This is a genomic window from Rufibacter ruber (assembly GCF_001647275.1).
Classification (GTDB): Bacteria; Bacteroidota; Bacteroidia; order Cytophagales; family Hymenobacteraceae; genus Nibribacter; species Nibribacter ruber_C.
In genome coordinates this window covers 1-45,143 of the sequence record NZ_LRMM01000038.1, presented here as the reverse complement: position 1 = coordinate 45,143, position 45,143 = coordinate 1, and the positions used below count along the sequence as shown (strand labels likewise).

The window sequence follows — 45,143 nt, the reverse complement described above, 5'->3', positions numbered from 1 at the left end:
TCCTAATTCCTAATTCCTAATTCCTAATTCCTAATTCCTAATTCCTAATTCCTAATTCCTAATTCCTAATTCCTAATTCCTAATTCCTAATTCCTAATTCCTAATTAAAAAAAATGTTGATACGAATAGTCAGAATGACGTTTCTGGAAGACAGGGTGCCGGCGTTTCTGGAAATCTTCAAAGCGTCCAGAGAGAAGATTGCCGCTTTTCCCGGTTGTCAACGGGTGGACCTGCTCCAGGATTACCACCTGCCCCACGTGTACAGCACCTACAGCCTCTGGGACTCTGAAGAAGCCCTGAACAACTACCGCAAATCAGAATTGTTCGGCTCTGTCTGGAAACCCACCAAGGCTTTGTTCTCTGAGCCCGCCCAGGCTTTTTCTTTCAAGCCCGCAGCCGTCTAGTTATTTATTTTTCAATAACACCGTCAGCAAATATGGGTTTCCGGCTTATGCAGGCCGCTTTTCCCCTCTCTAATCATTCTCTAATCTGGCTCTAATCAACCTATAATACGGGTACTCTAGTTTTGGGGATTCTTCAAAAAAAGAATTACCCATGAGAGTACCCATTTTTCTATTTGCGCTGGTTTTGCTGAAGTGTCTGCTCCAGCCAGTTTCAGCGCATTCAACTGCAGGACGTACCGTTCCCGCCACCGCCCCTGCTGACTCCTTGCGCCTTACCCTGGCGCAGGCAGAGCAGCTGTTTCAGGAGCGCAACCTGCCGCTGCTGGCGCAGAAGTCGGCGATTGAAGCCTCTAGGGCGGCTATTCTACAGGCCAGGCTGTTTGAGAACCCGGTGCTGACGGTTGACCAGAGCGTGTATAACCCGGAGAACGGCAGGTACTTTGATGTGAGCCGCAACGGACAGACGTTCCTGCAGTTGGAGCAGCTGGTGTACCTGGCGGGCAAACGCAACAAGCGGGTGCAGGTAGAACAACTGGAGACGCAACTCACCGAGCAGGATTTCTTTGATTTGCTGCGTACGCTCAGGTTCACGTTGCGCACCAACATGGTGGAGCTGTATTACCAGCAGCAGGGCCTGAAAATACTGCGGGAAAGAACGCAAACCGTGCAGCAACTGGTTACGGCGCTGGAGGAACAGTACCAGAAAGGCAACATCCCGCTCAAGGAAACCACCCGCCTGAAAGCCCTGCTGTTCCAGTTGGGCAACCAGCAGCTGAGCCTGCTCAATGAGATAGAGGAAACGCAATCTGAACTAAGGCTGCTGACCCGCACCCCCGCCACTACTGTACTGGTCCCAACGCTGGAAGAGAACACCTTAAACGCAGCCACACCCACTCAGCTTACGTTCAGCAAATTGCTGGAGACGGCGCAGGAGAACCGCTATGACCTGAAAGCCGCCCAGACCGTGGTGCAGTTACAGGAGGCGAACCTGAAACTACAGAAAACCATGGCTGTGCCAGACATCACCATCAGCGCCAACTATGACCGCCAGAGTAACTTCATAAGAAATTACACCGGCGTAGGGTTTTCGCTGCCCCTGCCCCTCTTTAACCGAAACCAGGGCAATATCAGAATGGCGCAGCACCAGATAGACCAGAGCCAGCACCTATTGGCGCAGCAGCAACTGACCGTGGAGACCGAGGTGATGCAGGCGTTTAAAAAAGCGCAGGAGGCCCAGCAGTTCTACAACTCTTTTGACCCCAATTTCAGAAGTGATTTTGACCGGCTCTTAGATGGCGTTACCTCCAACTTCATGCGACGCAACCTCAGCCTGATTGAATTTCTAGACTACTACGAGACCTACACCGAGAGCATGACCCAACTGCTGGAGCTCAGCATTAATAGGCTGCGCGCCTTGGAGGAAATAAACTTTGCCGTGGGCACCCCTGTCATCACCTATTAAACCTATCCTCTGTGAATACCATGAAAAATAAGATAACCACGCCGCTTCTGTTCTCTCTGCTCACGGGCTGCACCTTCTTCTTTGCCTGTTCTGAGGAGAAAAAGCCAATTTCAAATGCTGCATTGGCAGATAAAGAGCTTTGCCTCACTGATACCCTTTCCCAGTTGATTAAGCTGGATTCGGCGCGAATGCAGAACGTGAACAACCAGTTGCAGCTGGTGGGCAAGATTGCCTTAGATGAGAAGAAAGTCTTCAAGATTTTCCCGCTGGTGGGTGGCCATGTGCAGACCGTGAAGGTGGAGCTGGGGGATTACGTGCAGAAAGGACAGACGCTGGCCGTGATTAGAAGCAGTGAGATAGCCGAGTTTGAGCAACAGCGCATTTCGGCGCAATCTGCGTTGCAGGTGGCCCAGAAGAACCTGGAGGTGGCCAAAGACATGGCCAAGTCTGGGTTGGTTTCTGAGCAGGATGTGCTGGCGGCGCAGCGGGAAAGAGACATCGCCCAAGCCGAGGCCCAGCGCATGAAACAGGTCTTTAGCATTTACAGCATTGGCAAAGGCTCTGAATACGTGGTGAAGGCGCCCTCTGCCGGGTTTGTGGTGGAGAAGAACGTGAACGCCGACATGCAGATTCGCTCAGACAATGACACCAACCTGTTCACCATCTCCAGCATGAATGAAATCTGGGTTATGGCCAACGTGTTTGAGTCTGACATTGCCAAGGTGAAAGAGGGCTATGCCGCAGAGGTGACAACTTTAAGTTATCCAGACAAAGTCTTTAGGGGCAAGATTGACAAAATCTTCAACGTGCTGGACCCCGAGAGCCGCACCATGAAAGTGCGGGTACGCTTGGATAATCCTGATTTCTCACTTAAACCCGAGATGTTCGCCAACATCAGGATTGAGTACCCCGAAGACAAGCAACTTATGGCCATTCCTGCCCATGCGCTGGTGTTTGACCAAAGCAAAAACTACGTGATGGTGTACCGCAAGCGCTGTGACGTGGTGCAGCGCGAGGTGAAACTGTACCAGACCGTGGGGCAAACGGCCTACCTCACCAGCGGTATTGAGGCAGGCGAACAGGTGGTGAGCAAATACCCGCTGCTGGTTTACAATGCCTCCAAAGCCAAATAACATTTCACGCTCCAATTAGCGGTAGCATTTTCGGGCTGTTTTTTGAAAAATAGCCCGAAAACAGAATAAAATAATGCTTGTGACCTTGACCTCTTTTCAGCTGGACTCAAGGCACTCATACAATCTGTAAAGACATTTTCCAGATGAATTCTTTTATCAAAAATATCATTGCATTCTCGCTCAAGAACCGGTTCCTGGTCTTTTTCATGACCATTGGCATTGTGGTGGCGGGGGTGATAAGTTTCATGCACACGCCCATTGAGGCATTTCCGGATGTGACCAACACCCGCGTGCAAATTATTACCCAATGGCCTGGCCGCAGTGCCGAGGAGGTGGAGAAGTTTGTGACCATTCCTATTGAGGTGGAAATGAACGTGGTGCCAAAAAAGACCAGCCTGCGCTCCATCTCCCTCTTCGGACTGTCGGTGGTGACCATGATTTTTGAAGACGAGGTAGACGATTTCCATGCCCGTCAGCTGGTAGCCAACCAATTGGCCACGGTAAACCTACCGGAAGGCATAGACGCCGAGATGCAGCCGTCGGCGGGGCCCACCGGCGAGATATTCCGCTACACCCTTGAAAGCAAGACCAAGGATGTACGCGAACTGAAAACCATTCAGGACTGGGTGATCGACCGCAAACTGAAGGGCGTGCCAGGCATTGCCGACGTAGTGAGTTTTGGGGGAGAAATAAAAACCTACGAGGTGAGCGTAGACCCCAGCCTGATTGGGAAATATAACATCACCGCCCCAGACGTGTATGAGGCCATTGCCAAAAGCAACCTCAACGTGGGTGGTGATGTTATTGAGAAAAACGGCCAGGCCTACGTGGTGCGCGGCATTGGGCAGCTCAACAACATTAATGAGATTGAGAACGTGATGGTCACAGACCGGCAGGGCGTGCCGGTGCTCATCAAGAACGTGGCCACGGTGGCAGAATCACACCTGCCCAACCTGGGCAACGTGGGCCGTGACGAGCAAACCAATCTGGTGGAAGGCATTGTGGTGATGCGCAAGAACGAGAACCCCAGTGAGGTGCTGGCGGCTCTCAAAAGCAAAATCACTGAACTGAACGATGTGGTACTGCCCGATGATGTGAAGATTGTGCCATTCTATGACCGCTCTGACCTCATTGGTTTCACCACCACCACGGTGACCCACAACCTGCTGGAAGGCATTGTGCTGGTGACCGTGATTGTGTTCCTGTTCATGGCCGATTGGCGCACTACGCTCACCGTAGCCATCATTATACCGCTGGCGCTGCTCTTCGCGTTTGTGTGTATGCGCCTCAAAGGTATGTCGGCCAACCTGCTTTCTATGGGGGCCATTGACTTCGGGATTATCATTGACGGGGCGGTGGTGATGGTGGAAGGACTGTTTGTGGTGCTGGACAAGAAAGCGCATGAGCTGGGAATGCCCCGTTTCAACGCCTTGTCAAAACGCGGCATCATCAAGAAAACCGCCGTTGACCTGGGTAAGTCCATCTTCTTCTCCAAGCTTATCATAATCACCGCCTTGCTGCCCATCTTCGCGTTCCAGAAAGTGGAGGGGAAAATGTTTTCGCCGCTGGCGTATACGTTGGGCTTTGCCTTGCTGGGTGCCTTGTTTTTCACCCTAACCTTGGTGCCGGTGCTCAGCAGCATGCTCTTGAACAAGAACGTGCGGGAGAAGCACAACCCGTTTGTGAACTTCATCAACAAGTATGTGTTCAAGGGCTTCTCGTTCACCTACCGGAATAAAAAAGCCAGTCTGGTAGTGGCCATGGTGGTGATGGGTGTGGGACTGCACCTGTTCAAGTTTCTGGGCTCAGAATTTTTGCCGCAGTTGAACGAGGGCGCGGTGTACGTGCGGGCCAGCATGCCTATGAGTACCAGTCTGCAGCAGTCGGTGGAGATGACGGAGAAGATACGCAAAACCATCGGCGCCTTTGACGAGGTGAAACAGGTGATGTCGCAGACCGGCCGCCCCAATGACGGCACCGACCCTACCGGCTTCTTCAACATTGAGCTGCACGTAGACCTCAAGCCCAAGAATGACTGGCAGCGCAAGATTTCTAAGGAGCAGCTCATTGACGAGATGCAGCAAAGGCTGGCTTCATACCAGGGCATCAGCTTCAACTTCTCCCAGCCCATTATGGACAACGTGGAGGAGGCCGTGTCTGGGGTGAAAGGCTCCATGGCCGTGAAAGTCTTCGGGGATAACCTGCAGCGGCTGGAGGTGTTGGGCGACAGCGTGTACAGCGTGCTCAATAAGATTGAGGGAATTGACGACCTAGGCGTGATTAGCCTCATAGGTCAGCCCGAGATGCGGGTAGAACTGGACCAACAGCGCATGGCTTCTTACGGCGTGTCCCCGGCAGATGCCCAGGCGGTGATTGAGATGGCCATTGGCGGAAAGGGTGCCAGCAGCCTGTATGAGGGCGAGCGCAAATTTGACATCAGAATCAGGTACCAGCAGGAGTTCAGGAACAATGAGGAACAGCTGGCCAACCTGCGGGTGCCCACGAGCCACGGCGGCAACATCTCGCTCAACGAGATTGCCAAAATCAGCACCGTCACCGGCCCCGCCTTTGTGTACCGCGAAGACAACGCCCGCTTCATCGCCGTGAAATTCTCGGTACGTGGCCGTGACTTAGGCAGCACCATCAAAGAGGCGCAGGAGAAGGTAAATCAGGCAATTAAGTTAGATAAAGGCATGCACCTGGAGTGGAAAGGTGAGTTTGAAAACCAGATTCGAGCAACAGACCGATTGATGAAGGTGGTACCGGTGAGTCTGGTACTCATCTTCCTGATTCTCTTCGCGCTGTTCAGCAATGGCCGTGACGCTGCCCTGGTGATTCTGAACGTGCCGTTTGCCCTCATTGGCGGTATTCTGGCCCTGCTGCTCACCAATACCAATTTCAGTATTTCAGCGGGCGTGGGTTTCATTGCCCTGTTTGGTATCTGCGTGCAGAACGGGGTAATCCTTATCTCGGTGTTCAAGAAGAACCTAGAGGAACAGATGCCGCTCATGCAGGCCATCAAAGAAGGCGTGGCCGAACGGACCCGCCCGGTAGTGATGACCGCCATGATGGCTGCCATAGGTCTGGTACCCGCGGCTCTTTCTACGGGAATTGGCTCTGAGACGCAGAAACCGCTGGCCATTGTGGTGATTGGTGGACTAATAAGTGCCACTATTCTGACCTTGCTCATTTTCCCGCTGCTCTTTGACAGCGTGTATAAGAGAACACTCAGACAGAAACAAACCAAGTACCGCAGGGTTCGGTTAGAAGAAGCCGTTCCTGCCTAGTTTTAACAGGTTGAACAGTTCCATTGTGTTTCAGTGCGTTTGTTTTGAGTGAAAGGAGGTGGTTTTTGGCCACCTCTTTTGTTTTCAGCCAACTCCTGTTTTCGGCCTGTTTTTAAGAAAACAGACCGAAAACAGGAAACTCTCATCCTTAACTTCTCCGAAGTTATGAGAAAGAAAAACGAAGCCTATTAACCCTGCAATGGCCACTTAGTGATAGTATAGCCTTATTAAGGAATTTTTAAAAAAGGCACGGAAGTAACTTCCGCACCAGAGAGATTCCAGGAAATCTGAAATTGGAACAGCAACGGGAATTAGAGGCCTTTCTTACGGAATAAATTTGGAATAAACCTGAGAACTGTAAAAGTGGGAGCCAAAGGCTTCTGTTCTACAGTTAGCTGCCGTTTTCAGCTTGTTTTTCTAAAAACAGTCCGAAAACGGCAGCACCTTTCTATTCACCGAAAGAAGAAGCTGTTACATTGATGGCAACAGTAAAATAACGGTTGTTCCTTTACCTAAAGTGGAAGACACTTTCACTTCCCCGCCATGCAGCCGCAGCACCTTTTCTACCATGGTCAGCCCTATGCCGGTACCCATTCGGTCACGGGCATTCTTAGCACGGTAGAAAGGCTCCTTTACCCGGTCTATTTCGGCTTCCGGAATCCCGATCCCCTGGTCCTGCACGGTTACCGTTAGCAGCGTTCCCCGCCAGGACAGTGACACCTGAACCGGCTGGTGGTCTGAGAATTTTGAGGCGTTCTCCAGTACGTTTTTGAAGGCTATCTGCAGAAGACTCCGGCTGCCTAACACCGTCAACCGGTCTGCGTCTGGCGGTAACGTGGAGAGGTCAATCTGAATCTGGTTCTGCGGCAGGGAATAGGTCAGCTCCACTTTTACTTCCAGCAGGACTTCGTCTACCCGGACGCGCTCTTTCCTAATCTCCTGTTCATCAAAGCCGGTCTGGGCCAGGAGAATCAAATCAGTGGTGAGTTTTTCCAGCCGGTCTGTCTCTTTCTGGAGCGTTTGCAGAGACGCTTTGTAGTCAGCGGGCGTTCGGTCCTGCATCAGGGTAACTTCCAGCTCGCCGCTGATGGCGGTTAACGGGTTACGGAGCTCATGGGAGGCGTTGGCGATAAAACTTTTCTGCATGTAAAAAGACGTATCCAGGCGTTCCAGCATTTGGTTGAAGGTATGGACCAGTTCACCAATTTCATCACGGGCGGGCCGCTCCTTCACCCGCAGGTGCAGGTTAGACGCCCTTATTTTGTTCACCTCCTGCACAATGGCCACAATGGGTTGCAGCACCCTTCGGGCGAAGAAATGACCGGCTGCCACCATCACCAGGCAACCCAGCAGCACACTGATGATTAACACCTCGCGCAGGTTCTGCAGTTTACCGGCACCGGTGATGTCCTGGGCAATGACAATGACATAGAAATCACCTTCATTGTCTTCATACCAGAGCCCCACCCCCTGCTGCCCCTGCTGCCAGAATTCGGTTTCGCCCTTGGTTTTTATCTGCTCAAAGACCTTAGGCGGAACCGCCAGACCGGCGCTATCTGAGGCCACGTGCAACTGCCGGTTATGGTCATAAATGGCGAACCGCTCCTCTGAGAGGCTTTGAAAGAACTTGCGGCGGGTTTTCTGGAGCCGCTGCGCACTGAATTCGTCCTGCTCCAGGTACATCTGCGCCGCCACAATGCCCCGGTCCATTAACCGCTGGAAATACTGCCGGCGGGTAAACTGCTCTGCCACCAGATAAATCACACTGATGATGACCACGAGAATGACCGTGGTGAGGCCGGCAAACGTGAGGGTGAGTTGGTTTCTGAAAGTCATACGTTCTCCGGCTCCTTCAGCATATAGCCCATGCCCACCACCGTGTGCAGCAGCTTAGCGGGAAAGTCTTTGTCTATCTTGTTGCGGAGGTAGTTCACGTACACATCTACCACGTTGGAGCCCAGGTCAAAGTTAAGGTCCCAGACGTTTTCCAGCAGGTCTACGCGGGAAAGCACCTTGCCCTGCTTTTTCAGGAAAAACTCCAGCAGGGCGAACTCACGGGCGGTGAGGTGGATGGGTTTTCCGGCCCGGGTCACTTCTTTGGTATCCAGGTTCATGGTCAAATCTCCGGCGTACAGCAGATGACTGGTAGTCACTGGTTCTGCCCGCCGCGCCAATGCCCGCACCCGCGCCACCAGCTCTCTGAACTTGAAGGGCTTGGGTAAATAATCATCGGCCCCGGCTTCCAGACCGTCTACCACATCATCTGTGGTGCCCAATGCCGTGAGCAGCAGAATGGGCGTGCGCAGCTGTTCCTGGCGCAGCTGCCGGCACAGGTCCAGCCCGCTGAGGTGGGGCAAGATCACGTCCATGACAATGACCTGGTACTCGTTCTGCAGCGCCAGCTTTTTACCCGTGTTGCCGTCATAAGCCACCTCCACCTCAAACGTCTGCTCCTGCAAGCCGCGTTTGATAAATGCGGCCACGTTGGGCTCATCTTCAATGACCAGTATTTTCATGTTTTCTGATACGCTTGTTCTTTCCCCCTTATCCCACTCCCCTGCAAACCTGTAGCAAGCCCAAGGTAAAATTACGCAAATAAAGAGAGCAAATAGCTGCCTGTTAATGCACAGCCAGCAGGACGGCGACTCTTTTTCCTTTAAGCCTTTCTGTGCCATTGGGGTAGTGGGTAGGCCGCCAACTACATTGGATCAGAGGGTTGGTTATCTTCCGCAAGCGGATGATTGCGCCTGCAGTAGCTGGTGTTTCCCTAGTTTAGTCCTGATTTAAGAAAAACAGGCCGAAAACGGCAGCACAAGCAGATGCCTGCCCCAGAACCAACTCTTTAAGAACCTCTGGCGAAAACATAGCTAATGCTCCCTAATATCACAAGTCAACCAGCGCCCCCTTTGCTCCGCCGCAAGATTTTCAACCAGCCTCAAGGTTCTGCATCTATATAGTAAAGAACTAATTAAAACGCATCATCGTTTTTATCTATCATATCATCTTTATTATCGATTTGAACAATAAGCTTTAACCCGGCAATTTTGGGCCATGATTTATTTTACTAAACCCAAAATGCTTAGAAAACCCTTACTCTTATTAACCTTCCTGGCTGGTAGCCAGCTGGTTTTTGCGCAGAAACCCCTTACTACCAATACCGGCGCTCCGGTGGGGAACAACCAGAACTCCAGAACGGCTGGTGAGAATGGTCCGGTGCTGCTGGACGATGTGCATCTGATTGAAAAACTGGCCTCTTTTGACCGCGAACGGATTCCCGAGCGCGTGGTACATGCCCGCGGCGCCGGGGCCTTCGGGGAGTTTGAGAATTACGCTGATAATTCTGCCTTAACCAAAGCTTCTCTGTTCAACACGCCGGGCAAGAAAACCCCGGTATTTGTGCGCTTCTCCACAGTAGTACACGAGGCCGGTTCTCCGGAAACCCTGCGTGACCCGCGCGGTTTTGCCGTGAAATTCTACACCGACCAGGGCAACTATGACCTGGTGGGCAACAACCTGCCGGTGTTCTTCATTAGAGACGCCATCAAGTTCCCAGACATGGTGCACTCGTTCAAGCCGTCGCCAATCTACAACCGCCAGGACAACCACCGCGTGTTTGACTTCCTGTCTAACCAGCCCGAAAGCACCAACATGCTCACTTACCTGTACCAGGATCTAGGTATTCCGGCCAACTTCCGGCAGATGGATGGTTTTGGGGTACATGCCTTCAAATGGGTGAACGCCAAAGGCGAAGTGACTTACGTGAAATACAAGTGGACCTCGCAGCAAGGTGTGAAAACCCTGACTTCGGCGCAGGCCGCCCAGGTGCAAGCCACCAACCACAGCCACGCCACCCAAGACCTGTACGCTGAGATCAACAAAGGCAATTTCCCCGCCTGGGAGCTGTCGGTGCAGATGATCAAGCCCGAGGACCTGGACAAGTTTGATTTCAACCCGCTGGACCCTACCAAGATCTGGCCAGAGAGCATCGCGCCGAGCAAAAAGATTGGCAAGATGACCTTGAACAAAGTACCGGACAATTTCTTTGAGTCAGTGGAGCAGGCCGCATTTGCGCCCGGCACCCTGGTACCCGGCATTGAGCCCTCTGAAGACCGTCTGTTGCAGGGCCGCGTGTTCTCGTATTTTGACACGCAGCGCTACCGTTTGGGCGGCAACTTCCAGCGCATTCCGGTAAACGCCCCTAAAGTAGAAGTGAACAGCTACAACCAGAACGGCGTGTTGAGCAACCGCACCACGGCATCAGACGTGAACTACCAGCCCAGCACGGCCCATCCGTCTTTCACAGATAATGCCCAGTTCAACTACTCTACCCAGAAGATAAACGCCGAGACCATGCAGCGCGCCATCAGCAAGCAGAACAACTTCCAGCAAGCCGGCGACCTGTACCGTTCCCTGTCTAAAACGGAGAAAGAGCACCTCATCAGCAACCTGGCCGGCGACATGAGCCAGATCAGAAGCAAAGAAGTGCTGAACAAAATGGTGAGCTATTTCTACCAAGCCGATGCCGACTACGGCACGCGCCTCATCAAGGCCTTGAAACTGGACAAAACCCAGGTACAGGCGCTTACTTCCAAATAATCTACTTTACCATACAGAACAAGCCGGGTGGTTTCTGCCCGGCCTGTTCCACGCTTTTCACCTAAGATGCAACACACGTGAACACACTGCAGGCCCTTTCCCTTTCGCACCAGACCGCCGCTGTCCAGTACAGAGAGGCGCTCCAGTTTACTGACGTAGAAGCGGCTGCCTTTCTGCAAAGCCTACAGGAAAAATCGTTGGTGGCGGGAGCTGTCCTGGTGACTACCTGCAACCGCACCGAGGTTTATTTTGAGGCGAAAGGCCCCTCTACCGCACAGGTGTTGGAGGAACTGTTGGCGTTTAAAAGCATAACCCACCCACCCGATTACCAACGCCTGTTCCAGCATTTTACCCAGAGCCAGGAAACGTTTCAATACCTGCTGGAAGTAGGCATAGGCTTACGCTCCCAGGTGCTGGGCGACCGGCAGATCATTGGCCAGCTCAAAGAAAGCTACCAGCAAGCCAATGACCTGAAGACCACCAGCCCCTTGCTGCACCATGCTTTCCAGTCGCTGTTCAAAACCCACAAACGCGTGCACAATGAAACGTCTTTCAGAGCGGGCGCTTCCTCGGTGGGCTACGCGGCCCTGGAACGGGTCACCGATTTCTTCCCGCGCCAGAGCCTTGCCCAGAAGAACCTGCTTATCATAGGCACCGGCCAGTTGGGCACCGATGTAGCCAAGTATGCCGCCTCCTTCGGGTTTACCCACATCACGCTCACCAACCGCAGTATAGAGAAAGCCGAGGCTCTGGCCTCAACCGTGCAAGGCCAAGTACTTCCTTTTGCCGACATGGAGGGACAGCTAGAACGGTTTGAGGTGATGATCTCCTGCGTGAGCGGCGGCCAGGTGATTTCCCTGCCTACGCTGCAAAACCTTCCGCAGAAAAAACGCGTGCTGCTGGATTTGGCCGTACCGCTCAGCATTCCCGCCGAAGCGGAACTGATCCCCGGCATCTCCCTGGTGAACATGGACGACATCACCAGCCGAACCCAGGCCGTGCAGAAACTGCGCGAAACCTCTATTGCCGATGTGCAGCGCATTATAGAAGAAGAGGCGCACGAATTTGAAGCCTGGCTGCAGGATTTACCCGTGGCCCATACCCTGCAGGAGCTGAAGCGCCTGTTGGCCCACGTGGTGGAAACTGAAGTGCAGCACCGAATCAACAGCTCAGGAGACAAAACTCCTTCCCCTGCGCTGACGAGCACCACCTTAAACCAGTTGCTCCGCAGACCTGCCGGTATCCTGAAGAACACCCAAGGCTCTGACAGAAAATTGCTGCTGGAATCATTGCAAACCTTGTTTCAGCTCTCTTAAAACGCAGTTCATCTTTAACTCAGCAGAAGGCGGTTTGCCCAAGCCTCCATCTGCGCCACTTGATTTCTGTTTTTAACCTACTTTTAGAAAAACACCGTGAAAACGCTCATTTTAAAACTTTGCTTCTTCTTATTACCCGCGGCCGTCTTCGCCCAGAACACAGATTTGATCTCTGCCGCCAGAACCGGCGACGTAGCAGCTATTCAGCAACTGCTCCAGAACAAAGCCGATGTGAACGCCACCGATCCCAAAGGCTTTACTCCTTTGATTATTGCCGTCTATAATGGCCATGCCGAGGCCGCCGCTGCGCTGCTTAAAGCCGGGGCCAACGTCAACCACCAGGATCTGACCGGCAATACCGCTTTAATGGGAGCCGCTTTCAAAGGCGAACTGGCTATTGCCCAACTCTTGCTGGAGCACAAAGCCAACCTGAACCTGCAGAACGGCAACGGCGGCACCGCCCTCATGTTTGCGTCCATGTTCGGGCGCAATGAGCTGGTCAAGCTGTTCCTGCAAAAAGGCGCCGATGCTTCCCTCAAAGACCAGCGGGGCCTGACCGCCCTGGCCTTAGCTGAGCAACAAGGCAACGTAGAAGCGGCCGCTTTGCTGAAGAGATAAGCTTAGACCACTTAATAAAGCTTCAACAGAATGCCGCGGCTTATGCCCGGCATTTGTTGTTCATCTGTCATCAGAGGAAGTGATTTTCCGTTTTTGGCCTGTTTTTTCAGAATCAGGCCAAAACTGGAACAAATTGGCGGGAATGGAGTAATTTTACCCGGTGCCGCCCCAGTGTCACCTGTCTTTCACAACCTGTACCAAAACTGAGTAGCCCATGAACTACTTCCACTTCTATGACCTGCCGGAAAGCTTTCTGCCCGACGAGAAAGCCATCCAAACCAAATACTACGCCCTGAGCCGCGAATATCATCCCGACTTCTACACGCTGGAACCGCAGGAAAAGCAGCAGGAGATTCTGGAGAAGTCCACGCTCAACACCAACGCCTACCGCACGCTCTCCAATTTTGACCGCCGCATGCAGTACATTCTGGAGCAGCACGGCCTGCTGGAGGAAGGCGGCCAGAACGACCTGCCGCAGGATTTCCTGATGGAGGTAATGGAGCTGAACGAGCAGTTGATGGAGCTGGAGATGGACTATGACTCCATGACCTACAAAGTGGTGCGGGACCAAACCGAGCAGATAGAAGGCGAGCTGAAGGCTGAAATCTGGCCGGTGCTGGAATCTTACTCAACATTATCTCCTGAGGCACAGGCAGAAGCATTGAAGCAGGTAAAAAATTACTACCTAAAACAGCGCTACCTCTTGCGTATAAAGGAATCATTGAATAAGTTTGCATCCTCTTCTGACGAATAAAGCGTTTAGCGCCTCATTTTTCAGAATCTACCGAAAAGTAGCATTTGCCCAGGTGGCGGAATCGGTAGACGCGTTGGTCTCAAACACCAATATCTTCACGGATGTGCCGGTTCGACTCCGGCCCTGGGTACTCAGAAGCCTTGTAAACGAAAGTTTGCAAGGCTTTTTTGTTTTCAGATGATTTGATTGTAGCGTCGTTACCCTGTAACGACGTGGTTCTACACAGCAGTAACTGGATCTGCTTCATTGAACCATGCCATACACCTGGCCGCCTTTTTTGCTTTGGATTCTTGGATAACCGTTTTTGTATCATGAAGACACGTGGTTACAGGGTAACGACGCTACATTGCAGTTTCTATTCGGTATTAGGTTTATAGAACCGGTCTTCCTGCCATTTAGAAGGGTTATTCAAAATATAATTTTCAATGAGAAGTAGCTCTCGTTGATTTCTAATGATGCGGTCATGAAAACGAGGCTGCCACCCGAACGGCTCGGTACTCACACTCCTGATCATTTTAGTGCAGGTGGATTTGTAAAAGCCAATAACATGGGAGATAGAACCTGCTTTAGGTGCTAAGTTGGCCATAAACTCGTTTTTACCGGTAATGCCATTATACGGCAAGGCCTAATTGTCCTCTAAGGTGGAACCATCACGTAGAATTCCCTCTAGCCCCACTATTCCATGCACATGGTTTGGCATCACTACAAAATCACCCAGAAATAGTTGAGGCATATGCTTTGGCAGATCAAGCCAATAATCATGGGCAATCTGTCCCTCATCAGACAAAACCATTTCCCCGTTTACTACTTCGCCAAAATATGGATAACGGTCTTGCGTGCAAATCGTGATGAAATATAGCCCTTCCAACCGATAGTCATAGCCCTTTAAACGGCGGGCGCTTTTGCTGAACATATCATATTTGGCCATATAAGTATAAACGAAAAGGGCAACCAACCGTTTTCAGCCGCCTTTTCTAAAAGGAGCTCAGAAACAAAAATGTAGCGTCGTTACCCTGTAACGACGTGGTTCTACGCAGCGCTGACTGTTCTATTCTTCATTAAAAAATGAAACCGCCCTTTTTGTCCATGAAAAGCAATGTTAAAAAGAGATGGGATTGTTTCATGGAACCACGTCGTTACAGGGTAACGACGCTACATTTATGGGAAGGGCACTTGTAGAATTATTATCCATATAGAATATTGCCGTATAAAGCAATAAACCATACACCCCTCCCATGAAAGAGAACGGCTTGCAAAGATACCTGAGCGCTCAGGAAAGAGACTACGAGGTGGCGCTGGCTGAGATCAGGAAAGGACGGAAACAAAGCCACTGGATGTGGTATATTTTTCCGCAGATACAGGGGTTGGGCTTTAGCGAGATGTCCAGATTCTACGCCATCAAAGACCTACCCGAAGCCGAGACATTTTTGCAGCACCCGGTTTTAGGCAGTCGGCTAGTGCAGATTTGCGAGGCCCTTCTGAAACTGGAAAGCAAAGACGCCCACCGCATCTTCGGGAGCCCTGATGACCTGAAACTCAAATCGTCCATGACGTTGTTCGCCTCTTTACCAGCTGCAAACCCTGTTTTCAGTGAAGTGTTGGAGAAATTTTTTAACGGAGGGAAAGACGAGAAAACGGTCCAAATTCTTCGCGCACAAGCTTAAGCCAAGAGATTCACTTCAACTAATTCTTAGGATAAAACTTTAGTAAGACCAATGTGGATTATCATTGCCCTTGCTGCGTGTTTTCACCAGCAAGCGGAAATTAGGTTACGTCTGGATGGTTGACCCTTAGGAACACCAACAATGGCGGCTGGCTTATCAATGATGCTGCTTTACTAAACAGATGCAATGTTTCCTATCTCCGCCTGAAAGAATCTTGTGCGAATACCAGGAAAGCAATATTTGGCCTTCTTTGCTTTTCGCTACTATGATCAAACATGGCAAAAGTAATGGTATATTTAAATCCGCTTACTTAGGACGCACGTAATGGGCCTATCAATCTTTCATAAAGATGACTTCTTCACCTCTGCTACATTATCATTGAGGTTCCAATCAATCAGCAGGTGATTAGGGTCAATGCCCACCTGCGCGGGTTTCCTTGGTACCGTGACCGTTATGGTCTGCTTTTTAGAACGGATGAGGTGCTTCTGTAGGTAAAGCGGTTTGCCCAACTCCTCTCCTGCTTTGGCGGGTCCAAAAATTCCTATTTCTACCCAATCCTTTACAGGAAGTGCCTTCTCCAACCCTTTCTCATTTACTAACGTCTTATTCGCTTGCACGTTGATTGTCACTTCCCAAGCACCTTCTTTCGTCTGTTTCACAGTAGCCTGGTTCGCCTTAAGGTCCCAGAAGGTGTTGGCTTTGAAGAGGTCGTGGAGCAGGTACTGGAGCGAATCTGGGGTGGCCGCTTCCAATTCCTGGTAAAGGTCAAGGGAAGTGGCGAACGGAACTTTGCCTGGCGGGTGCTTTTGGAGCAAGCTTCGGAGCGCGCCGTTTACCCGGTCTTTGCCGATGTACTGGCTCAGCGCATACAGCGCCATAGGACCTTTGCGGTAATTTTGGTACCAATTATCAGCCTGCAGCAAAGGTAAGGCTGCTTTCGTTTTGGGATTTTCGTACTCCTCCGTCAAAAAGCTTATCAGCTTCTTCTGGTGCGCAGGCCCGTATTTTTCCTCCAGCATACCCATGGCAGAGTACCAGGCAAGGCTTTCGGTAATCAGGCCCGCACCTTCCACATACGCTTGCTTGAGCTGGTTTCCCCACCACTGGTGCGCAACCTCGTGCGCCACCACGGCCTTTATCAAGTCAAAGCCCCGCTCATCCGCGGCTGGGTTCATCAGGAAAAAGCCTTCCTCCGCCGTGATGTTGATGGGCGCGGCGTGGTTCCCGAAGCCATACCCGGCGTGGGCCACAAACCGGAGCTGGCGGTGCGGGTAAGGGCCGAATTCCTTCGTATAATAGTCCAGCGAAGCAATTGCGCTCTTTACCATTCGTGCCGGGTTCTCGGTACGCCCCGGCGGGTAGAAAATCTGGATGGAGACCTCCTGCCCCTTACCAGTTAATGGGCTTTGCCATTTCCCTTCCTGCACTGCGTAGTCAGATGAGAAAAAGGCATATTCATTTCGGATGGGTGACTCTGTGGCGTAATGGAAGTAGCGGCGGCCGCCTTTGGTCCAGGTCCGGCGCAACGTGCCCGGCGCCACCACCTGTTGGTTGGCCTCGGTACCCACAATGGCTTCAAAGCTGATTTGCTCTGGAAACGGAGCGTACCGACGGGCAGCCACATCGTAGAGCGAGGCAGTGGCAGGCCGGGGTGCCAGGCCATTAGCTTTTCGGGCGGCAGCCTCATCTAATTCGCGGTACGGTTGATAGCCTATGACGGGGAGCCACTCCAGATTCCGGAAGTAAATTTGGTTCTCTGTTACCTCCGCATCGGCTCCGCTATTAGTGAAGCCCTGCACTTTATAGTTTACCTGAAAACGGAGGTGCAGCGAATCCCCGGGGGGCAGAGGCTTAGCCAGGGCGTACATACGGAAACCAAGCTTCTCATCCAGGAGCACTTGCCTGGCCGGCCTGTCAAAGTGAAGCACATTTGTTTCAACGCCCGCCCCCGGTGCCAGATGCACTGAGTCAATGGGCACCTGGCTCTTATTCACCAGCAGGTAAGTGCCTGTAATTTCCACCTTCCGCCGGGAAGGATACATTTCTACCTGCAAGTTTACACCAGTCAGCAAAGGCTGGGGCACGTTCTGGTATTGTTTGTAACGCTGCTCATAGGCAGCCCGCTGCGCCGCTGAGGCGGAGGAGTTGATGTAGTCATGCCGCATATTGGTGTTATAGAAGATGAAGCCTCCCAACAGGAGAATGCCACCCACCGCTACAGCCGTCGTCACCGCCGTTGACCGGGTAAAGCGATGGCGAGCCAACTGAAGTCGCGCTTTCAGACTCTGTTCCCGGCTCCGGACCCAAAGCAGCCTTGCCACCACCGCCAGCAGCAGCGCCCACGCCAACCAATAAGCTTTAAACCACAGCCACGGCGCCACAGAATTGGCAAAGCCACCCATGGTAGTGTAGGTCCACTTCGGGCTTGCCCCGAAAATTAGGAGCTTGTGTTCCAGACCTAAGTTAGAGGCAAACATGAGGCAGCCGAAAACAAGCAGCATCACTAAATGCCCCAGGTACTTTTGGTTGACCACCACGTGCACCACCAGCGCCAGCAGGGCAAAGAGCAGACATTCTACCAACTGAAACCCGAAAAGCACTTTCAGGTATAGACCTACCTCTACCTCGGCTCCGCCTATGCCAGTTTGGGCCAGAATTCCGGAAAACAGCAGGAAAACGAGGCAGACCACCAGCAGGAGACTCAGCGATAAAAACTTGCTGAGGAAAAGAACCCATTCGGGGACCGGGGCCGCGTTAGAAAGCTGGTGGAGGCCGCTTTCCCGTTCGCGCCAGACCAGCTCCCCGGCGTAGAAAATAACGAGCAGAAAAATCACCATCCAGAACTTTCTGGGCCCGGTGAAAGGGGCAGCCAGAATGGTTAGCACCTGGTCGGTTCTGGGCAGCATAGGAACGCCCTTGTTCTTTAGATTTCCTGGCATCGCCAGACCTATCACCAAGGCAATAAAGCCCAACAGCAGCAGCCCCGATTTGCCTTTTGCCAGGGCCCAGAAGGAGTTAAGCGTGATAAGCTTTAACTGATGCAGGTGGGTTTTAAAACCGAAGTTCCCCCGACCCTGCGGCAACGATTCGGCTTTTTTCCAGGTTAGCCACGACAACGCAGCTTCTGTGGTAGTGGGCTGGAAGGCCTTCTTCCGTTTCTGACCTGTTTCTGGTAAAATGAACTGAAAACGGAAATAGGTAAGCGCGAGCATGCCCATCGCCAGGCCCAACCAAAGGATACGATTTGCCAAAAATGCCCCCTCCAGTTTCAGAAGTCGCGTATTCATTTCCAGGGGGCTCCATTCAAGGCTTAAATGGCTTAGCACCGGCGTAAAACCCATGGGGTCAACGAGTGTCCCCCAATCTACTGGGCCTTTTATCACGCCCAATCCCTGCCCCACCCCGTAGGCTGCCACAAAAAGAAGAACGCCACCCAGGTAGCTGGCCATGGCTTTTCGGGTAAGTGCCGCCAGTGAGAACTGGATTGCCGTGGCAATAAAAGCGTTGGGCAATACCAGAAAGAAATAGGAACTGAGGTAGGCCGATAGTCGGAACGGACCCAAAATTTCTGGCTCTATCCCCGTGCAATAAATGGTCACGAAGATACTAGCCGGAATAGCCAGCAGCACGAGTACGTTGAGCAGAAGGGCTGCCAGGAAACGCCCACCCAGGTAGTCTCTTTTGCTGGCGGGCGAGGTGTACGTGAGGGAGAACATGCGCGTCTGCACATCCCTGGCCGCCGCATCGCCCGCTACCGCCCCGCTCATCAACAGCCAGAAAACGCAGCATAACACGGTAACGGCCGCAATAACAATGGGCGCATTGAGCAAGACATACCCTTCCCGCGCATCAGAAGCGTAATTGGCCGTAAGAAACAGGTACGCCAGCCCGAACACGACCGTACAGTACCCCCACGTAGAAACCTGCCTTAGTTGGTACGTAAACTCCAGGTGAAAAATCTTCTGAAACTTCATGGCTGTACCACCTCCACTTCTTTCAGCGTTGCGTGTTGCCCAAACACGCCAGTCATGGCGCTGAAGTACACATCTTCCAGGTCTGGGAATACGGGTTCAAAACCGCTGCCGGGCTCCACTTGGCTATACACATGCACCTGGGTGCGCCCACTCAGGGACTTGGCAGAAATAACCTGGTGCTCCTGCGTTACAGCAGATAGCTTGTTTTTCTCAACCAAAGAGCGCCATATCTTCCCTCTCAGAGAAGTCACCGCCTCCTGCGTCTGCGCCTCCAGCAGAATTCTGCCTTTGTTGATGATGGCCAGGTTGGTGCAGAGTTCAGACACATCTTCCACGATGTGGGTGGAGAGAATCACCACACTGTTTTCGCCCAACTCACTCAGAAGGTTCAAAAACCGGATGCGCTCGGCAGGGTCCAGTCCGGCCGTGGGTTCGTCCACAATCAGGAGCCTGGGGTTGCCCAGCAGCGCCACTGCCACCCCGAAACGCTGCCGCATTCCGCCCGAGTAGCCGCCCAGTTTCTGTTTGCGCTTGTCCCAGAGGTTGGTTTGTTTCAGCAGGCCCTCTGTCACTTCTCTGCGGGAGGCCCGGCTGGTAAAGCCTTTCAGCACGGCAAAGTAATTCAGCAGTTCCTCGGCAGTGGCTTTGGGATATACCCCGAAATCCTGCGGCAGATAACCGAGGCTCTGGCGCACTTCCTCCTTCTGGTTCACCACATCCAGTTCTCCTAAAAATATCTGCCCCTGGTCGGGCTCCTGCAGCGTAGCCAGGGTGCGCATAAGCGTAGATTTCCCCGCCCCGTTGGGCCCCAGCAAACCATACATGCCGGGCGGAATAGTCAGTGAAATGTTCGTCAATGCCTGAACGCCGTTGGCATAGGTTTTAGAGACGTTCCTTATCAGCAGGCTCTCGGTGTGGTTTTCCATATTTTTCATGCTTGGGCAGTTGAATTTCACCAATGGTTGGTTTTCTTCTAGCTTTCTGTTTTTGGCCTGTTTTCTCAAAAACAGCCCTAAAACAGACGTATCGTTGTCATTAGAAGTCGGCTTCGATAAATCTACCTTCTGTGTCATCCTGGAAGGATCTTGGTTGCGGACGGTAGTAGCGCTACCAAAATGTCATTCTAATTCGCCCACAAGATCCTTTCAGGATGACAAAAGGTGAGGTGTACTATGTATTATCTTCCATTTTATTGGGGGAAGAGATGGAATGAGAATCCTTTCCCGCTCCTTTCTTGGGTAAAAGAACCGTCTTCCTAACAGAGCACAAAAACTGATATGCCGCCGCCGGAAAGCAATCGACGAAGGGGGTCTTTTCCTCTGTGAGAGCACTGGCAGGTTGGGGGTAGCTTTTCGTAGATTGAGAAAAGGAACTGGTCGAGTAGAAGTGCAGGGGCTGCGGGGAAAAGGTATCTTTGTTTTATGCAGAGAGTCAAAAAAATCTTCCGGCTGGTTCACCTCTTCGTCTGGCTTCTTTTCACCTTTTTGGTGGGCCTGCAATTGTACGCTGATGGGCTTTCTTACTGGCTTCCCTTAACTACAGGGTTTATTCTGACGGCTTTGTTTGTTTTTTACAGCCACTTCCATCTCCTGACCAAATACTTAGGTAAGAAAAAGAGAAGGGAATATTTTCTAAAGCTGGCAGGTATTATATTAACCAGTCCTTTACCTTTCGTAATTCTACATCCTAAAAATTCTGGCACATGGGATTTTTTCCTTGGATATTACCCCATAGTTGTCATTACGATAGTACCCATTTTTCTCTTTCTCAGCTGGCTGGCCCGGGTTACCGAGACGCTGGTGCTGAATACCATCAGAAAAGAGCAGCTGGAGAAACAGGCGGCAGAGACAGAATTGCACTACCTGAAATCGCAGATAAACCCCCACTTTCTGTTCAACACCCTCAACAACATCCATACGCTGGTTTACAAGCAAGCCCCCACTGCCCCCGAATCCGTTTTGCGTCTTGCCTCCCTGATGCGCTACATGATTTATGAGTCCAACGCGATCACAGTGCCGCTACCTAGGGAGATAAATTACCTGCAGGATTATATAGGCTTGCAGCAGCTCCGGTACAAAAACTCAGCAGTGGTGGACCTGACCATACACGGCGTGCCGGAAACCTGTGAGATTGCCCCCCTGCTGTTCATTCACCTCCTGGAAAACGCATACAAACACAGCCCCGCCCGGCTGGAACCCAGGGCTATAAAGGTGAGAATGGAAATAAAAGCCAATACGCTTACCTTTCAGATTCAGAACCCAATAGGGAGTAACCAGAAAAAGATGGAAGTGGAGGAACCCGGTGGTATAGGGTTGGCCAATGTCCAGAAGAGGCTGCAAATACAATACCCAGGGCAGCACCGCCTGGAAATTGTCAACTCTGGTGAAACTTTTACGGTCAGTTTAGAAATCAACGGTACCCACACGCATGTCCATGAAAGTGAAACTCAGCTGCTACATCATTGATGACGAGCCTTTGGCCCAAGAGATTCTGGAAGAGTACGTAGCCAAAGTACCTTTCCTGGAGCTGAAGGGCTCCTTTATGAGTCCTATGGAGGCGGCGGAAAACCTGAAAAGGGACAAACCTGACCTGCTTTTCCTGGACATCAACATGCCGGACCTGGACGGCCTCAGCTTCATTCCCTTGCTGAACCCCAAACCCATGATTATCCTGACTACGGCCTACGACCAGTATGCACTCAAAGCCTTTGAATTGGAGGTGAAAGACTACCTGGTGAAGCCTTTCTCCTTTGAGCGCTTCTACAAAGGGGTGCTACGGCTGTACCAGGAGCATAGCGCCAGCCAGGTACCTGCTAAAAAAGAAGCAGCAGCTGAGCCTAAAAACGACCCCGAGTACCTTTTCCTGAAGGTGGGCCACCGCATTCAGAAAGTCGCCACAAAGGACATCCTTTTCATTGAAGGTATGAAAGACTACCTTCGGGTGCATACCGCCCAGGAGAAGATCATGACCCTCACCAGCTTCGCCAAACTGGAGGAGTTGCTGCCCCCTCAGAATTTCGCCCGCGTGCACCGGTCTTTTATGGTAGCCATTGACAAGATTGACCACATTGAGAAAAACAGAATTACCATTATGGATCAGATGATTCCCATCAGTGATACGTATGCTGAGGCTTTTTACAAAATGCTGAAGGGATTTCAATAGATATAAATCCTATTTTGGAAATTAACATTTAGTTGCCTGTTCAATTCTAGGGCGCGTTGACAAATAGTGAAATATTTTTCTCAGACGCGGCGGTGGACGCGCTGGGCAACCCGCTGCGGATCGTACTCACGGCGGGGCAGCGAGGCGACGCCACCCAGGCGCAGGGGCTGGTGGATGGCAACCGGCCCAGGGCCGTGCTCGCAGACCGCGGCTACGACTCGGACACCTTCCTGGGCTATGTGCGGGAATTGGGCGCAGAGGCCGTGGTCCCCTCCAAAAGAAACCGCCTGCAGCAGCGCGAAATCGACGAAAACCTGTACAGGGACCGAAACAAGGTGGAGTGCTTCTTCAACAAACTCAAGGCATACAGGCGCGTGGCTACCCGCTATGAAAAAACCGCCGACTGCTTCGCCGCTTTCATCTACCTGGCATCAGCCATGATCCTGCTCCGTTAATTGTCAACGTGCCCTAAGATAATTAAACTTTGCCGTGAGCGGCATTGGTCTTTAGGTCAAGAGATTGGTTTGGTCTCTTATAATGATACTGCCGTCAAAGAGGTTCTCGAGAATGGAATCATAGTGATCAGTACAGATTTTGCGAAGATTGGAGAAGAGGCGGCCAAAGCTATTTTGGAAAAAAGTACAGCCCATACACGCATACCAGCCAAAATAATTTTAAAGGATTCTCCTTGATCAACTCTTAATTACAAATAGTTCTGCAGGAGTGGCTTTAAAAATCAAAGTGGAATCATAGGCTTGATAAGCTACCAATATTGATTGATAAAACCTTATTCCTATATTTAATCCTATAATTAATTCTACTCTCTATTCAAGCTATTAAATCTAGCAGCAGTAACATTTAATGGCCTTTGAATAGTAAAAGAACTATTGAAAGGAAGATTCCCAAACTGGTTCTAAGGTATTTTAGTGCTTTGCCTAAATGAGCTTCAACCGTTTTCTCAGATATGAGCAGCGCTTCAGCCACTTGTTTCTGAGAATATCCAAGCTCCCTACTTAACCGATAGACCATCTGGCATTTTTCAGGCAAGCCAGCTACTAACTTCTGAAGCCGGGCCTGCAATTCTTCAAATTCCAGCCACTCCTGGGTAGAATTATCTTCTATACTTAAAGAAATTGATGTAAGATGGGAATATTGGCGCTCCTGCTTTCTTTTAGCTAAAACCTTTATTACTTGATACTTGGCAGACACAGCAAGATAGCTATTCACAGAAGATGTTATAATAAGATCTTCCCGCCTCTTCCAAAGTGTCACAAAAATATCCTGCACCACCCCTTCTGCCTCCTCCATGTCATGGAGCTTGTTCACAGCTAGTAATAATAATTTTTGCCAGTACCGGTTATATAACTCGGCAAAAGCCCCCTCATGTTGCGTTTTCAATAACTCAACCAATTCTTCATCTGTGAGTAGGCTGTAGTTTGTTATCTCCATCACTGGTAATCCTAAGATCTACTAGTAGGGGAATAGCAGATCAAACTTAAATTAGATTAATTGAAATCTTCATTTTTCATTTTTAAATTAATAATTATTTAACTAAAACACAACATATATTTTTTAACCAGTATCAAACTAAGCCAATACTAGCTTTCCTGTTTTTTAAAGATTGGTCTTTCGCCCATCATTATTTTTGTAAAAATGAAGCCTCAAAGCACAAAAAGGATTAGAAACACCTATAAAATAGTTTCAGAACCTCATAAATATCCTTTTTTTTGATCCTCACCGTTTTTCCAGCCTAAGCGCAAATATTTAATTCAGGCTGAAAGAGACTCAGAGCTTGTTTAAACTTCTGTTTTGCAGGAATAACGGGAGTGAATGGTTCTGGCGCAGTAGCTTTTATGGGCTGAGCAGCGCAATGGTGGGGAGATAGGATAAGTCCTGGGTCTTTTATTGCCTGTTTTGCAGTGCCTGCTCTCACCTCTCTCAGTTTAAATTGTCTATATACCTACTTTCAGTCATTTTCAACTAGAACATATGTTTATCTTCTGGCTTGAAGTCACCTTGTAAATACCTATGTTTTGCTTTCAGTATTTTACATGACAAACAAAGTCTTCTGTTTTTGGCCTGTTTCCATAAAAACAGGCAAAAACAGAAAAAGTAAACTTATTTTGAACCATTTATGAGACAGCTTCTTCTCACTGTTAACAAACAGAAAATAACTAGTTAAGCGCATATATTTCTGAACTGTCATAAATTGCATTGAAGAAGAGCTTATAGGTGCCCCGAGGCTGTCCTCTGAACTGGGGAGGGAAAGCAAACAAGACTATTTTGCCTTGCCCTCTTTTTACTTGTACTACGGCAGCTTGACCGGTTATTTTCTCCTCTCCTAAAGCCCACCCGCTCATTAACAGGTCTTTGTTGGCATAGCTAGCAACCACTTCAACCTCCAGTTTTACCTTTTCCCGCATATCTCCTTTCCCCAGGGGAGCTGTTTGACTTTTATCCAATGTATAAGCCCGGCTTTTATTAAAAGAAACTGCCGCAGTTTGTGGCATGCCGTAAGTTAGAGCAGACTTCTTATCAATATTAATTTTTAAAAGGGATCCAGGAATGTAGAAGTCTTTGGAAGGGACTTTGTCTACAATGTTCTTAAGCGGTAACTCAAATTGTTCAACGGCAAAGTCACTGGCTGCGTCAAATGTGATAAGGCTTCCACCTTGCTCAACATAGTTTTTAAGGGCCGTGACACCTGCCTTACCCATACCGCCTACATATTCTTGAGGCATATCGCCTGCTTTATACCCATTTAAGATAGCGGCCTTCTCCTGGTCTGGAATAATAATAGTCTGGTACAACTTTAGATCCTTCTGAACCAGGTCTTTGTCATGAAGGGTATCAACGTCAAAAGCATATTGCTCCAGCAGCCATCGTGTCCACCCTTCATCCATACTGGCCCTCCAGGATTTATAGATACCCACGCGCCCGGGCTTCAGCTGTTTAAGAGGAATCATGGGAGAAGCCTGCAGCCCAGTGAATTGAAGCCCTAATTCCCGCGCCAGGGACAAAACTTTGGATCTAACTCCAGAGGTATTCTCTATGAGATAGGTACCTGCCCCAAATCTCTGTTTTCCACTTGTAAAACTTTCTTTTGCTATACCTACAGTTGCACCAGACTTCAATAAAATATTTATTGCTTTTACAGCAGCGTTTTCATTGGGGGAAAGGGCAAACCCAAACGAAGCTTTCCCAAGTACCTGGCCAGGAGTTACGGCGGCCCTGCCTTTGATTTCTTCTGTAACAGCAGAGAAAGAACTTGGAATTTTATCCACCTTTACCCCCATTTGCAGGGGCAGAGTCCAGCCTGCTATATCATATGGCGCATCTGGCGGGCCACCCGGGTACTGTCTCAAATCAGGGTAAACCTGTCTTTCCAGTAAGTCTACCACGTAAGGCCTGAATGCCTGCGCGCAGTAAACAATGAAAGATCCTGCGGTGTACTTGATTCCATTAGCAGTGAAGTCTTTGGAGGCTTTCTGCACCTCAACTCCCCCCATGCGAAGAATATTCACCAAGTTGACAGCCTCTCCCTTGTCCCATTGCTCCGCCGGAATTATATATGCAAAGCCCCCTTCTTTCCTTTGGACCGCATCTTTCCCCATTTGGTAAATGTTAAAGAGATACTGCTCTTTGCGAGTGGCTGCCAGATCTAACACTGCCATGGTGCTTACTAACATATAATCTACCGCATCTCTAAAATGAGACTCCCCTCCTTCCCAGGGGTCAGCGTAGAAAATACTGGTTCCATCTGTAGGAACACCTCTGATGGTTTTAGGTTTAGATTCCATTTTATAAGTCTGGGGAGTGGGTGAAGGTTGTGCCGTTTCAGTAAGAATTCCTATCTGATTGTGAAAGTAGGGGACTGTGCGCATACCACCGTTCCACCACATGTCAAAGCTTACCTGAGAGATAACACCTGGCATATTATTCATGGCAAAACGGTTCGCCATGGCTACTCCTACCTGGTTTACTCCCGTAGTGACACCCGGGTGAATGTTAGGATTGACCGGATTGGCAAAAGGCGGAATAAAAATCCTAGTCCAGGCCGGGGCAGTTTGATGATGGTTGTAAACGATCTGCGGAAACCATTGCTCATATAATTGTTTAGACACCGCCTGCGTTTCCGGCATATTGTTCATGAACCAATCCCGATTATTGTCATGCCCCACATAAGGGTGGTACAACCACGGCGGATTGGTAGTTTCATGGGGAGTTCCCAACATAGATCTATACCAACTGGTCACTATGTCCAGCCCGTCTGGGTTCATATTGGGCATAACCAGCGTCACCACATTTTCCCTAATCTTTTGCATTTCGAGAGTTTCCTCAGTCACCATGCGGTAAGCTAGTTCAGGAATCATTTGGGCACAGGCTTTCTCAGAAGCATGCAACCCGGCGTCTACCCAAACTATGGCTTTGCCAATGCCCGCCAGTTGTCTGGCAGTTGCTTCCTCAATTTTTGCCTTGGATAATTGTTCACTAATTGAGCGCCATTGCTCCAACTGTTGTAGATTTTTCTCAGAGGAAATGAACATCAGCATTAAAGGCCTTCCCTGTACAGATCTGCCAATTTCTACCATCTTTACCCGGTCACTGGCGTTGTCTAAGCGGCTGTAAAAGTCTAATGTCTGAGCATAATCTGCCAGTTTGTAATCGGCCCCTGGCTCAAAACCAAACACATCTACGGGTTTAGGAATTTGAGCTACAGCCCTTAGTTGCCAAAGCAGCAGACAGCAGCAAATAAATCCTGTGAGGAAGGTAGGACGAATAAAGTTTTTCATATTCTGCATTGCATCACTAATAAAGGATAATCTAGATAAATAATTTGCTTAGGCTTTGCGTTGGCAAACCAAACTTTGAAAGCTTAACATGGCCAAGAATTTACCGGTATATCTTCTGTACAAAATTTTACCACCACAAAAACGCTTTCATTTTAATTGGCAAAGGGCAAGCCCTTTGCCAATTAAAAATGGTATGTAAAGAAGATTTCTCCAATGTGCATCGCTTGCCTCTGTTTATGCTGAAATGCGATTGTGACAAATTTCTTTACCTCAACAGCATCATTCTTTTGCTGGGTGAAACTGCCAGAAATAGGAGCCCTTTCAATTAAACGTAGACTTTAGGGTTTCAAAATTTATCTTTTCACCAGAAGGGAAAGCTCTCCTTGATGTTGGTTCCCAATACAGTAGGCTGCCCAAGGGCATTGGGTTCATTTATCTAAAGCTTCTGTTTTGAGCCTGTTTTTTAAAAAGTAGCTCCAAAACACAAAAAGCGTAAAAGTCGCTGGCTAACGTAAGTACTATTGCTCTACAACTCAATAGAGCACATCTGGTTCATAACTAAATTGGCCTCTAAAGGCATGATCAATACTGTTAGCTGCCTCACCCTTTTCTTCTAAAATGACAATGACCAAACGGATTGTACAGAAAAGCCTCCCCTCTGTTTTTGGCCTGTTTTTCTAAAAACAGCAAAAACAGAATTCAGCTATTTCTAGATGCCTTCATTAGATATACCTCAAACTGCAAATTCAAATTAATAGCCTAAGGCAGTATCATCACCACGAGGGTCTGCCCCTCCCTCCCATGTACCATTGGGCAGCCGAAGAATTCCCTCTACCCTTCCGTAATTCGCCCTTGTTTCTAACGTATGTCCCATTTTTTTCAATACTTCCCTCACTTCGGGGGTAAACGCATTGGCTTCCGGCGACACTTTATCTGGTAACCACTGGTGGTGAAATCTTGGTGCACTTACCGCCTGCTGCATGGTCATGGAATGGTCAATGACATTAAGTATGGTTTGAAAAACGGAGGTAATGATAGTTGACCCTCCTGGTGTTCCCACTACCATGAAGAGTTTACCGTCTTTCTCAATAATGGTAGGAGTCATGGAACTAAGCATTCTCTTCCCTGGGGCTATGGCATTGGCTTCACCACCTACCAAACCATAACGATTAGGCTCCCCCGGTTTTGAGCTAAAGTCATCCATTTCATTATTCAGCAGAAACCCTGCCCCCTCTACTACTACTTTTGAACCGTAGGGTCCATTTAATGTGGTAGTGACAGATGCCGCATTTCCCCATTGGTCCACTATGGAGTAATGGGTAGTTTGATCACTCTCCATGGCTAAAAGTTTTCCGGCACTTAACTCGTCAGAAGGGGTGGCTTTGTCCATGGACATTGATGCCATTCTGGAACGCAGATATACCGGGTTTAACAAATCAGCCACTGGTACTTTGAAGAAGTCAGGGTCACCAAGATACGCGGCTCTATCTGCATATACCCGCCGTTCTGCTTCTACCATCACATGTATGGTTTTAGGTTGCTGCCAGCCCCAAGTTTTTACATCATAAGGTTCTACCATGTTCAATAACTGGAGCAGGGCAATGCCCCCGCTGGAAGGCGGAGCCATGGAAATAACCTTATAACCTTTATACATTCCGGATACCGGGGTACGCCAGACAGATTTGTAATCCTTTAAATCCTGGTGCGTAATGATTCCGCCGCCACGTTTCATTTCTTTGACAATCAAATCGGCTGTCTCTCCCTCATAAAAGCCAGCTCTTCCCTTATCCCTAATGCGTTCTAAAGTTCGGGCCAGGTCTGTCAACGGCAATACATCACCAGCCTTCCAAGGGGATTCTCTCACCAGATGGTTAGTAAACTTATTTGCCAGTAAAAATCCCTTCTGGCTTGCATTAAGAGCCTTTGCTTCTTTTTCAGTAAGTACAACCCCTTTAGCGGCCAAATCAATTGCCGGCTGAATGAGATCGACAAAAGGCAGTTTGCCTAGCCTTTTATGCACCTCAATCATGCCGTCTACCGCCCCCGGCACACCCACTGCCAAATGGCCTAAAGTGCTGGCTCCGGGAATTATTTTACCCTGGGGATCTAAATACATGTCTGCTGAGGCGGCTCCAGGGGCTTTCTCCCGGTAATCCAGAGCCCCTGTTTCCCCGTTGTTTTTCCTATAGACGAAAAACCCTCCTCCGCCAATGTTACCAGCTACTGGATACGCCACCGCCAGGGCAAACTCTGTGGCCACAGCCGCGTCATAGGCGTTGCCTCCTTTTTGCAGAATGGCCAAGCCTATCTTAGACGCTTCTGGGTGTGCACTAACTACCATGCCTTTCGCACCAATAGCCCCTCTGTTTAATTGCATAGAGGTTTTGGCTTTGTCTGAGAAGGTACAGCCTACTTGCTGCCATAAAAGCAGCACAAGAACCCAAATGATATTTTTTTGATTATTCATGCCTTAAAACAAGCTACTTTTTAGAGTATTAAATTTATCTGCCTGGTCAAAAGAAATGGATTAAAAGAAAGGATTAAACTTGGTTGCCTCACCCTGTTGAGAGTTTTCAGCTTCCGGCCTTTCTCAACCTCTTCAGGTAACAAGGCCTGTATTTGTGTTTTTGAGCTACTTTTTGAAAAACAGCCCAGAAACAGCCCCTATCCCAAGATACCAACGGACGCTGGCCCCGAAAATGAAAAGGAAACACTTACTAAGACTTTGCTATTTTGCCAAATCCATGGCGTAGTGCAGCTTCATGTATTCCAGAATTGCCCTCGCGATTTTCCCACCTGAAGATTGCCGCAGGGTGGCTGTGTTTCTAACATTTGGCCCCGGGGTCTCTAACTGGATGGCCGAGACAGGCCCTCCCAACTTTGAGGAGCCGTAGGCAGAAGTACAATATCCGCCATTGAAATATGGATCACTATTGGGGCTACGGTCTCCCGCTCTATTGCTGGGAATGGCTCTCAAACCTCTGTTTTGGAGCAAAGCTCCAAAACTGTTGTCACCATTAATTAACTGAGAGAAAGAATAAGCTGATTCTTTTGAGATGGAATAGATGCTAGACTTATTTGCCAGTTGATTAATCTGAGTGTCTGTACTGTTTAACTCAGCAGACGTTAACAGGTATCCTACTTCTATTCTTGCAATATCATGCCCGTGCCCATGCATATCTAAATACAAGCCCTTTCCCACATGTTTAGTGACAAGGGTACGAGCCATGATGATAAAGTTATGGTAATCATTCCAGGCAGTCTTTGCGTCTTCATGCGTTAGATAGGCCTCAGCCAGAGATCTGTTAGGGTCTAATTTTTTACGGCTCAGTTCATTTATAACCACATGAGGTCGTAAGCCCGTTAATGCTTTAATAGAATCAGCCATTCTTAAAGTAAGATCAGTAGCATAGATATCTCTGACCACTACGCCGTCTTGTCTGTCTGGAATATTGGCAGGCGCAACAGTACCATCATGAGGAGAGGAAAGAATGATAGGGCAGTTTAAATCCCCAACATAAATTTTAGTATAGTTCTTATACCCAGATAAGACAGCTCCGGGTTTATAATCAGCCTCAGCATACCCGCTGTCAGAATCAGTCTTGGTGACATCATCTGCTTCTTTCTTACAGGAAAAGCAACAGGAGATACTTATCCCCAAAACCACAAACAAGCAATTAAATCTTTTCATTCTCATCTTAGATCATGCATGTAAAGATGAAAACATGCCTCTCAGAGTTCAACAATTTGCCCTGAGAGGCATGTTTAGATTAAGGGTTCTGGATCAAGTTAGGGTTCACATTCATTTCTTCTCTTGGGAAACGGAACTGCCATCTGATATCACCTGCCGGCACGGGAGTAGTAACACCTGTAGTAGCTAAAGCGGAAGTTGCCCCGGTACCGCTTCTGTTGAGTTCACTGTTGGTTCGTTTCAAGTCTGTAAACCTAAAGCCCTCCCCCCATAATTCTACGCGCCGCTGTATCATGATTTCTTCAATAAGATCAGCTCCTGTTTTGGTTGATTTTACATAAGACGGATTGCGGTTGACAGCTAAAGGAAATAGAGCAGTCTGTGCTTCTTCACTTCTTCCGGCACGGGCATGCGCTTCTGCCTCAATTAAATACATCTCTGCGGCGCGCATAAAGGGAATATCCCCAGATGCCACCGCTGGATTAGCTGTCACAAACTTCTTATGCATATAGGCCCTTCTTACCGCTGATACATCTGTCTGTCCAGTGGCAGCATTAATAACCCCCGGAAAATTCACAGCATCAGCTGCAGTACCATTCCACCAGAGCTTTTTACGCACATCTGTAGAAGCCAAAGCATTATACAACTTCGTATTGATTTTTTTAGGATTAGGCCTAGTATGAGAAGAACTTACGTTAGATGACATGTACACAAACCAGCCACCATACGTAGGGACTTGGGTATCTAATTGCCGTGCCCCCCACATCCATTCTCCCTGTACCACCCCACTGCCCATGTTGTTAAACCCACTCAGGTATTCAGCATTTGTCATTAATGTATAGCCTTCACGGGCTTCAGCGGCATACTTAGCGGCATTGTCCCAATCCTGCATAGTCAATGCCACACGGGCCTTAATCCCTTTCACAGATTTCAAATGCAGGTGTGTTTTATTGGAAGGTTCATTTGTGCTGACTAATAAGGAAAGCGCCTGGTCAAGATCAGTATTCACTTGCGCATAAACCTCTTCTACCGTAGCTCTGGCCTGGGGCTCAACTGAGTTCTGTGTCATAATAGGTACCCCAAGCTGAGCATTGGGGGTATTGGTCTTATCATACCTAATACCATACAATTGCACCACATTAAAATGAGCCCAGGCTCTGAGCGCAAGCGCCTCTCCCTTAATGGCATTTTTATCTTTGATATCACCAGGAACCTCGTCAATGTTATTGATAATTAAGTTCGTGTTGGCAATGATTCTGTAATAGAAGCGGTAGGCCCATTCATTTACAACCCCAGTCTCACTCCTGTGGTCTGTCCACCTGTGCGCGTTTCGGAAATAGGTGGTGCCAGAGGCAGAATGCACAATGTCTTCCCCCATAAAATCAATGTAGATCATCATAGAAGTGTAGCCATCTCTTGTTTGGCTACCGTCTTGCTGCTTGTAAAGGGCAGAATAAATCCCATTTAAAGCTACCCGTGCATTTTTGGTAGATTCAAAGGCGGTTGATTCAGCGGCCTTATCAGTTGGGAATGTATCTAGGAAATCATCACTGCAGGACGTAAGCATAACTGCAAATGCCAACAGAAGGTAAAATCTATATTTTAAATTTTTCATGTTGTAACTGCGTTAATTAAAAGGAAACATTCAAACCCAACGTGACGGTACGCGAAGGATCATAGGTATAAGAAGGAGCACCTGTATAGGTTTGGGTTGGGTCCAATCCTGGTCTAATAGATTTTATAAACAGATTCTCCCCACTCAAATACACTTTGGCATTTTGCATTTTAAGCTTAGAAGCAAATGCTTTGGTCACATTATAGGCAAGTGTGGCGGTCTTAATGTTCAGATACGTGGCATCATCCAGGAATCTATCACTGGCAGACATGGTAGAGTTAGCAACAGATCTGGCAGGTATACCTGTCACATCCCCAGGTTTTTGCCAACGGTTTAGCATGTCTACATGCACAGCACGGCCATAAAAACCAGTCGTCATTAGATCCTGATAGTCACTGTCAATGATCACTCCTCCCAACTGGTATTGAATCAAGAAATTTAGAGAGAAGTTTTTGTAGGTAAAGGTGTTTCTAATGCTACCGTAGTAATCTGGTATAGCACTTCCAAAATACCCAAACCGGGCATTACCAGAAGCAGTTGTTACTGTATCACCGTTTTCAGCTAGCTTCCAGTTTGTAGAACCAGATGACCTTATTAAGTCCATATCAGCCCAATATAAATTTGAGCCCGTAGTTGGGTCTATTCCGTACCAATCCCTGGTCCAGAAATCATATCTGGAGCCGCCAACTTCCCACTTTTTAGTTCCATTGACAAACCCATCATAACCTGGGGGTAACTTCTGAATACTATTTTCTAACGTACTAACGTTCAAGGTGGCATCCCATCTGAAATCCTTGGTTTTCACTGGCACGAAATCAAGCTGCAACTCAACCCCGCGGTTCCGGATGCTGCCCACATTAATCACCCAGCTAGGCACACCGGCAGTAAAGGGTAAATTCTGGTCAAAGAGAAGATTATCTGTCTGGCGTTGGTACACTTCAATAGTACCACCTATCCTGCTTTTCAACAGGCTAAACTCAATAGCTGCGTCAAGGCTTTTGGTGGTTTCCCAGGTAAGGTCTTTCTTTTCAACCTTTGAATAGAGCATGCCTGGTTCCGCCCCGTTATTCCATCCTAAATCATATAAGCTCGGCCACCCGTAATAAGTGTCAATGGCATCATTCCCTGCAACTCCGTAAGCAGCTCTGAACTTTAAGAAATTTACCCAATCTATACGAAAAAAGGCTTCTCGGTCAATGTTCCAGGCCACCCCGGCTGACCAGAAATTACCCCATTTGTTTTTTTCAAAAAATCTTGAGGAAGCATCACGCCTTAAAGAGGCAGAAATAGAGTAACGCCCGTCATAGTTATATTCTACCCTAGACAGATATCCTTCTGTTCTATAATCTGTCTCATAAGATCTTAAACCCGTAATTGTAGTGAAATTATCAAGCACGTTGGTACCTTCTACAATCATGCCGGAAGCCCCCATGGAGTTGTTGTCATAATTGTAGCTATAGCTTTCATGGCCGGCTAACACATTGATGTCATGCTTGCCAAATGATTTACTATAAGTAAGCAATTGGTTGAAGTTAATATAAGTAGAAAATGTATTCAGCCTGGAGACTCTCCCCTGCATTCCTTTAGCATCTCCCACCTCTGGGTTGTCAAACACGTTCTGCTTTAAGCTATTAAGTGTCACCGAAACATTAGAGGTAAAGTTGAAATTTTTAAGAAAGTCAATTCCCACATATGTTCTACCTGTGATAGAATAGCGTTTTCGGTTGTTTTGGTTCAGCAAAGTTTCAGCCACTACATTCCTGCCAGGGTAGAGAATACGGGTATCACTCATGTCGTATTTTTTGTTACCATTTCCATCTAAAATGTATTCTCCGGTAACCGGATCATGCTCATGAACAGGATAAATGGGACCCATCATTAAATCCACCAGAAAGGGGTTTTCATTAATGCCACTAGATTCATTTGAGTAATTCTGTGTGGACATGTTAGCGGACAGATTTACCCCAGACTTCAGCCATTTATTAGGTTTCATATTTACATTAATGCGGCCAGAGAAACGTTCAAAATCAGTCCCAATTAACACGCCTTCCTCATCTAGATAGCCCAAGGAAACAAAATAGTCACTGTTGGTATTGCCGCCACTGTAACTCACATTATAGTCTCGCCGTCTACCTGTTTGTTTCAGGGCTTTCTTCCAGTCTAAATCATCTGGGTAAAGCAATTTTGCATTCGGGTTGAAGGTACCATCAGGAAACACGATTTGGTTAGCAGGAACATTAAAAGGATTATTCCGCAGATACTCTTCTGATGCTACCTTCTCAGATGCAATGGTACCAGCCAATAGCATGTTATCTGGAGTCCATTCTTTATCTTTCATGTTCTCGTTCCTGATCCCTTCCCACATTAATACAAAATATTGTTCAGCGTTTACGGTTTCATAGTCAGCTAACGCCCGGCCGCTCACCCCTTCTGCCAGTTTTACATTAAGAGAGCTACGCGTTTTGCTTCCTTTCTTAGTAGTGATAATAATCACTCCGTTAGCACCGCGGGAACCATACAAGGCAGTAGAGGAAGCATCTTTCAAAACAGAAATACTCTCAATGTCATCTGCATTGATGTTACTGATGGGAGCTTCATAAGGAGCCCCATCTACAACATATAAGGGATCCATGGCCAGGTTCATAGAACCAAAGCCCCTGATGCGCACATCTGGCCCCTCTCCGGGTTGACCGCTTCCTGCATTGGTTTGAACACCTGGGGCAGCCCCGGCTAAAGCTGTATTGATGTTGGTGATGGATCTATCCTGAATATCTTCACTGGTGATTTTTGCAACAGAGTTGGTCAGGGTTCGTTTTTGAGCAGTACCATAAGCCACTACAATTTGCTCTATCTCTGTGGCTTCTGCTGCCAAAGCAATATCAATGGTAGCGGCGCTGGTAATTGAAACTTCTTTCTTCTGATATCCCACAGCGCTAAAAACCAAGGTTTCTGCTGAAGCAGGAATGTTTAAAGAATATTTGCCGTCTATGTCTGTTGAGGTGGCGACAGTAGTACCTTTTACCAAAACAGTTATGCCAGGCAGAGGTTGATTGTCTTCACTGCTGGTCACCTTACCTGTTATGGTTCTGGTCTGTACTTGTGCACCTACTTCTTTAGGGCTTGCCACCGCCGCTGAGGCTGCTTTTAACTTGATCGCAATAATCTTATCCTGAATAGAATACGTAAATGGCTGTCCCTTAAAAAGCTCCTGCAAAACATCTTCCAGCTCTCTGTTCTGGAAATTCACAGTAACTGGTCTTACTTTTTCTAATACTTCACTATTGTAAATAAAGAAGTAGCCGGTTTGCTTTCTAATTTCTTTTAGAATTGAGGTGAAACTTGCATTCTTCTTAGAAAGCGTGACTTTTTGCCCAAAGGAGGCTGCCTTTACCTGTAAGACCAGTACCAATAGAAGCATGCCTGTGAGCTCCATAAATCTGGTCCGCTTCTTTATTGTTTTTTTACCTATGGAAGCCCTTGAATTCCTAAGATAATCCAAATAAGCTCTGGGGCTTTTGAAGTGTAAAAATGCTTTCATTTGTTGTTAGTAAAGGGTTAGAATTTCAAAAAATAGTAGTTGTCAATAGCTGAACAATTTCAAAGTACGGGCATAGCTTTCCCTTCCCCCTTCACCCGGTGGGGTTTCGCTTTCAAAAAAAGCTGCCAATGGCTATATGTAAATTGCTAGTTTCCTTTCTTGTGCACCAAAACAGTTCGGCCTGAAATTTCAAACTCAACACCACCCGTCATTTCAAGAACCTCCAGTAATTTTGACACATTTTCTTTTCTGGGAATTACTCCGGTAAACGCCAAAGCAGGAACGGTTCCCTCGTACACCACCTCCACATCATACCAACGCTGCACTTGCCGCATAACCTGTTTCAGGTCAGACTGCTCAAACAGAAAAACACCATTCTTCCAGGCAGTCACATCTTCAACGTCTACCTTCTTCAGTTTGAATCCTGCGCCTCCATACTGATGCACAGCCTGCTGTCCAGGCACCAGTACTTGTTCTTTTTCAGCCTGAGTCACCTGCACAGAACCTTCCAACAGGGTAGTCTCCAGCACCTTTTCATCTTGATAGGCCATCACATTGAAGTGAGTCCCCAATACCTTCACTTCTACCTCACCGGCCTCTACTTTAAAGGGCATGGCTGTATTTCTGGCAATTTCAAAATAAGCCTCCCCTATGAGTTGAACTTTCCGCTCTTTACCGGTAAAAGCTGTTGGGAACTTAATAGACGAGGCTGCATTCAGCCACACTTTGCTACCATCTGCTAGCACAACCTGGTATTGCCCCCCCCTAGGGGTGCTCACTGTATTATAAACTACTTCGTTGTTGTTTCCTTTTACACCTTGGTTATAAGCCAAGGAGCCATTCATTTTTATAACCTTTGCTATTCCCTGCTCCAGCTCCATTCCATCTCGGGATTCTTCAAGAACAATAACCTGACCATCTGCTAGCGTCAATAAAGCCTTCTCTCCACCGGCGGGAACATCGTTCTTGTACCGCAAATGCGGCTTTGTTACGGCCTTTATACTACTGCCACCCTCTTGTAATAACGTGAAGTATGCCCCTACCGACACCAGCAGTAGAGCAATGACTGCCGCCGCACTTATCCAGGTTGCCAGAAATGTTTTTTTCCTACTACTTCTACTTTCCTTCTCTTGGTTGATAGACTCTTTGATAGCATGAAAGATTTTAGCTTTATGCTCTGCCTCACTCTCAGCATAATAAGAAGTTACTGTTACAGGAGCATCCTGATCAGTATGATACCAAGTAGAGAATTCTTGTTCCTCTTCAGGGGTGATGGTACCATTCAACCATTTCTCAGCCAGATCCTGGTATCTCTTATTTCCTTTTTTGGAATTCATTTATTGCCTTTTATTATAAGTACCTTAACATGGAACAATCCCTTAGTCACTCTTCCACTTTTTTTGCCTCTTTTCAATTAAACTTGAAAGAGTAATTTTACTGAGGTTTCAACATCTTAAGAAGTAGCATTCAAACTGTTTGTGGTATTTTTAGAGCACATGAAATAAGAGAAACTGTTCCTGCTCCCAGGAACTCCTCCTGCCGCTCAGCAGTGGCTGTCTCGTCATAACGTTGTACGCCAATTACTTTTCAGTTCATACCCCCTACTATTTATAGTTTAAACTGGAAGGGTTAGCTTTTCTTAAACCGGCATGCGCACTATCTGACTTGTATAATCTTTAGACTTGTTGCAGATATTTTTTCCCTTTCGTTCTGATAAAAATATAACTGATAAGTTCATTTTAACTTTTCAGATAAAAGTTAAAATTGGCTGTTAACACATCCTCCTTATCATTTTTACTATCAGGGTTATCCCCTTACTCCACTTTACTACATCAACATTCCAAAACCCTGTTTATAGCACGTTTACAGGAAAACAAGTTAAAAACAGAACGAGGGCAAAGTATTTTCCTCACACCCCCGCCTTTTTGCTAAAAAGGCTCACTCATGCCCCATGCTTAGAATTACTCAGGCACACTGTTTCCCTTATCAAGCCCTCAGCTTCATCAAATGATATATATCACTTTTCCTACAGAGCATGTACAAAAAACTTTTGCTCCAGATACAGAATAATTATATATTTGCAGCTGCATTCCCTGAGGCAGCCAAAGATGCTTATTTCTTTGGCTACCGCACCACCACACTATGAAAATAAGCTAGCTTAGAAAGCCCCCACTCTCTGGCTCACCCCTTTTATTTACTATTATTTTTTAACCCATGGTGAGTATGGGAAGGCTGTGCATGGCCTTGCTTCTTGTTTTCATGTTCTCCTGCCAAGGCGAGAATAATGACATTATGCCCGCATATCCTCTGGAGGAGGGGCTCATTGCTTTTAGTTTTCTGCAAGAGAATAACCAAAGGCTACCTGTTGATAGTAAGGCCAGCCTCACAGGCACCCGCATCTCTGTCAACTTGCCGTCTGGCATTCCCAGAGACAGCCTTATTGCCGCCTTCACCCCCAGAACAGCGGGCAGTAAAGTGTACATAGGCAACACCCTCCAAACCAGTAACACCACAGCCAATGATTTTACTGCGGAGGTCGTGTACAAAGTGGTTTCTGAAGACGGAAGGGTATCACGGTACCGGGTGGAGTTTAACTCCCTGCACACAGAAATAGATGAGGCCATGGAAGCGGCTATCAAACGCCACAACCTGCCTGGGGTGTCAATTGCCATTGCCAGAGGCGACAGACTGATCTTTTCTAAAGGCTACGGATATGCCAACCGGGAATCTGCAGAATTAGTCTCCACCGGCAGTCTCTTCCGGATTGCAAGCCTTTCCAAACCTATCACCAGTGCAGCCATCCTCCGGTTAGTGCAGGAGGGAAAGCTCTCTTTTTCAGACAGGGTGTTTGGGCCAAACGGGATACTCACGGGAGACTACCCCTCCCCACCGGCCCGCTCTAACATTGACCTCATCACCGTGCGGAATTTGCTGGATCATACCTCCGGCTGGACAAACAACCCCAATGACCCCATTTTTGCAGACCAGTCTCTGTCAGCCAAACAGATAATCAGTAACCAGATTAATGGTAGGCCTTTAGAGCATCTTCCGGGCACAACCTACTGCTACTTTAATTTAGGCTACTGCATTCTAGGGAGGGTGATTGAAAAAGTCACAGGCAAAAGCTACTCCCAGTATGTGCAGGAAACGTTTCTGCACCCTTTGGGCATCTCAACCATGCGCATTGCCGGAGACACAGAGCGCCAGCAGGTGGCGAACGAGGTAAGGTATTACCAAAACGAACAGAACCCCTATTCCTTTAAAATGGCCCGAATGGATGCCAACGGGGGCTGGATAGCCACCGCCGAAGACATGGTGAAGTTTATGGTGTTGGTTGACACCCGCAGCCCCCAATGCCGCCTGAGCGCACAACTGCTGGAGAGCACCTATTTTGGGTACCCTAACTGGAGCCACTTTGGCTCCCTGCCCGGCACAACCTCAGTCATGACCAGGCTGAACCATGAATTCAGCTATGTGATTATGGCCAACTCCAGAAATAACAATTCCCCCTCCTTGGTTGCGGAGGACCTGGACAGAATTATAAAGCACCTGATCTTGACCAAAGAAGACTGGCCTGCCGTAGCTGGAACCTAGAGAAAATGCAGAAAGGCAACCGCTTCTTTTCTAACAGTTGTTCAATGTACTGACTACAGCCATTGATCCCCTGTCTGCTGCTGATACCAGATCATTTTCTGTTTTTGAGCTGTTTTGGCCAAAACAGCTCAAAAACAGAAAAGCTACCCCACCACTCTTTCCGTTTCCTCAGCAAGCGTTTACTTAGCCTTGGGTTTGACAAGAAATCAATCGCATACGTCAAGGGCAGTATGCATGTACAGGTTTCCTGAGACGCTCAAAGCATAACGTGCTCTTAGAAAAACCCAGAGAGAATGAAGGCGAAAGCGTAGAAAAATGAATACAAGATTATTCTTGAAGAAAGGCAGTGAAAAGCTACTCAAGAACCATTTTCCTTCACCTCCCCCCTTTAAATACTAAGTATGCCGGCTGGCTGTTTATGGCCTGTTTTTCAGAAAACAGGTCAAAAACAGCATTGGCTATACTCACGACTCCCTTCCCTTTGGTAACAGCTAAAACCTTCTTTCACGTACAAGGTTAATCTGTAAGTGACCAGCTCTTATTCCCTTCATAGATTTGCGGGTGCTGTAAGGGAGACAAATGCCTTGCCCTTTGCAACCAGGCCAACCCTTTGAGGCAAGCGCTTTGGTCAATGAGCTTGTTTTCATTTTGATTTTGCAGGCGAAAATGGGGAGCACAAGGTTCTGGCGAAGCGATTTTGGAGCAACATACGCCCCGCTATGGTGCGAGAAAATGGCAAAGTCAGGTTCTTTTGATACCCGTTAGCAGCGCAAAAGGGGAATTTAAACATGCTCTAATATAAAGATGTCATCCCCTAACCCAGTACTATGAAAAATTTTGGCTTTTTTGTTTTAACCCTCTCTCTGGCGGCAGGTTTGGGCACCGCCTGTAGCCAGGAGGCGTCTACTGCCCAAAATCCGTCTTCCGGTAACTGCACGCCGTTAGAAACCCGTACGGCCAACGCGCCAGACCAGAAGCCCGTCTTTGCCGGTCAAACCCGCGCGTGCGCCATTACTTCCACCACGGCGTTTCAGGTAGAGACGTTGGCAACCGGCCTGGAAAAACCCTGGGCGGTAGAACCTCTCCCAGACGGTGCTTTGCTGGTAACCGAAAAACCCGGCCGCCTGCGCATCATTTCCGCCACCGGACAAGTGGGGCAGCCTATTACGGGGGTGCCGGCGGTTGACGCCCGCGGCCAAGGCGGTCTGTTAGATGTGGTGCTCAGCCCTTCCTTTAGTACAGACCGAACCATCTTCTGGAGCTATTCTGAGCCGCGCAACGGAGGCAACGGCACCAGTGTAGCCCGCGGCGTGCTGTCTCAGGACAGAACGAGTCTGAGTCAGGTGCAGGTCATCCTCAGAACAATGCCCACCTTCAACGGTGATAAGCACTTTGGGTCACGTCTGGCTTTTGGCCCAGATGGGAACTTGTATGTTACTATGGGGGAACGCTCTGAATTAATGACCCGGCCCCAGGCGCAACACATGGACAGCCACTTGGGCAAAATCCTAAAAATCACCCCTTCCGGGGCGCCGGCCCCAGACAATCCTTTTGTGGGGCAGGCAGGAGCCTTGCCAGAGATCTGGACGGTGGGGCACAGAAATGTGCAGTCTGCAGCTTTTGATGCCGAAGGGAAACTCTGGGTGGTAGAAATGGGGCCGCAGGGCGGAGATGAACTGAACCTCATCCAGAAAGGCAAGAACTACGGCTGGCCCTTGGTCACCTACGGTGAGGAGTACTCTGGCAAACCCGTTCCCAATGCCGTGACCCAGAAAGAAGGGTTTGAGCAGCCCGTTTACTACTGGGACCCTGTGATTGCCCCTTCTGGTGCGCAATTCTACACCGGTGACGCGTTCCCGGAGTGGCGCGGCAGCTTGTTTGTAGGAGGCCTGAAAGACAAGCGGTTGGTGAGGCTGAAAATTGAAAACGGGAAAGTGACCGGTGAGGAGCACCTGTTGGCCGACCGTGGCCAGCGCATACGGGATGTGCGGCAAGGGCCAGACGGCGCCTTGTATGTGGTGACTGACCAAAGCAACGGCGAACTCTGGAAAATATCTCCCAGATAGTGACTCCGCGTAGGGGGTTTCTGTTTTACGGCTGTTTTCTCAAAAACAGCCGTAAAACAGAAACCCCCTACGAGTGGCAGGAGGAAAAAGCACCTCCCCTTCCCCTAAAAGACAAGTAACTGGCAGTTTCTGTTTCCGGGCTGTTTTTCTGAAAACAGCCCGGAAACAGAAACTAACTTTCTGCTACGTTCACAAAAACGTTGAACGTTGAACCCACCCCAGGTTTACTCTGCACGTTCACGGCCCCTCCTAAGGCTTCGGCCTGCATTTTTACCAGATACAGCCCCAGCCCTCTGCCGGCTACATGAAAGTGGAAGCGTTTGTAAAGGCCAAACAGGTTTTTCTCTTCTTTCTCCAGGTTAATTCCCAGACCATTGTCAGAGACAGAGAGGCAGAGCAAGTTTGACGCTTCTTCAAGCCGTGCCGTCACTTTGATGTCTAGCGGCCTTTCCAGAGACCTGTATTTCACAGCGTTGGTGAGCAGGTTGCTTAATATACTGTTCATGAAGCTCCGCACGGAGATGATCTCCTGGATTCCGTTCAGATCTATGGTCACGTGCTGGTAGCTTTCATTGGGCAGGCTCAACAGGGCTTGCTCTACAATCTCTGGCAGACTGATCTTCTCCCGTGCCTCTAACAACCCTCCCTGGAGGCTCAAGAGGTCGTTGAGGTCTCTGATAATGGTATCTAACCCCTTCGCCGTATGGCGCAGCTTGTCTGTCACGGTCAACTGCATCTCCCGGTCTTCTGTGCCCATGAGCAGTGAAGTCAACCCCAGCACGTTCGCCACCGGCGACCGCAGGTTGTGTGACACAATATACGTAAACTGCTCCAGGTGCCGGTTACGCCGCAGCAACTCGTCAGTGAGCCTGACACGCTCCTCTTCGGCTTTTTTCTGGCCGGTGATCTCCGTTTCAATGACTATGAATTTCTTGGCGCCGCCTGAGTGCTCGTCAAGAATGGGGGTGACGTCCAGTTTAGACCAGTACACCTCCCCTGATTTGCTCATATTCTCTACCTCCTGCACAAAAGGCTTTTCAATGGCAAGCTTTTCTCTGATAGAAAATACATTGGCCTGGGTTGCCGGGCTGGCTAAAAAATCACCGGGCTTGCGCCCCACCACCTCTTCTAAGGTATAGCCCGTCAGGCGGGTGAAGCCGTCATTGACCCATTCTATTCTGGCTTCCTCATCTGTGATGTAGACCGAGTTCACCGTTTTGCTGGCCACCAGGGAGAGCTTTTTGAGTTCTGCCTCTGCCCGCTTACGCGAATTAATCCCTTTGACGTAGACAGAGAACCCTTCTTCTGACGGATACACCGTTACGCTCAGCCAGCTGTTCAGGTACGTTGAATATTCCTCAAAATGAATAGGCGCTCTTTTACCAACTGCCCGCTGAAACTGCCGGTAAAAAGGCTCAAATATGGCAGGGTCATACACCTCGGTAATTTTACGGCCTACCAGATCCTCTTTGCGGGCTTTCATGGTTTTTTCAAACTCTGGGTTCACATAGGTGAAGCGCCATTCCTGGTCAAGGGTGAAAAAAGCATCTTTGATACTCTCCAAGATGTTGTTCAGCCTTTTTGCCGTCTCCTCTAAGAGCAGCTGCTGCCGTTTCACATGCGTGATGTCTTTGGCCAGCCCGTGCACCCCCACCACTTCGCCATCAATCAAAATAGGTATCTCCGTAAAGGTGTAGAAAACCTCCTCCTGGTTAGCATTGAGCAGGGATGATTCTGTGGTGATGGCCTCCCCCCGGAGCACTCTCTGGAATTGCCGCTCATTGTGCTCCACATAGTCCAGCTGCGCAAACTCATTGAAATGCCTGTTCAGGATTTCCTCCTCCGGCATTTGCATGAGCTCTACGGCCACTTTGTTCACAGAGGTAAAACGGCCGTTGGTGTCAAGGGAATACGCTACATCTGGGTTGAAATCAAAGAGAGACTTGTACATCTTTTCGCTCCGCTCCAGCTGCCGTTGGGTTTGCAGGCGCTCGGTCACATCACGGGAGTTGACAATAATGCCGTTGATAGTGGGATTATGAAAGCAGTTGACCGCCCGTGACTCCAGCCAGCGCCACGCGCCACGCCGGTTTTTACACCTGAAGGGACTGAACAGGAGGTTTTGCCCGTTTAACACCTGCCGGTGTTGCTCCAGCAGATGGGCTACATCATCTGGGTGCACCTGGGTAAAGGCATCCATACCCACCAACTCTTCTGGCGCATACCCTAACACATTCTTGACACTGCCGCTCACAAATTTAAACACACCTTTTTCATCAATCACGGCAATCATCTCAAAGCCTTCCTGCAAAAGGGCCTGCAGACGGCTCTCGTTTTCTAACCTGATCTCTTCTGCCGGAATCATAGAGGTGATGTCTCGGGCAATGCAATAGACCTTACCGCCTTCTTTCACCAGTGAGGATGTCCAGGACAGGTAAACCATACTCCCGTTCTTATGCAGGTAGCGGTTTCTGAAATGGTATGTAACTTGGGTTTGCTGTAACTCCTGGGTATCTCCCTGGGTAGAGGTGATGTCTTCTGGATGGATAAACTCCCGGTAGTGGCGGCCTACCAATTCCTCTGGAGAGTACCCCAGAATTTTCTCACATATTTTATTGATGTGCAGAAGGTTCCCATCCAGGTCAAACGTACAGATCATGTCCACTAAATTCTCCAGTACCTGCTGCAAGTCAGTGAGGGCAACTTTTAAAGTTTCCTGCTGGCCCACTATCTTCTCCTGCGCCTCCAGCGAGGGCCTTAGATCTTTGAGATACACACTGGCTACCGCCTGCCCCCCTGGCCCAAAGAAGGTTCTGGCGTTCACCTTTACCGGGATTCCCCCTTCCACCGGGTGCAAAAGGGAGAGTGTGTCTGAAAAAGTACCATCAGCACCAAAGACTGTGGCTATGGAAGGGAAACCGCCACCAGAAAACGGGAACACCGCAGAAACCCCCTCCTGCAGAAGGGTGGCCCGGGGTTTTCCCGCCAACTCTTCCAGGGCTTTATTCACATACAGCAGTTCGCCCTCCCCGGCTATTAAAAGCATAGGTTCCATGCTATGCTCTAGCAGTTCCTGAAAATACAATAACGGCAAGGGTTCCTTCTGTAGGCCTGGGGCTGCAATTTCAGCAGCGGCGGCTAATGTCTCCTCCATATAGGTGCTCTTTCTCCAATCATTCCGCCACTAAGGATCTAAGGCAGTATCCATCAGATGCTTCTGTAGGCAAAAATACAAAAAGGGGGAGCATACAATATACTAAATTTTCATTAATAAAAGGTAGAGGGGGGGGCAACCTCTGGTTAGGGCACAGGCACCATCAGCGACTCAAAGGCTACGCCTTAAAAACCATGTTCCCTGTTTTAGGCCTGTTTTCTGACAATACTTCGGACATTTTAAGGTAGAAGGATAAAAAAGGGCAGAAGCACTGTTAGCGGTGTGTGAAAACTACTACGGCTTCCGCCCCCGGCCCCGAGGG

The 45,143-nt window shown here is 48.8% G+C and carries 28 protein-coding genes and 1 tRNA gene; 15 read left to right on the top strand and 14 right to left on the bottom strand.

The window, feature by feature from the left end:
* Nucleotides 1-113: 113 nt before the first annotated feature.
* The 4 genes from A8O25_RS14375 (at nt 114) to A8O25_RS14360 (ending at nt 6,286) form a co-directional block, all read left to right on the top strand.
* Nucleotides 114-404: a putative quinol monooxygenase gene (locus A8O25_RS14375; protein WP_066836060.1), complete on the top strand. Its 291-nt coding sequence runs from the start codon at nt 114-116 to the stop codon at nt 402-404.
* Nucleotides 405-555: 151 nt separating this feature from the next.
* Nucleotides 556-1,866: a TolC family protein gene (locus A8O25_RS14370; RefSeq protein ID WP_082893655.1), complete on the top strand. Its 1,311-nt coding sequence runs from the start codon at nt 556-558 to the stop codon at nt 1,864-1,866.
* A 20-nt stretch (nt 1,867-1,886) separates the two neighbouring features.
* Entirely contained in the window at nt 1,887-2,999 is a 1,113-nt protein-coding gene (locus A8O25_RS14365; RefSeq protein ID WP_066836059.1) for an efflux RND transporter periplasmic adaptor subunit, read from the top strand.
* A 143-nt stretch (nt 3,000-3,142) separates the two neighbouring features.
* Nucleotides 3,143-6,286, top strand: coding sequence for an efflux RND transporter permease subunit (locus A8O25_RS14360; protein ID WP_066836058.1), 3,144 nt, complete (start codon nt 3,143-3,145; stop codon nt 6,284-6,286).
* Nucleotides 6,287-6,757: 471 nt separating this feature from the next.
* Here A8O25_RS14360 and A8O25_RS14355 read toward each other — a convergent pair whose 3' ends face one another.
* Nucleotides 6,758-8,122 (bottom strand): sensor histidine kinase, encoded by a 1,365-nt coding sequence (locus A8O25_RS14355; protein WP_066836057.1) that lies wholly within the window; start codon nt 8,120-8,122, stop codon nt 6,758-6,760.
* Nucleotides 8,119-8,802: a response regulator transcription factor gene (locus tag A8O25_RS14350; protein ID WP_066836056.1), complete on the bottom strand. Its 684-nt coding sequence runs from the start codon at nt 8,800-8,802 to the stop codon at nt 8,119-8,121. The genes A8O25_RS14355 and A8O25_RS14350 overlap by 4 nt, the downstream gene beginning before the upstream one ends.
* 559 nt (nt 8,803-9,361) lie before the next feature.
* Between A8O25_RS14350 and A8O25_RS14345 the strand changes: the two genes are divergently transcribed.
* The 5 genes from A8O25_RS14345 to A8O25_RS14325 all read left to right on the top strand — a co-directional run bounded on the left by A8O25_RS14345 (nt 9,362) and on the right by A8O25_RS14325 (nt 13,700).
* The gene (locus tag A8O25_RS14345; protein ID WP_066836067.1) at nt 9,362-10,882 is read left to right on the top strand and encodes a catalase; all 1,521 of its coding nucleotides are present in this window, start codon (nt 9,362-9,364) and stop codon (nt 10,880-10,882) included.
* A 77-nt stretch (nt 10,883-10,959) separates the two neighbouring features.
* A complete protein-coding gene (hemA, locus tag A8O25_RS14340) occupies nt 10,960-12,198 on the top strand; it encodes a glutamyl-tRNA reductase (RefSeq protein ID WP_066836055.1) in 1,239 nt (412 codons plus the stop codon).
* A 96-nt stretch (nt 12,199-12,294) separates the two neighbouring features.
* Complete coding sequence (locus A8O25_RS14335; RefSeq protein ID WP_241499033.1) at nt 12,295-12,816, top strand: ankyrin repeat domain-containing protein; 522 nt, start codon at nt 12,295-12,297, stop codon at nt 12,814-12,816.
* Nucleotides 12,817-13,030: 214 nt separating this feature from the next.
* Nucleotides 13,031-13,570, top strand: coding sequence for an iron-sulfur cluster co-chaperone HscB C-terminal domain-containing protein (locus tag A8O25_RS14330; RefSeq protein ID WP_066836054.1), 540 nt, complete (start codon nt 13,031-13,033; stop codon nt 13,568-13,570).
* Between the two features lie 46 nt (nt 13,571-13,616).
* A tRNA-Leu gene (locus A8O25_RS14325) sits at nt 13,617-13,700 on the top strand.
* Nucleotides 13,701-13,925: 225 nt separating this feature from the next.
* On the opposite strand, the gene A8O25_RS22720 is transcribed toward A8O25_RS14325, so the two are convergent.
* Both A8O25_RS22720 and A8O25_RS22715 read right to left on the bottom strand, forming a co-directional pair.
* Nucleotides 13,926-14,156: a hypothetical protein gene (locus tag A8O25_RS22720; protein ID WP_082893654.1), complete on the bottom strand. Its 231-nt coding sequence runs from the start codon at nt 14,154-14,156 to the stop codon at nt 13,926-13,928.
* A gap of 39 nt (nt 14,157-14,195) precedes the next feature.
* Nucleotides 14,196-14,498 (bottom strand): transposase, encoded by a 303-nt coding sequence (locus tag A8O25_RS22715; protein ID WP_082893653.1) that lies wholly within the window; start codon nt 14,496-14,498, stop codon nt 14,196-14,198.
* 307 nt (nt 14,499-14,805) lie between these two features.
* Between A8O25_RS22715 and A8O25_RS14315 the strand changes: the two genes are divergently transcribed.
* Nucleotides 14,806-15,234, top strand: a complete 429-nt coding sequence (locus A8O25_RS14315; protein WP_066836051.1) for a DUF1810 domain-containing protein — start codon at nt 14,806-14,808, stop codon at nt 15,232-15,234.
* A 341-nt stretch (nt 15,235-15,575) separates the two neighbouring features.
* Here the strand turns inward: A8O25_RS14315 and A8O25_RS14310 are convergent, their stop codons facing one another.
* Both A8O25_RS14310 and A8O25_RS14305 read right to left on the bottom strand, forming a co-directional pair.
* Nucleotides 15,576-19,208 (bottom strand): ABC transporter permease/M1 family aminopeptidase, encoded by a 3,633-nt coding sequence (locus A8O25_RS14310; RefSeq protein WP_066836049.1) that lies wholly within the window; start codon nt 19,206-19,208, stop codon nt 15,576-15,578.
* A complete protein-coding gene (locus tag A8O25_RS14305) occupies nt 19,205-20,134 on the bottom strand; it encodes an ABC transporter ATP-binding protein (protein WP_066836064.1) in 930 nt (309 codons plus the stop codon). The genes A8O25_RS14310 and A8O25_RS14305 overlap by 4 nt, the downstream gene beginning before the upstream one ends.
* An 873-nt stretch (nt 20,135-21,007) precedes the next feature.
* Between A8O25_RS14305 and A8O25_RS23860 the strand changes: the two genes are divergently transcribed.
* The 3 genes from A8O25_RS23860 to A8O25_RS14290 are packed head-to-tail and all read left to right on the top strand — an operon-like array spanning nt 21,008 to nt 22,825.
* Nucleotides 21,008-21,673, top strand: coding sequence for a sensor histidine kinase (locus A8O25_RS23860; protein ID WP_241499032.1), 666 nt, complete (start codon nt 21,008-21,010; stop codon nt 21,671-21,673).
* Nucleotides 21,642-22,370 (top strand): LytR/AlgR family response regulator transcription factor, encoded by a 729-nt coding sequence (locus A8O25_RS14295; protein ID WP_066836045.1) that lies wholly within the window; start codon nt 21,642-21,644, stop codon nt 22,368-22,370. Before A8O25_RS23860 ends, A8O25_RS14295 begins: the two co-directional genes overlap by 32 nt.
* Nucleotides 22,371-22,426: 56 nt before the next feature.
* A complete protein-coding gene (locus tag A8O25_RS14290; RefSeq protein ID WP_066836043.1) occupies nt 22,427-22,825 on the top strand; it encodes an IS5 family transposase in 399 nt (132 codons plus the stop codon).
* 403 nt (nt 22,826-23,228) lie between these two features.
* Here the strand turns inward: A8O25_RS14290 and A8O25_RS14285 are convergent, their stop codons facing one another.
* From A8O25_RS14285 to A8O25_RS14255, 7 genes are all read right to left on the bottom strand, one after another.
* A complete protein-coding gene (locus A8O25_RS14285; protein WP_241499034.1) occupies nt 23,229-23,819 on the bottom strand; it encodes an RNA polymerase sigma-70 factor in 591 nt (196 codons plus the stop codon).
* A 725-nt stretch (nt 23,820-24,544) separates the two neighbouring features.
* On the bottom strand, nt 24,545-27,163 hold the full coding sequence (locus A8O25_RS14280) for a M14 family metallopeptidase (protein WP_066836041.1): 2,619 nt from the start codon (nt 27,161-27,163) through the stop codon (nt 24,545-24,547).
* A 751-nt stretch (nt 27,164-27,914) separates the two neighbouring features.
* A complete protein-coding gene (gene ggt, locus A8O25_RS14275) occupies nt 27,915-29,540 on the bottom strand; it encodes a gamma-glutamyltransferase (RefSeq protein WP_420911792.1) in 1,626 nt (541 codons plus the stop codon).
* 351 nt (nt 29,541-29,891) lie between these two features.
* Nucleotides 29,892-30,854 (bottom strand): hypothetical protein, encoded by a 963-nt coding sequence (locus A8O25_RS14270; RefSeq protein WP_153042758.1) that lies wholly within the window; start codon nt 30,852-30,854, stop codon nt 29,892-29,894.
* Nucleotides 30,855-30,933: 79 nt separating this feature from the next.
* Nucleotides 30,934-32,469 carry a RagB/SusD family nutrient uptake outer membrane protein gene (locus A8O25_RS14265; RefSeq protein ID WP_066836037.1) on the bottom strand — a complete coding sequence of 512 codons (1,536 nt, stop codon included), beginning with the start codon at nt 32,467-32,469 and terminating at the stop codon, nt 30,934-30,936.
* 16 nt (nt 32,470-32,485) lie between these two features.
* Entirely contained in the window at nt 32,486-36,007 is a 3,522-nt protein-coding gene (locus A8O25_RS14260) for a TonB-dependent receptor (protein ID WP_082893651.1), read from the bottom strand.
* Between the two features lie 146 nt (nt 36,008-36,153).
* On the bottom strand, nt 36,154-37,344 hold the full coding sequence (locus A8O25_RS14255; RefSeq protein WP_066836035.1) for a FecR family protein: 1,191 nt from the start codon (nt 37,342-37,344) through the stop codon (nt 36,154-36,156).
* Between the two features lie 877 nt (nt 37,345-38,221).
* On the opposite strand from A8O25_RS14255, the gene A8O25_RS14250 reads away from it, so the two are divergent.
* Nucleotides 38,222-39,601 (top strand): serine hydrolase domain-containing protein, encoded by a 1,380-nt coding sequence (locus A8O25_RS14250; RefSeq protein WP_082893650.1) that lies wholly within the window; start codon nt 38,222-38,224, stop codon nt 39,599-39,601.
* An 827-nt stretch (nt 39,602-40,428) separates the two neighbouring features.
* A complete protein-coding gene (locus A8O25_RS14245) occupies nt 40,429-41,667 on the top strand; it encodes a PQQ-dependent sugar dehydrogenase (protein ID WP_066836031.1) in 1,239 nt (412 codons plus the stop codon).
* 172 nt (nt 41,668-41,839) lie between these two features.
* Here A8O25_RS14245 and A8O25_RS14240 read toward each other — a convergent pair whose 3' ends face one another.
* The gene (locus A8O25_RS14240) at nt 41,840-44,821 is read right to left on the bottom strand and encodes a PAS domain S-box protein (protein WP_066836029.1); all 2,982 of its coding nucleotides are present in this window, start codon (nt 44,819-44,821) and stop codon (nt 41,840-41,842) included.
* Nucleotides 44,822-45,143: the final 322 nt, after the last annotated feature.

Bases quoted from the DNA above. Each gene is read 5' to 3' on its own strand.
- A8O25_RS14375 (WP_066836060.1), top strand. From the start codon at position 114: ATGTTGATACGAATAGTCAGAATGACGTTTCTGGAAGACAGGGTGCCG.
- A8O25_RS14370 (WP_082893655.1), top strand. From the start codon at position 556: ATGAGAGTACCCATTTTTCTATTTGCGCTGGTTTTGCTGAAGTGTCTG.
- A8O25_RS14365 (WP_066836059.1), top strand. From the start codon at position 1,887: ATGAAAAATAAGATAACCACGCCGCTTCTGTTCTCTCTGCTCACGGGC.
- A8O25_RS14360 (WP_066836058.1), top strand. From the start codon at position 3,143: ATGAATTCTTTTATCAAAAATATCATTGCATTCTCGCTCAAGAACCGG.
- A8O25_RS14355 (WP_066836057.1), bottom strand. From the start codon at position 8,122: ATGACTTTCAGAAACCAACTCACCCTCACGTTTGCCGGCCTCACCACG.
- A8O25_RS14350 (WP_066836056.1), bottom strand. From the start codon at position 8,802: ATGAAAATACTGGTCATTGAAGATGAGCCCAACGTGGCCGCATTTATC.
- A8O25_RS14345 (WP_066836067.1), top strand. From the start codon at position 9,362: ATGCTTAGAAAACCCTTACTCTTATTAACCTTCCTGGCTGGTAGCCAG.
- A8O25_RS14330 (WP_066836054.1), top strand. From the start codon at position 13,031: ATGAACTACTTCCACTTCTATGACCTGCCGGAAAGCTTTCTGCCCGAC.
- A8O25_RS22720 (WP_082893654.1), bottom strand. From the start codon at position 14,156: ATGGCCAACTTAGCACCTAAAGCAGGTTCTATCTCCCATGTTATTGGC.
- A8O25_RS22715 (WP_082893653.1), bottom strand. From the start codon at position 14,498: ATGGCCAAATATGATATGTTCAGCAAAAGCGCCCGCCGTTTAAAGGGC.
- A8O25_RS14315 (WP_066836051.1), top strand. From the start codon at position 14,806: ATGAAAGAGAACGGCTTGCAAAGATACCTGAGCGCTCAGGAAAGAGAC.
- A8O25_RS14310 (WP_066836049.1), bottom strand. From the start codon at position 19,208: ATGAAGTTTCAGAAGATTTTTCACCTGGAGTTTACGTACCAACTAAGG.
- A8O25_RS14305 (WP_066836064.1), bottom strand. From the start codon at position 20,134: ATGGAAAACCACACCGAGAGCCTGCTGATAAGGAACGTCTCTAAAACC.
- A8O25_RS14295 (WP_066836045.1), top strand. From the start codon at position 21,642: ATGAAAGTGAAACTCAGCTGCTACATCATTGATGACGAGCCTTTGGCC.
- A8O25_RS14285 (WP_241499034.1), bottom strand. From the start codon at position 23,819: ATGGAGATAACAAACTACAGCCTACTCACAGATGAAGAATTGGTTGAG.
- A8O25_RS14280 (WP_066836041.1), bottom strand. From the start codon at position 27,163: ATGAAAAACTTTATTCGTCCTACCTTCCTCACAGGATTTATTTGCTGC.
- ggt (WP_420911792.1), bottom strand. From the start codon at position 29,540: ATGCAATTAAACAGAGGGGCTATTGGTGCGAAAGGCATGGTAGTTAGT.
- A8O25_RS14270 (WP_153042758.1), bottom strand. From the start codon at position 30,854: ATGAAAAGATTTAATTGCTTGTTTGTGGTTTTGGGGATAAGTATCTCC.
- A8O25_RS14265 (WP_066836037.1), bottom strand. From the start codon at position 32,469: ATGAAAAATTTAAAATATAGATTTTACCTTCTGTTGGCATTTGCAGTT.
- A8O25_RS14260 (WP_082893651.1), bottom strand. From the start codon at position 36,007: ATGAAAGCATTTTTACACTTCAAAAGCCCCAGAGCTTATTTGGATTAT.
- A8O25_RS14255 (WP_066836035.1), bottom strand. From the start codon at position 37,344: ATGAATTCCAAAAAAGGAAATAAGAGATACCAGGATCTGGCTGAGAAA.
- A8O25_RS14250 (WP_082893650.1), top strand. From the start codon at position 38,222: ATGGTGAGTATGGGAAGGCTGTGCATGGCCTTGCTTCTTGTTTTCATG.
- A8O25_RS14245 (WP_066836031.1), top strand. From the start codon at position 40,429: ATGAAAAATTTTGGCTTTTTTGTTTTAACCCTCTCTCTGGCGGCAGGT.
- A8O25_RS14240 (WP_066836029.1), bottom strand. From the start codon at position 44,821: ATGGAGGAGACATTAGCCGCCGCTGCTGAAATTGCAGCCCCAGGCCTA.